The sequence below is a fragment of the Acidovorax sp. ST3 genome, assembly GCF_003231145.1.
In the GTDB taxonomy this organism is placed as follows: Bacteria; Pseudomonadota; Gammaproteobacteria; order Burkholderiales; family Burkholderiaceae_C; genus Acidovorax.
Window position 1 is genome coordinate 504,472 of sequence record NZ_QKVP01000005.1, and the last position, 53,646, is coordinate 558,117.

Consider the following 53,646-nt stretch of genomic DNA (forward strand, 5'->3'; position numbering starts at 1 on the left):
GTTCGACCGAAGAAGAGCAGTTCCACTGATCTAAGGGGCTCGGCGCCACTTTGTTGTGGCGCCAAATGCACTCGACAAAAGCCCGAAGCATCTGCTTCGGGCTTTTTTTCTGGGTGCTGGGGTTAAAATCCATCCAAATTCACTGCACAAGAGCGAGAAAGGCAATCTGGTTATGACACCGCGAACTACATCGGAGATGTTGACCGGCCTTTGAGGCTGGCTGTTCGCGCCTGCACGAGATTGCACACACCTCCAAAAAGCGCGGACCTGTTCCGCGCTTTTTTGTTTTACGGGCCTGGCGCGTGCCCGCATCCATTGCACTGATCACACAGAAAGAGTTGCTCCCATGATTCACATTACGCTTCCCGACGGTTCGCAGCGCGAGTTTCCGGGCCCCGTCACGGTGGCCGAGGTGGCCGCCTCCATTGGCTCGGGTCTGGCCAAAGCCGCTTTGGCGGGCAAGATCGGCGACAAGGTGGTGGACACCAGCTATCAGATCACGGCTGATAGCCCGCTGTCCATCGTGACGGCCAAGGATGCGGATGGCCTGGATGTGATCCGCCACTCCACCGCCCACTTGTTGGCCTACGCGGTCAAGGAGCTGTTTCCTGATGCCCAGGTCACCATCGGCCCAGTGATCGAAAACGGCTTTTATTACGACTTTGCCTACAAGCGCCCCTTCACGCCCGAGGACCTGGTGGCCATCGAAAAGCGCATGGCCGAGCTGGCAGCCAAAGATGAGCCCGTGGTGCGCCGCGTGTTGCCGCGCGACGAGGCCGTGGCGTATTTCAAGGGCTTGGGGGAGCACTACAAGGCCGAAATCATTGCCAGCATCCCCAGCAACGAAGATGTGAGCCTGTATCGCGAAGGCAATTTTGAAGACCTGTGCCGAGGCCCGCACGTACCCAGCACCGGCAAGCTCAAGTTCTTCAAGCTGATGAAGGTGGCGGGGGCCTACTGGCGCGGTGACCACCGCAACGAAATGCTGCAGCGTGTCTACGGCACGGCCTGGGCCACCAAAGACGAGTTGCAGCAGTATTTGACGATGCTGGAGGAGGCTGAGAAGCGCGACCACCGCAAGCTGGGCCGTGAGCTGGACCTGTTCCATATCGACGAGCACTCGCCTGGTACGGTGTTCTGGCACCCCAAGGGCTGGACGGTGTGGCAGGAGGTAGAGCAGTACATGCGCCGCGTGTACCGCGAGAACGGCTACCAAGAGGTGAAGGGGCCGCAAATTCTGGACCAGGGGCTATGGGAGAAAACCGGCCACTGGGACAAATACCGCGAGAACATGTTTGTGACGGAGTCGGAAAAGCGCGACTACGCGCTCAAGCCGATGAACTGCCCCGGGCACATCATCATCTTCAAGCAAGGTATCAAGAGCTACCGCGACCTGCCTTTGCGGTTCGGCGAGTTCGGCCAATGCCACCGCAATGAGCCGACCGGGGGGCTGCACGGCATCATGCGCGTGCGTGCTTTCACACAGGACGACGGCCACATCTTCTGTACCGAAGACCAGATCCAGTCCGAAGTCGTGGCGTTCACCACGTTGCTGCAGAAGGTTTACAAGGACTTCGGGTTCACGGACATCATCTACAAGCTGTCCACACGCCCCGAAAAACGCATCGGCAGTGAGGAAAGCTGGGACCGTGCTGAAAATGCCTTGGCCGAGGGCTTGCGCGCGTCCGGTTGCGAGTTTGAGTACCTGCCTGGCGAAGGCGCGTTCTACGGCCCCAAGATCGAGTACACGCTCAAGGATGCGCTGGGGCGCCCGTGGCAATGCGGCACGATCCAGGTCGATCCCAACATGCCCGAGCGCCTGGATGCAGAGTTCGTGGGCGAGGATGGCGGCCGCCATCGGCCCATCATGCTGCACCGTGCCATCGTGGGAAGCCTGGAGCGCTTCATCGGGATTCTGATCGAGCAGCATGCGGGCGCCTTGCCCACTTGGCTTGCTCCCGTGCAGGTTTCGGTGCTCAACATCACGGACGCGCAGTCCGATTACTGTCGTGAAATCGCAGCAAAACTGCAAAAAGCGCTGCCCAATCAAGGCCTTAGGGTGGCCCTGGATCTGCGTAACGAGAAGATTACGTATAAAATACGGGAGCATTCGATGCAAAAGCTGCCCTACATCCTCGTCGCAGGCGACAAGGAAAAGGCGGCGGGAGCCGTTGCAGTGCGAGCCCGAGGTAATCGTGATCTCGGCGTGATGTCGGTTGATGCGTTCATTGAATTGATCGCCAACGACATCGCCACCAAAGCCTGATTTTGTACAAAAAACTGCTTTGCCGCTCGTGGACTGTGCGGGAACAGCTACTTTATTTGTAGCATTTTGATTCAAGGAAGATAGCCATCGCTACTGAATTTCGTGATCGTCGCCAGCGGGAAGAGCGCAAGCACCGCCTGAACCGTGAAATCATGGCCCCGGAAGTCCGTCTGTCCGGGCCTGACAACGAGCCCTTGGGTGTTGTCAGTCTCATGGAGGCCTTGCGGATGGCCGGTGAGCTGGACGTGGATCTGGTGGAAATCGCTGCCACGGCGAACCCACCGGTGTGCCGTCTCATGGACTACGGCAAGTTCAAGTACCAAGAGCAAAAGCGTGCGGCAGAAGCCAAAGCCAAGCAGACGGTCATTGAGATCAAGGAAGTCAAGTTCCGTCCCGGTACGGACGATGGCGACTACAACATCAAGATGCGCAACATCCGCCGCTTTTTGGCGGATGGTGACAAATGCAAGATCACGCTGCGGTTCCGCGGTCGCGAAATCACGCACCAGGAACTTGGTCTGGCTTTGCTGAACCGGATTCGTGACGAGTTGGCTGACAGCATCATCATCGAGCAGTTTCCCAAGCTGGAAGGCCGCCAGATGATCATGATGATTGCCCCCGGCAAGAAAAAGCCTGCGGCCAAGCCAGCGTCTGAAGGCGCTGCACCAGCGGCGGGCCAGGCGGCATAAAGCTGCGGATCGGTATGAAGTTTTGAGCACTGCGCCATTCAACAGGCGGAGTGCTTGAAAAGGTGGTGCCTTCGGGCATTGCCGAGCGGAAGGCGAAAGCCTTTCGATAAAAGTGGCTCGGGGCCAACAAGTTTGCAGATCGGTTTGCAAACGCCTCACGAGCACAATGAAAAAGGAGCATTCACATGCCCAAAATGAAGACCAAGAGCAGCGCGAAAAAACGTTTCCGCGTTCGTCCCGGTGGCACCGTCAAGCGCGGTCAAGCCTTCAAGCGTCACATCTTGACCAAGAAGACCACCAAGAACAAGCGCCACCTGCGTGGTGCAGTGAATGTGCATGAGACCAACATGGGCTCGATCGCACAAATGCTGCCCAGCGCTGGCCTTTAATAACTGACGAACAAGGAGTACATACATGCCTCGCGTCAAACGTGGTGTAACGGCCCGTGCCCGTCACAAGAAAGTTCTCGCCCTTGCCAAGGGTTTCCGTGGTCGCCGCGGTAATGTCTTCCGTATCGCCAAACAGGCGGTAATGAAGGCTGGGCAATACGCCTACCGTGACCGCCGCACCAAGAAGCGCGTGTTCCGCCAGTTGTGGATTGCCCGTATCAACGCCGCTGCCCGTGAACTGGGCCTGACCTACAGCCAGTTCGCCAACGGCCTGAAGAAGGCTTCCATCGAGATCGACCGCAAGATGCTGGCCGACCTCGCAGTGCACGACAAGGCTGCCTTTGGCAGCATCGTGGAGCAAGTCAAGGCCAAGCTGGCTGCTTGAGTTCACGATGAGCGGCTATCTTTTTGATAGCTGCTTGCGCAATAACAGCAAGGGCTAGGGCTTGTAAAGGCACTAGCCCTTGTTCATTTTCACGGGTCGATAAAAACGACTTACGCAAAACAGGCTGCTGAGACAAGACGCTGGCCACATGGCATATGCCAATGGCACTTGCGCATCCTTGTTTGCGTAAGTCATGAAAGAGTCGTTATGAACGAGTTGGATTCCCTGGTTGAGAGCGCGACGCAACTGTTTGCCCAAAGCGCCACCCCCGCTGACCTCGAAAACGCCAAGGCGCAGTTTTTGGGCAAGTCGGGTCGCGTGACGGAGCTCATGAAGGGCATGGCGCAGCTGTCCGTCGAGGAAAAGAAATCCCGTGGTGCAGCCATCAACGTCGCCAAGCAGGCCATTGAGGCCGCGCTCACTGCGCGCCGCCAGGCGTTGGCCGATGCGGAACTGCAACTGCAGCTCAAGGCCGAAGCGCTGGACGTGAGCCTGCCAGGTCGCCAGCGCGGGCAGGGGGGGCTGCACCCCGTTTCGCTCACCCTCGAACGTATCCAGGGCATTTTCGGTTCCATGGGTTTTGACGTGGCCGAAGGCCCCGAGATTGAAACCGACTGGTTCAATTTCACTGCATTGAACACGCCGGAAGACCACCCCGCGCGCTCCATGCACGACACGTTCTACGTGGAAGGCGGCACCGCCACCGCACCCAACCTGCTGCGCACCCACACCAGCCCCATGCAGATCCGCCATGCGGTGCAGCACGTGAAGAAGTACCGCGCCGCGCTGGATGCCGGCCAGGCCATGCCCGAAATCCGCGTGATCGCCCCCGGCCGCACCTACCGTGTGGACAGTGACGCCACGCACTCGCCCATGTTCCACCAGTGCGAAGGCCTCTGGATCGGCGAGAACGTGAGCTTCAAGGACCTGAAGGTCATCTTCACAGATTTCTGCCGCACCTTCTTTGAAAGCGATGACCTCGTGTTGCGCTTCCGTCCCAGCTTCTTCCCGTTCACGGAGCCCAGCGCCGAGATCGATATCCAGTTCCAGACGGGCCCGCTGGTGGGTCGTTGGCTGGAGGTGGCGGGTTCTGGCCAGGTGCATCCCAACGTGGTGCGCAACATGGGCCTCGACCCCGAGAAGTACATCGGCTTTGCATTCGGCATGGGGCCAGACCGACTGACCATGCTGCGCTACGGCGTCAACGATCTGCGCCTGTTCTTTGACGGCGACATCCGGTTCCTGTCGCAGTTCCAATAAAGCCCGCCGACTTCACGCAGCGCGCAGGGCCTGCCCTGCGCCGCGCACCTTCCGTACAAGAGTGTCCGACTATGCAATTTCCTGAATCCTGGTTGCGCGAGTTCTGCAACCCCCCCTTGACGACGGCCGAGCTGGCTGAAACGCTGACCATGGCGGGCCTCGAAGTAGAGGAGCTGCGTCCCGTGGCCCCACCGTTCACCAAGATCGTGGTGGGCGAGATCAAAGAAGCCGTGCAGCACCCTGATGCTGACCGCCTGCGCGTGTGCCAGGTGGACGTGGGGCGGGGCGCACTGCTCAACATCGTGTGCGGTGCGCCCAATGCCCGCGTAGGCATCAAGGTGCCATGCGCCCTGGTGGGTGCCGAACTGCCGCCGGGTGATGACGGCAAGCCGTTTCTCATCAAGGTGGGCAAGCTGCGCGGCGTGGAAAGCCAGGGCATGTTGTGCTCGGCGCGTGAGCTCAAGCTGTCGGAAGACCACGGCGGCCTCCTGGAGCTGGATACCGCAGCGCCCGTGGGTCAGGACATCCGCGCGTACCTGAATCTGGATGACACGCTGTTCACGCTCAAGCTCACGCCCAATCTGGCGCATTGCCTGAGCGTCTATGGCATTGCACGCGAGGTGTCCGCGCTGACCGGCGTGCCGCTGCAGCAGCCATCGTTTCCTGCAGTGGCTGCGAAGCTGTCCGACAAGCTGTCGGTCAAGGTGAGCGCGCCCGACCTTTGTGGGCGTTTCTCCGGCCGCATCGTGCGCAATGTGAACACGCGGGCCGCCACGCCCCAGTGGATGCTGGACCGCCTGGCGCGCTGCGGTCAGCGTGGCGTGTCGCCGCTGGTGGACATCTCCAACTACGTGATGTTCGAACTGGGCCGCCCTTCGCACATTTTTGATCTGGACAAGATCCATGGTGGCCTGGATGTGCGCTGGGGCAAGCCGGGCGAGCAGCTCAAGCTGCTCAATGGCAACACCATCACGGTGGACGACAAGGTGGGGGTGATCGCGGATGACAGCCAGGTGGAGTCCCTGGCAGGCATCATGGGCGGTGACGCCACGGCTGTGTCGGATGACACCAAGCACATCTACATCGAGGCCGCTTTTTGGTGGCCCAAGGCGGTGGCGGGCCGCTCGCGCCGGTTCAACTTTTCGACGGATGCGGGTCACCGTTTCGAGCGTGGCGTGGATCCGAGCCTGACGGTGGAGCACATCGAGCGCATCACCCAGCTGGTCATTGACATCTGCGGCACGCCCGACACCGCCTGCGGTCCGATGGATGATCAGGCCGTGAACCTGCCTGCGCCGCAGCCCGTCACCCTGCGCGTGGCGCGTGCCGTCAAGGTCATCGGTATGCCGCTGACGCAGGCGCAGTGCGCAGACGCCTTGCAGCGCCTGGGCCTGCCAGTGGTGCAGGGCGATGGCACGCTGACGGTCACGCCCCCATCGTTCCGTTTCGACATCACCATCGAGGAAGACCTGATCGAAGAAGTCGCCCGCATGGTGGGCTATAACAATCTGCCGACCACTCCGCCTTTGGCCCCCATCACGCCCAAGCTGGCGCTGGAGGCTACCCGCAGCCCGTTTGCGGTGCGCCGCTCGCTGGCAGCGCTGGGCTATCAAGAAACCATCAACTTCAGCTTTGTGGAAGAGCGCTGGGAGCACGAGCTGGCTGCCAATCCCCAGCCCATCAAGCTTCTGAACCCGATTGCCAGCCAGATGAGCGTGATGCGCTCGACTCTATTGGGTTCTTTGCTACAAGTTTTGAAGTTCAACCTCGACCGCAAGGCCGAGCGGGTGCGTGTCTTTGAGCTGGGCCGCGTGTTCCTGCGGGACGGCAGTGTGCGCAATACCGACACCACGGTGGAAGGTTTCCACCAGCCCATGCGCGTGTCGGGTCTGGCCTACGGCCCGAACGACATGCTGCAGTGGGGGCGCAAAGAGCAGGCCATCGATTTCTTCGATGTGAAGGGCGACGTGGAAGCCTTGCTGGCCCCTCTGCGCGCAACGTTCGAACCCGGCAATCATCCTGCCATGCACCCCGGCCGCTGCGCGCGCGTTCTGGTCGGTGGTCGCGCGATTGGGTTTGTGGGCGAACTGCATCCGCAATGGCGTCAGTCGTGGGATCTGCCCCAGGCGCCTGTGATGTTCGAGCTGGAGTTGGACGCTGTGTTGCAGCGTGTGGTGCCACAGTTCAAGCCCGTGACTAAACACCAAGCGGTCGAGCGCGACCTGGCCGTGGTGGTGGCCGAGCGTGTGACCCACGCCGACATCATGGGCGCGGTCGAGCAGGCTGTTCCCGGCGGCATGTTGCGCTCTGCGGTGCTGTTCGACGTGTACCGACCCAAGGCGCTGCGTGCTGGCGAAGAGGCACCCGCAGGGGGTTTGGCACCCGGTGAAAAAAGCCTGGCTGTGCGCCTCACCCTCGGCCGTGACGAAGCCACGCTCACCGAGGCGGAAATCGACGCCGCAGTGCAGTCCGTGATAACGCAGCTGACGCAGCGCACAGGCGCTCGTCTGCGGGTGTGACGATGTCTAGGGGGAGTGACCAACCATGATCGAATTTGCAGTCGAAAGCCTGGAGACACCGGCACTGACCAAGGCGCAGTTGGCAGATCTGTTGTTCGATCAGATCGGCCTGAACAAGCGCGAGTCCAAGGACATGATTGACGCCTTCTTCGACCTGATCGCCCAAAGCCTGGTCGAGGGCAAGGACGTCAAGCTCTCGGGCTTTGGCAACTTTCAGATCCGGACCAAGGCACCCCGTCCCGGGCGCAATCCGCGCACGGGAGAGGCCATTCCCATCAAGGCGCGCCGTGTGGTGACCTTCCACGCCAGCAGCAAGCTCAAGGAGCAGATCCAGACGGCGGCTGCTGCGTGAATTTGTGCTGTTTTTGTTGCCAAGATGTTCTTGGTGGCTGGCGGCGCAGGCTGGTCTGCAGTACGCTTGAAAGCTTTCCCGTTTGAACCTGCATCTCATGGGCACCACCCTCCCTTCCATTCCCGCCAAGCGATACTTCACGATTGGTGAGGTCGCGGAGCTGTGCGGCGTCAAGCCGCATGTGTTGCGCTACTGGGAGCAGGAGTTCACGCAGTTGCGCCCCATGAAGCGGCGCGGTAACCGTCGCTACTACCAGCACCATGAGGTGCTGATGATTCGTCGGATTCGTGATCTGCTGTACGACCAGGGCTTCACCATCAGTGGGGCGCGCAATCGCCTGCAAGAGCTCGCCCATCCGTCGCGGGACGGGGGGGTGTCCGATGACGCTTCCGTGGCGCAAGATACCGAGCTGCCCAGCATGCTGGTGGACAGCGCACGCGACCTTTCGATCGTTGCTGCAGGCTTTTCTCTGGACTCCAATGCAGTGCGCCAAGAATTATTTGAAATTCGTGCGCTACTTTCTCTGAACTGAGCTTTTTTCTGCATATAATCTAAGTCTTGTCGGCGTGTAGCGCAGCCTGGTAGCGCACTTGCATGGGGTGCAAGGGGTCGCGAGTTCGAATCCCGCCACGCCGACCATTGTTAGCAAAAGCCCAGAACCGAAAGGTTCTGGGCTTTTTTGCTTTTGTCGCTTCGGGCTTTCTTTGCATCACCGCTGGCGCTGGAAGGTCGGCCCTCCGGATTCACACTGGCGCCTCTGTGTTCTGAAGGCGGCGAAATCAAGAGCCCGTGGTGGCTATGCCAGCCGGACGGCGGCGAAGGATGGCTACTAAGGCATAACAGCCCAGCGCCCCGTGATGGGCAAGGAGACCTCATGATTGATGGCTTGGTAGCCGGACGGCTATATGGTGAGGCGGAGCGCCGCACGGACAAGGCGGGCAAGGCTTACAGCCTGGCGAAGGTCAGGGCCAGTACTGCAGAAGGCGAAGTGCTGTTCGTCAACGTCATCGCCTTTGATGACGATCTGTGCGCGTCCGTGCATCGATTGCGCGATGGTGATTCCGTGGCGCTTTCTGGCAGCTTGAATCCCCGTGTGTGGACAGACAAGCAGGGCAATGCAAGGCCCGCACTGGATATGGTGGCGCACCGCCTGATCAGCATGCCGATCTCAGACGCTGAACAATAGGGGCGCCGCGCTCCGCCGGCGACGTGTGGTGACTTATAGGCGGGATGAATGCCTGCGTAGGCGGCAGGCTTGAGGCCTAGCTGGCCTTTCGGGCATTGCCCGAAGGATTGGGGGCAAAACCCAAGGCTTTGAGCTCATCCTCGCTCATGTGCAGTTCGGTCAATTCGGGCTGACGCGCCTCAATGGCTCGCCGCCGTTCGAAATTGGTGGGTGGACCTTTTTCTTCCTGGCGGCGATCCTTGCCGCTGCGGCGGTCCATGCTGCCTCTGCGTTCGACATTCATGATGATGCTGCTGGTGGTAGTTGGAGTGAGGGGGTTGCGTACGCAGCCGGCCGCCAGCGGATGGGCCATCTTTGGGCGCCGACTGAGGCACACAGTCTGCATCAGTTGCTGGCGTTTGCAAACATCCAAGGTGCCATCCTCGCTCTGCATCTGGCGCAAGAAACGATTGTTGACGAAGGCGGGTGCCTGTCGTGGGGGCTTGTTGCTGGCCGATGCCTTGCCGCCGAAATGGCCGCTTTGGAGGGCGTCGGCCGCCATCCTATGGTCGGCGAGCCTGCGATGCAGTGGGTCGATTTCTTGACCTTTCGAGGCCGCCAAGAAAAAAAGCCCTGACTCTTGCGAATCAGGGCTTTTTATTTGGTGCCGGAGAGATGAATCGAACACCCGACCTTCTCATTACGAATGAGCTGCTCTACCGACTGAGCTACACCGGCTTAGCCTTGGATTATAGCGTGGAATGGTAGCTGGTCACGCGTTCGACTTCATTTTTTGAGCCGAGGATCACGCTGACACGCTCGTGCAACTGGGTGGGCTGGATGTCGAGGATGCGTTGCTTGCCGTTGGTGGCAGCGCCACCGGCTTGTTCTACCAGCCAGCCCATGGGGTTGGCCTCGTACATCAGGCGCAGCTTGCCGGGCTTGTTGGGTTCGCGCTTGTCCCAGGGGTACATGAAGACACCGCCACGGGTCAGGATGCGGTGCACGTCGGCCACCATGCTGGCGATCCAGCGCATGTTGAAGTCCTTGCCGCGCGGGCCTTCCTTGCCCTGCAGGCACTCGTCGATGTAGCGCTTCACAGGCTCGTCCCAGTGGCGCATGTTGCTCATGTTGATCGCGAACTCCTTGGTGTCTTCGGGAATGCGGATGTTCTCTTCGGTCAGCACGAAGGAGCCTTGTTCGCGGTCCAGCGTGAACATCGCTACGCCGTCACCCACGGTGAGCACCAGCGTGGTCTGCGGGCCGTAGATGCAATAGCCCGCGGCCACTTGCTGCGTGCCGGGCTGCAGGAAGTCGCCTTCCTCTACGCCTCGGTCGCCATCGGGCTTCTTCAGCACGCTGAAGATGGTGCCGATGCTCACGTTCACATCGATGTTGCTGGAGCCGTCGAGGGGGTCGAACAGCAGCAGGTATTCACCCTGTGGGTAGCGGTTGGGCACCAGATAGATGCCGTCCATTTCTTCGGATGCCATGGCCGCCAGGTGGCCGCCCCATTCGTTGGCTTCGATCAGCACCTCGTTGGCGATGATGTCGAGCTTTTTCTGGATCTCGCCCTGCACGTTTTCGCTGCTGGCCGTACCCAGCACGCCGCCCAGCGCACCTTTGTTCACGGCGTGGCTGATGCTCTTGCAGGCGCGGGCCACCACTTCAAGCAGCAGGCGCAGCTGCGAGGGGATGAGTCCGTCCACCCGTTGCTGCTCAACGAGGTAGCGGGTCAGGCTGATGCTTTTTGCCATGTCAGTCTCTTCTCGGTCGTGGTTTATTCGGCGAGCGCGCGGGTCACCACCTCGCGCACGTCGTTGGACAGGTCGGGCTTGGCGGCGACGCGGGCGATGGCCTCGCGGGCAGCGCTGCGCCACGGGTCTGCCAGCTTCTTCCAGCGGTCGAGCGCACGCGCAAGGCGCGCGGCAACCTGTGGGTTGATGGCGTCCAGCTCGATCACGCGGTCGCTCCAGAACACGTAGCCCGCTGCGTCCGACCGGTGGAACGCGCCGGGGTTGGCACTGCAGTAGCTGAAGATCACACTGCGTGCGCGGTTCGGGTTCTTGAGGCTGAAGTCCGGGTGCGACATGAGCTGGCGCACGGCGGGCAACACGTTGCCGCCACGGTCCGGGGCGCCGGCTTGCAATGCAAACCACTTGTCGATGACCAGCGGCTCGTCCTTGAACATGGCGTGAAAGCGTGCCAGGGCAGGGGCGGCCAGCTCGCTGCCGCTGGCTACCAGGGCGGTCAGGGCGTTGAAGCGGTCCGTCATATTGCCAGCAACCTTGAAGCGCTGGTAGGCCTTGCCAGGCCACACCACATCGCCTGTCTTCTGCGCGGCAATGCACAGCATGTGCAGCGCCAGGCCGCTGAGCGCGCGGCGGCCGGAGGAGACGGGGTCGGGGCGGTAGCCGCCGGTGTCCTGGTTCTGCTCCCAGACGGTTTCCCAGTCGGACTGCAGCGCCAGTGCCAGCTCTTCGCGCATGGCTTCGCGCACCGCGTGGATGCGCTGCGGGTCCACCACGTCCAGCTGCTCGGCGATGTAGATTTCGGAGGGCAACGTGAGCACCAGCTCCTTGAACGCTGCATCCAGGGCCGGGTTGCGCAGCACGCTGCGCATGGCTTCCACAAACTCTACCGACAGGATGGCTTGGTCAAATCGGCCGTTAGCGCTAGTTCTATATGCCTCGTCAGCTATTGTATTGATAGCAATCCGCAGTGCCAGGCGCTGGCCTGCTTCCCAGCGGTTGAAAGCGTCGGCGTCGTGCGCCAGCAGGGTGAGCAACTGCGCGTCGGTGTAGTCGATGTCCAGCACCACGGGCGCACTGAAGCCGCGCAGCAGCGAGGGCACGGGTTCGGCATCCAGGTTGGTGAAGGTCAGCGTCTGCGATGCTTCGGTGAGCACCACCACGCGCGAGGTGGCGTGGGTAGGCCCTTCTGCAGCGCCTTCGCCCGCAAGGTGCAAGGGCAGGGCGGCACCGGTGGTGGCGTCGATCAGGCCCAACTCCACCGGGATGACGAAGGGCAGCTTCTCGTTTTGGCCGGGCGTGGCCGCGCAGCTTTGCGACAGCGTGAGCGCATAGCAGCGTGTGGCGGCGTCGTAGCGGCCCGTGGCGCGCACGCGGGGCGTGCCGGCCTGGCTGTACCAGCGTTTGAACTGGGGCAGGTGCTGCGCCAGCGGGCTGCCCGGGTTGGCATCGGCAATGGCCTGCACAAAGTCGTCGCAGGTCACGGCCTGGCCGTCGTGGCGTTCGAAGTACAGCTTCATGCCCTTGGCAAAGCCTTCGCGGCCCACCAGGTTGTGCTGCATGCGCACCACCTCGGCACCCTTTTCGTAGATGGTGACGGTGTAGAAGTTATTGATCTCGACGTAGCTGTCGGGACGCACCGGGTGGGCCATGGGGCCTGCGTCTTCGGGGAACTGGGCTGTGCGCAGCACGCGCACGTCCTCGATGCGCTTGACGGCGCGGGCCGAGGGGCTGCCCGCCAGGTCCATGCTGAACTCCTGGTCGCGGAAGACGGTGAGGCCTTCCTTCAGGCTCAGCTGGAACCAGTCACGGCAGGTGACGCGGTTGCCGGTCCAGTTGTGGAAGTACTCGTGGCCGACCACGCTTTCGATGTTGGCGAAGTCGGTGTCGGTGGCGGTGGCTTCGCTGGCCAGAACGTACTTCGTGTTGAAGATGTTCAGCCCCTTGTTCTCCATGGCGCCCATGTTGAAGTCGCTGGTGGCGACGATCATGAAGCGCTCCAGGTCCAGCGGCAGGCCGAAGCGGGCTTCGTCCCAGGCCACGCTGTACATCAGCGAGTTCATGGCGTGTTCGGTCTTGCCCAGATCACCGGGGCGCACGTAGACCTGCAGCAGGTGGTCGGTGCCCGAGCGGCTCTTGATCTTCTGCTCGCGGGCCACCAGCTTGCCCGCCACCAGGGCGAACAGGTAGCAGGGCTTCTTGTGCGGGTCGACCCACTTCGCAAAGTGGCGGCCGTCTTCCAGGTCCCCGCTGTCCACCAGATTGCCGTTGCTCAGCAGCACCGGGTACTGGGCCTTGTCGGCGCGCAGTGTGACGGTGTAGCTGGCCATCACATCGGGCCGGTCCAGGAAGTAGGTGATGCGGCGAAAGCCCTCGGCCTCGCACTGCGTGAAGAAGGTGCCCTGGCTCACGTACAGGCCCATGAGCTGCGTGTTCTTGGCGGGGCAGCAGGTGGTGAAGATCTCCAGCGCGAAAGGCTCGGAGCCTTCGGGCAGGTTCTCCAGCACCAGGCGGGTGCCTTCCATCTTGAACGATGTGCCCTGGCCGTTGACCAGCACGCGCGCCAGGTTCAGGTCGTCACCGTCGAGCTTGAGCGGCTGCGCGGCCACATCGGGGTTGCGACGCAGCGTCATGCGGTTGAGCACGCGCGTCTTGGCCGGGTCCAGGTCGAAGGTCAGCTCCACGCTGTCGATCCAGTAGGCGGGGGCGGTGTAGTCCTCGCGGCGGATAGCGATGGCCGGGGCCGCGCCGTCTCCGCTTCCGTCGGCTTTATGCAGTTGCAACATGGATGCTCTCCAGAAAGTCGGTGTTCATGAGTTCGGTGTAGTCGCGCACGGCGACCAGCACATGAGGCCCGGCCAGTTGCTCGGGCGTGTGGGTGCTGCAGATGGCCACGGCGCGCATGCCCGCGCGGCGTGCGGCCTCGATGCCGAAGGGCGCATCTTCAAAAACGATGCAATGCGCCGGGTCAGCCGCGATGCGGCGTGCGGCTTCGAGAAAGATGGCGGGCTGGGGCTTGCCAGGCAGGCCCTCGTCGCCGCGCACGATCGCTTGCGGCGCGGGCTCTAGGCCGAGGTGGCCCAGGGCGAATTCCACGTTGCCGATGTCGCCGGCCGTGCCCACGGCCACCTTGAGGCCGCGCGCGCGCACCTGAGCTGCAAACTGGCGAAAGCCCGCCACCTCGGCAAAGCGCGGGGCGAATAGCTCGCGGTAGATGGTTTCTTTTTCGTGCGTGAGCGCGTCGGCCTCGTCCTGCGACACAGGGCGGCCCAGCAGTTCCACGATGCACTCGGTGCCATTGCGGCCCGTGGTGCGCGCCATGAGGTCGGGCACGTCGATGTCCATGCCCCGGCGGCGAGCAAACTCGACCCATGCCTGGGCGTGCCAGGGCATCGAGTCGATCATGGTGCCGTCCATGTCGAAGATGATGGCGTCGGTGCGCATCCGCATCGCTCAGACGCCTTGCTTCAATGAAGCTTCGATGAAGGCGTCTAGGTCGCCGTCCAGCACCTTTTGCGTGGCCGAGATTTCGACGTTGGTGCGCAGGTCCTTGATGCGGCTGTTGTCCAGCACGTAGCTGCGGATCTGGTGGCCCCAGCCCACATCGGTCTTGGTGTCTTCCAGCTTTTGCTGCTCTTCCATGCGCTTGCGCATTTCGAAGTCGTACAGGCGGCTGCGCAGGCGCTGCCACGCCACGTCGCGGTTGCTGTGCTGGCTGCGGCCGTCCTGACACTGCACCACGATGCCGGTGGGAATGTGCGTCAGGCGCACGGCCGAGTCGGTCTTGTTGATGTGCTGGCCGCCCGCGCCGGAGGCACGGAAGGTGTCGGTGCGCACGTCGGCCGGGTTGATGTTGATCTCGATGGAGTCGTCGATCTCGGGGTAGACGAACAGCGACGCAAACGAAGTGTGGCGGCCGCCGGAGCTGTCGAACGGGCTCTTGCGCACCAGGCGGTGCACACCGGTTTCGGTGCGCAGCAAGCCAAAGGCGTATTCACCCTCAATCTTGATCGTGGCGCTCTTGATGCCGGCCACGTCGCCCGGGGTTTCTTCTTCGACCGTGGCCTTGAAGCCCTTGCGCTCGGCGTACTTGAGGTACTGGCGCAGCAGCATGCTGGCCCAGTCGCAGGCCTCGGTGCCACCAGCGCCTGCCTGGATGTCCACAAAGCAGTTGAGCGGGTCGGCCTCATTGCGGAACATGCGGCGGAACTCCAGCTCCTCGATCAGCGGTTTGAGCTTTGCCGCCTCGGCCTCGATGGTCATGAGGCCGGCCTCGTCGCCTTCCTCCTTGCTCATCTCGTACAGCTCGGCGTTGTCGGCCAGCTCACGGGTGAGCTTGTCCAGCGTGACCACCACGCTGGAGAGCGACTTCTGTTCCTTGCCCAGCTCCTGGGCCTTCTTGGGGTCGTTCCAGACCGCGGGGTCTTCCAGCGATGCGTTTACCGTGCGCAGGCGTTCGAACTTGGCATCGAAGTCAAAGATACCTCCGTAACTCAGCGGTGCGCTGAGCCAGGTCTTCGAGGGTGGTGCCGATGAGGTTGATGCGTTCTGCGTCCATGATTCTTGTCCTGCGTGTTCTGTGGAATAACCCGCGATTTTCTCATGGGAAGGGTAAGAGCCTGTTCAAAGTCTTTTTGTAGTCGCACAAGTCCCTTGCCGGGATAGGATGCAAGGCGCGGTGCGCAGTGGATAGCTCGGCTATCCACAAGCGCCGCAACGCAGCAAACCGCCCGGCAAGGCACTTGCCCGAAGGGTTGGAGTGAAATCGGGCCGATGAACTCGGAGTTTTGGCGCCCCGGCTGCTTACATGGGCGCGAGCCCGTGCGGCGCATCCGAAGCATCCACTCATCCCGATTGCGCTCCAATGCGATCTCCAAAAAGACTTTGAACAGGCTCTAAGTGCCCCGGCAATGCTCTTTGCGCGGGGCGATCGCTGCAGCGGCGCGTGGAGCCCGGCGGGCAATCTGCCGGGTGAATATCAAAAATGATAGCTGCTCAGGCAATATGCACTAGCGCTTGGAGGCGCTAGGGCGTCAAATTGCCTCAGGCAGCATCCAAAAACGCTTCGATCAGCTGCGCCACCTGCTCGGGCTGGTCGTGGTGCAGCATGTGGCCTGCGTCTTGCACGACGGCCGTGCTGCAGGTGCGCACATGGGTCAGGCGCTGGTGGTATTCGTCCAGGGTGTACCGGCCGTTCCACCACTGGCCCAGGCTGTCGCCGCTGGCCTCAATGGCCAGCACGGGGGCGGTAATGCGTTCGTAGATGGCCAGGGCCTCGTCCGCGCGGTACAGCTGCGCGCTGGTGATCTTGTGGGCGGGGTCGCCCAGGATTTCCCACTGCCCCTGCGCGTTGGGCCGCGCCCAGTGCTGGGCCAGCCATTGGGCCTTGTCTTCGGACAGGCGGGGGTTGGTCTTCATCAGGCGGCGGGCCACGCCGTCGGCGCTGTCATAGGTCTTGAGTTCCTTGGTGCCCTGGTGCAGCTGCTTGATCTCGTCGATCCATTGCGCGTAGCGCGTGGGCGCCTGCGCGGGGCGTGTGGCGGGCAGGCCAAAGCCTTCGAGGTTGACAAGCTTGCGCACCCGCTCGGGCCGCACGCCGCCATACATCATGGCCACGTTGCCGCCCATGCTGTGGCCCACCAGGTCGATGGCTTCGCCGGGCGCGTAGTGGTCCAGCAGCAGGTCCAGGTCGGCCAGGTAGTCGGCAAACACATAGTGGTCCACCGGTGCCCCGGTGGTCAGGCCGAAGCCACGCCAGTCCGGCGCGATGATGCGGCGCGGCTGGCGCAGTGCATCCACCGTGAACTGGTAGGAGGCACTGACGTCCATCCAGCCATGCAGAAGCACCAGCGTGGGCAGGTCGCTGTGCTCTGGGCCCCAGTGGCGGACGTGGTAGTTGAGGTGCCGCAGCGCCAGTGTGCTGCTGCGCGAAGGGGTGAGAACTTGGTACATGCTGTGCCAATGTTACGTTGCCGCCGCGCTGGCGGGGCGCCCTGCGGTGTCACCAAGGAGTCCGGCGCCCAGCAGGTTTTGGCGATCGCTTGTACCATCGCCAGCCGGGGCCGCAGCAGGCCCTGTTTACTTTTCCACCATCTGGAGCCTTCACCGCATGAACACCGTCCGCTTGGGTCAGAGTGACCTGCTTGTCACCCCCATTTGCCTGGGCACCATGACCTTCGGCGAGCAGGTCAATGAGGCCGACTCGCATGCCATCCTGAGCCAGTCGCTTGCTCGCGGCGTGAACTTCATCGACACGGCCGAGATGTACGCCGTGCCCGCCCGGGCCGAGACCTTTGGCGCGACTGAAACCATCATCGGCAACTGGTTTGCCAAGAACCCCGGCGCGCGCCAGAAGCTGGTGGTGGCCACCAAGGTGGCCGGCCCATCGCGCGGAATGCCCTGGGTGCGCGAGGGCAAGGGCATGACGGCGGCCGACATCGTGGCATCGTGCGAAGGCAGCCTGCGCCGCCTGCAGACCGATGTGATTGACCTCTACCAGATCCACTGGCCCGAGCGCCATGTGCCTGCGTTCGGCAACCTGTATTACGACCCCGCCAAGGAAACGTCGCAAACCCCCATCCGAGAGCAGCTGGAAGCGCTGGCCGGGCTGGTGAAGGCCGGCAAGGTGCGCTACATCGGCCTGTCGAACGAAACCCCCTACGGCGTGCACGAATTCGTGCGCCTGGCCGAGCAGCACGGGCTGCCGCGTGTCGCCACCGTGCAGAACCCGTACTGCCTGATCAACCGCACCTGGGAAAACGGGCTGGATGAGACCTGCCACCGCCTGGACGTGTCGTTGCTGGCTTATTCGCCCCTGGGCTTTGGCCTGCTGACGGGCAAGTACGACGAAAGTGGCATCACCGGCCCGAATGCCCCGCAGGGTGCGCGCATTGCATCGTATGAATCCGTGCGCAAACAGCGCTGGGGCCGCCCCGAGGCGCTGGAGGCCTCTCGCCGCTACAACGCGCTGGCCCGCGCCAACGGCATGACGCCCACCCAGATGGCGCTGGCGTTCTGCTACACCAAGTGGCAGGTGGCCAGCACCATCATCGGCGTGACGTCGGTGGCGCAGCTGGAGGAAGACCTGAACGCCTGGGGCACCACGCTGTCGCCCGAGGTGCTGAAGGCCATCGACGCGATCCGCTGGGAGCTGCGCGACCCGGCTTTGTGACCGAGGCAGGCCATGGCCCTGTGACTCTGCAAGAGTAAAACAAAGGGGCCCGCAGGGCCCCTTTGTTTATTGCCGAATCGTCGTGCGCAGCCGTCAGGCCGTCGCCTCTTGCCGGGCGGTGCGTCCTTCCGTCCACGGCGTTCCTTGGGGCTCGCCCAGGTCCCAGAACAACCCGGCCATCACCGCAAGCCCTTCTCGTGCCACGGGTGCCAGCAAGTGCTCGTTGGGTGCATGCTGGGCGCAAGCGGGGTACGAGTGGGGCACCCACAGCGTGGGCAGGCCCAGCTGGTCGGCAAAGATGTCGTTGGGCAGCGAGCCTGCCAGGTTGGGCAGCAGCGTGGCGGGCTGGCCGGCGCTGGCCTGCAGCGAGGCCATCGTCCAGTCCACCCAGGGGTTGTGCAGATCGAGCCGCGTGGCGCCGCAGTGCATGCCCATGGTGATTTCGACCTGGTTGAAGCCATGCGCGTCCAGGTGCTCGCGCAGCGTGGCCTGCACGTTCTGCCAGTCGGTGCCCACCACAAAGCGCAGCTGGCAATGCGCTACGGCCTGTGCATGGATGGCATTGATGGGCCGCTGCGCGTTGCCCGCGCCCAGCGCCAGCACCTCCAGCGTGTTCCAGCCCACCAGCTGCTCGGCTGGGGTGAGGCCGGGCTCGCCCCAGCCGGGGGTGAGCGCGGGGTCATCGGCTCCGGTGCCAATCACCACGTCTTTGAGGGCAGTGCGCAGCTTGTCGGGCACCGCAGGCGGCAGCAGGCCTTTGACCAGGATGCGGCCCTTCGCGTCCACCAGCGTGGCCAGCGCGTGCGTGAGTACCGTGGCCGGGTTGGCCAGCACGCCGCCCCAGTTGCCGGAGTGGTAGGCCTTGTCGCGGCTGCGCACGGCGAGCGAGAAATTGATCGCACCGCGCGACCCCAGAAAGAGGGTGGGGTGGCCCGCATTCACACGGGGGCCGTCGCTGGCCACGAACAGGTCGGCCTTCAATGCATCGCGGTGTCGCTCGCAGAAGGCGCCCAGGCCGGGCGAGCCTGCCTCTTCGCCCATCTCCATGAGCAGCGTCACGTTGTAGCCCAGACGGCCGCCCCGGGCCTCGATGGTGTGGGCCAGTGCGGCCAGGCTCACGGTGTGCTGGCCTTTGTTATCGGCCGTGCCCCGGCCGTACCAGCGCTCGCCTTCTATGGTCAGCTCCCAGGGCGAAAGGCCCTCGCGCCATTGCGCGTCCTGCCCGTTGACCACGTCGCCGTGGCCGTAGGTGAGCACGGTGGGCAGCGCAGGGTCTTCCACACGGCGTGCCACCAAAAAGGGGCCGCCTTGCGGCGAGGGGTTGTCGAGCACCTCGCATGCAAAACCCAGAGGCGTGAGCCAGGGCACCATTTCGTCGGTGAGGTAGGCGCGCAGTTCGGGCGGCACCTTGCCGGTGTCGCTTTCGGTGCGCCAGGCCACCCGGCGGCGCAGGTCGGAGGCAAAGCGGCCCTCGTCAAAGTAGCGCTGGACGTTTTGAATGAGCTGTTGGCGGTTCATCGTGCAGGTCCTGTTCCTGTGTTCGTCAGTCCACCACGATCTTGGCGCGGTGGGCCAGCGCGCGGTAGCGGCCGATTTCGTCATCGATCATGGCGCGCGTGGCCACGGGGCCCAGGTGCACGGGTTCCATGCCCTGGGTGCGCATCTGTTCCTGCAGGCCACTGTCGCGGGTGACGGCTTCCACCTCGGTCACCAGCTTGCGGATGACGGACTGTGGCGTCTTGGCGGGGGCGGCGATGGCGTACCACGCGTCGAACACGGCGTCGGGCAGCTTGAGTTCCTCCACCGTGGGCACCCCTGGCAGCATGCTGGAGCGCGACTTGCCCGCAATGGCCAGGGCGCGCAGCTTGCCGGCCTTCACCTGCGGCGCCGCAGCGGCCACGGTGTCGATGCCCAACTGGATTTCACCGCCCATGAGGGCGATCAGCGACTGGCTGCTGCCCCGGTAAGGCACGTCCTGCAGTTGGATCCCAGCCGCCTGCTCCAGCAGCGCGCCTGCCAGGTGCGGACCGGAGCCCGAGCCGAAGGTGGCGTAGTGGATGCTCTTGGGCTTGGCCTTGGCCGCCGCGATCAACGCATTCAGGTCTTTGTAGGGTGCACTGGCGCTGACGACCAGCACCAGCGGTGCCCGGGCCACGGTGGCCACGGGCACCAGGTCCTTGGCTGGGTCGTAGGGCAGCTTGCTGCGCAGCGCCGGGTTGACCGTGTAGCTGGTGGAGCCCGAGACCAGCAGTGTGTAGCCGTCCGGATCGGCGCGCACCACGGTTTCGGTGCCGATGATGGTAGAGGCGCCCGGCTTGTTGTCGATCACCACCGCCGTGCCCAGGCGGCCAGCCAGCTTCTGTGCCAGCGCGCGCGCCACCACGTCGGTGCCGCCGCCGGGCGGGAAGGGCACCACCATGCGCACCGGGCGCTGCGGCCACGCGTCGGCAGGGGGCGTAGTCTGGGCCGAGGCCAGGCTGGCATGGCCGGCAAACACTGCCAGGGTGGCAGACAGGAAAGTGGCTCGAGCAAGGCGTTTCATGCGGACTCCGGTGGTAGGGCCCCGGCAGTAGGCGCGTGGCTCCATGAGGCCATGCGGCGCCCGTGCCAGGGCATGGGTGAATTGGAGCCTCAAGCCATGCAAGATGGATGCTGGTTTACCATTGCTTGGAATAGAGATTTGGCAACTGACCGTTGCCTTTTTGCGATTTAAACAACCATGGCCATTTCACTGCTCAGCCTGCCCTTGCGCTACTTTCTGGAGGTGGCGCGCACCGGCTCCGTCAACCAGGCGGCGCAGCGCCTGCATGTGGCTGCGTCGGCCGTGAGCCGCCAGCTGGGCAAGCTGGAAGACAGCCTGGGCGTGGTGCTGTTCGAGCGCCAGGCCCGGGGCATGACGCTGACCGAGGCAGGCACCCGGCTGCTGGCCCACGCCAGCGCGCACGACGCGCAGGCGCTGGAGCTGGTCGAGCAATTGCAGGATCTGTCTACCCAAGGTGCCCTGCGGGTGCGGCTGGCGTGTACCGAAGGGTTTGCGGCAGCGTTCATGCCGCTGGTCATGGCGGGGTTTCGGCAGGCGCACCCGCAGGTGCAGTTGCAGTTGCAGGTGGCCGTGCCGCAAGAGGTGTCGGCCCTGGTGCTGCGCGGCGAGGCGGATCTGGCGCTGAAGTACAGCACGGCACCCGAGAAGGGCCTGCAGGTGCTGCACTCGGCCATCGCACCCATTTACGCCGTCATGCCCGCGCAGCACCCGCTGGCGCGCCAGCGCAGCGTGAGCGTGGCCGATGTGGTGCGCTACCCGCTGCTGCTGGGCGCCGCCAACACCACAGGGCGGCAGCTGTTTGACCTGAGCTGTGCGGTGCAGGGGCTGCGCTATGTGCCCGCCGTGGAGAGCAATTTCTCATCGGCCCTGCTGCCGCTGCTGAGCGGGCAGGACGTGGTGCTGGCCAGCTACCTCACGGCGGCGCGCTGGGTGGAGGCGGGCCTGCTGGCAGCTCGGCCTTTTGACGAGGCGCAGCTGCAGCAGCGCCGCCTGCAGGTCTTGGCGGCCGAGGGGCGCAGTCAGTCCACATTGGTGCGGCAGTTCACGCAGGCGCTGGTGGTCGCCATTGAGGAATACGGCAAACGCAAGGTGGGGCGACGCCGCAAGGCCGCTGCAGCGCCTGCCACGGTGTTCTGACACGTCGCTGCAGGATTCAACGCGCTCACATTTGGATACGGATACCATCGGTGCCCTAGCCGCACCACACCATGGCCAAGAAAGAACACGTTTCCGAGACCCAAGCCACCCAGCTGCTCAAGGCGAACAAGGTGGCTTTCACCGAACACCCGTATGAGTATCTGGAGCACGGCGGCGCCATGCACAGCGCCGAGGTGCTGGGTCTGGACCCCTACACCGTGGTCAAAACCCTCGTCATGCAAGACCAGGACGCCAAACCGCTCCTGGTGCTGATGCACGGCAACCGCAAGGTTTCGACCAAGAACCTCGCGCGCCAGATCGGCGCCAAGTCGGTCGAGCCCTGCTCGCCCGAGGTGGCCAACCGGCACAGCGGCTACCTGGTGGGCGGCACGTCGCCGTTCGGCACGCGGCGCACCATGCCGGTCTATATCGAAGAAACCATCCTCGCGCTGCCCCGCATTGCCATCAATGGCGGGCGCCGGGGCTTTCTGGTGCAGTTGGACCCGCAGGTGTGCGTGCAACTGCTGGGCGCCAAACCGGTGCAGTGCGCGCTGGCAGAATAGGCCGCCGTGCGATACATACAGCCCGTCAGAAGGCTGACCCAATGATTTCCAAGGAGTTGTTTTGACCGCCGTCTATCCCGTTCTTGCCACTGTGGCCGCCTACCTGCTGGGCTCGCTGTCGTTTGCCGTCATCGTGACGCGCGTCATGGGCCTGAGCGATCCGCGCACCTATGGCAGCAAGAATCCCGGCGCCACCAATGTACTGCGCTCGGGCAGCAAGGCGGCGGCCATCGTGACTCTGCTGCTGGACGCGATGAAGGGCTGGCTACCGGTGGCGCTGGTGATGTGGTTTGGCCACCCCTATGGGCTGGAGGACGGCACCGTGGCGCTGGTGGGTCTGGCTGCTTTCCTGGGGCACCTGTGGCCGGTGTTCTTCCGGTTTCAGGGCGGCAAGGGCGTGGCGACGGCGCTGGGCGTGCTGGTGGGCATCAGCGGCTGGCTGGGCCTGGCCACGGCGGCCACCTGGCTCATCATTGCATTTTTCTTCCGCTACTCGTCGCTGGCCTCGCTGGTGGCGGCTGCGTTTGCTCCGGTGTACTACCTGATGGTGGATGGCGTGGTCTGGTATGCCGAGGGCACGATTGCGGCCTCGATCGTGGTCATGGCGCTGCTGTTGGCCTGGCGCCACCGCGAAAACATCCAGCGCCTGATTGCGGGCACGGAATCGCGCCTGGGCAGCAAAAAGGCGAAACCTGTCGAGGGTGAAGAGAGCGCCAAGGCAAAGCCGAAAGCAAAGCCCAAGGCCAAACACTGATGTAGCCACGCGCCCGGTTTGGGCGCGTGCCCTGCGTCAGAGCGCGCCGGGCGCTGTCACTAGCCCGCGCAGCCCCGCGCTGTGCTGTGCGGCATACAGTCCCAGCCGCACCATGGTGCGGTGGTTCAGCTCCAGGCTCACGGCGGACCGGGCCAGGGCCGACTGGATGCGGGGCTTGCCGCTGGCAGTCTGGTACAGGCTGGGCTGACTGCGGTGGTTGCCGGTGTTGTCCAGCAGGCTGGCCACCAGCGGGTGGTTGGCCTTGTCGCTGCGGCGCAGCACGATGGCGGTTTCGCCGTTGTCCAGCTTGACGAAGGTGCCCGGGGGGCACAGGCCGATGGAGCGCACCAGCGTGTAGCTGACCTCGTCGCGCTGGTCCACTTCTTGTCCTACGATGGCGCGCACCGAGTCGGTAGCGCTGCGCCCGGCGCGGGATTTGCGCGGGCTGATCATGGCGGCATAGCGGTCAATGGTGCCGAGGACACGGGTGAGCCGGTCGATCGGCTCCTGTTGGGCCAGGGGCACGCGCTCTGCAATGCTGGCATGGTGTTGCCCCACCACATCCAGCCAGAGTTGATCGTTGATGAACAGGCGCTCCAGCAGCAGCATGCTGTCTTCGGGGTGGCTCTTGATGGCCTCCTGCTGCTCGGCCGTGGGGCGTTCACGCTGCACGGCCAGTTCGTCCTGCAGGGCTGTCATGCCGATGTTCATGGTGAGCGCCGCCCGCACCAGGCTGTCCCGCTCGCGCTGCGGCAGCTTCAGCTCCAGCGCCATGATGTGGCACAGCGTGCCACACACCAGTGCGTGCGATGCGCTGTAACCCACGGTGGATGTGGACGCGTGCTGGAACATCAGGTACAGCGCTGCGTCGATGTCGTGCGCCACCAGGTCCTGCAGCCAGGCATCGAACTGCCGCACCTTGCCCGGAAAGTCCTGCACCTGCAGCGGCCGGCTCAGCAGCACCGACAGGGCTGACTCCAGGTCGGACCATAGGCTGAGCAGGTCCTCGTACTCCCCTTCGGAGTGCGCGTGGGTGGAGGCAGGGTGTGCAGACATTGGAGGTGTATAGACGTCAGTGGCGCTTTTCCAGCACCATCTGGTCATTGGTGCGTGTCATCTGGAACTCGTTCAGAAAGCTGTTGCCCAGCAGCACGTAGGGCATGGGCTGCGAGGTGATGATCGCCTCCACCCCAAAGACTTCGACGTCGCCAATGCGGATGGAGTCCAGCTTCATGCGCCAGCCCTGGGCGACACCATTGGCGGTGTTCACGCGCACCGGCTGGCCGCTTTGATAGTTCAGGCCCATGCGCTCTGCATCGGGTCGCCCGATGGCGACGGTGGAGGCTCCGGTGTCCACCATGTACTGCATGACCTGCCCGTTGATGGTGCCGCTGTTCACAAAATGCCCGCGGCCGTCGGCCACCAGCTGAATGCGCTTGCCGCTGCCACTGCGTCCGCCCACGCTGACGGGCGCTTCGCCCAGCCGCAGCGTGTGCCGCGCGCCCTGGATCTCGACAGTGGCCTCGTCCTTGGCGACAGCGATGACTTTCACCCCCTGGAACTCGTCCCCCGCGCCCACCGCCTTGGGCGGGCTGGCGTTCACCACCAGCAGTGCCTTGCTGCCCAGCACACCCGCCAGCGCCACGGCCTGCGCATGCGCCCATGCGGGGGCCAGCAGCAACCCGATGCACAGGGCGACGGGGCGCTGATAACGGCGCAGCCCCTGCGAGAGCGGGGGAACGGCCCGCCAGGCCTCAGGGGGGTGTTGTTTCATATCAGTCGCGGAAGTTGTCGAATGACAGCGGCACGTCCGTCACGTCCTTGCGGATCAGGGCCATCGCGGCCTGCAGGTCGTCGCGCTTGGCGCCGGTCACGCGCACCTTGTCTTCCTGGATGGCGCCTTGCACCTTGAGCTTGCTTTCCTTGAGCAGCTTCTGGATCTTCTTGGCCAGCTCGCTCTCGATGCCGTTGCGCACCTTGATGACCTGCTTGACCTTGTCGCCGCCCATTTTCTGTACGTCGCCCATGTCCAGAAAACGCACGTCCACATTGCGTTTGGTGAGCTTGTTGCGCAGCACGTCTTCGATCTGGGTGAGCTGGAAATCGGCGTCGCCGATCAGCGTGATGTCCTTGTCCTTGATCTCGATGCTGGCGGCGGTGCCCTTGAAGTCGAAGCGGGTGGCGATCTCTTTCGCGGTGTTCTCGACGGCGTTCTTCACTTCAACCAGGTTGGCTTCGCAGACGGTGTCAAAAGATGGCATGGTGGGTCTCAATCAATCTCGGGAAACAAAGGTGGCTCGCAGGCCGCCAGCAGGGGCCGGTGCGACAATCGGGCCAATGGTAGTCGAGAAAAACGCCCCTTTACAGCCCTGCAACACCTTCGGCATTGCTGCACGCGCCCAGACCCTGGTGCGTGTGCGTTCAGTGGATGACCTGCTCGCTGTGCTGGCCGACCCGGAACTGGCACCCGCACCGAAGTTTGTGCTGGGCGGGGGCAGCAACATCATCCTGACGGGCGATGTGAAGCCCGTCGTGCTCAAGATGGAAATCAAGGGCCTGCGCCTGGTCGAGGAAACGCCCAAGGCCTGGATCGTGGAAGCGGGTGCTGGCGAGGTCTGGCACGACGCCGTGGCCTGGACGTTGGCCCATGGCTATCCCGGCCTGGAGAACCTGGCCCTGATCCCGGGCACCGTCGGGGCGTCGCCCGTCCAGAACATTGGTGCTTACGGCGTGGAGTTGCAGGACCGTTTCGAGTCGCTCGACGCCATCGATCTGGCCACCGGCCAGTCGTTCAGCCTGGATGCCGCGCAATGCGGCTTCGGTTATCGCGATTCGGTCTTCAAGCACGCGCCTTCGGAGGCGCAGGGCGGCAGCGGGCTGCCACGCGGCATGGGGCTGGCCGGCCGGGCGGTGATCACCCACGTGCGCTTTCGTCTGCCCAAACCCTGGAAGCCGGTGCTGGGCTACCTGGACCTGGAGCGCCGCCGCGCCGAGGCGGGGGTGGAGCACCCCAGTGCCGAGCAGATTTTTGACTGGATCTGCGACATTCGCCGCGCCAAGCTGCCCGACCCTGCCGTGGTGGGCAACGCCGGTAGCTTCTTCAAGAACCCTACGGTGTCGCCCGACCAGTGCGCCGACATCATCGCCCGCGAGCCCAAGATCGTGCACTACCCCATGCCGGACGGCAGCATCAAGCTGGCGGCGGGCTGGCTGATCGATGCCTGTGGCTGGAAGGGCAAATCCATCGGCAAGGCTGGGGTGTACGAAAAGCAGGCCCTGGTTCTGGTCAACCGGGGGCGGGGGGCGGAGAGTGTGACGGGGGGCGAGGTGATGACCCTGGCCAAGGCCATCCAGACCAGCGTGTACGAGCGCTTTGGCATCCGGTTGGAGCCCGAGCCGGTGGTGGTGTAGCGCGCGAAGTGTTTTGCGGCCCCTGTGCCTCAGGCATGCATGTATAGCGCCTGCTCCGATGCGGCAATGAAAAAGCCACCCCAGGGGTGGCTTTACTCATTGATTGATAGCTGCTCAGGCATATTGCACTATCGCTACCAGTCATTTTCATCCCAAAGGAACTGCCAAGGTGCTCCCGGCGGCACCCGGGAGGTTTCTGACAGCTGAGGGCTTCTTCAGGGCTTACTTGCGGTCGTTTTCCAGCTGGGCCAGGGCGGCATTGCCTCCCAGCGACAGCAGGCCAGCGCGCGAGTACACGCCCAGCTTGTCGCGCGTGTCCACGATGTCCAGGTTGCGCATGGTCAGCTGGCCGATGCGGTCCAACGGGCTGAACGGCGCGTCCTCCACCTTTTCCATCGACAGGCGTTCGGGCGCGTAGGTCAGGTTGGGCGACTCGGTGTTGAGGATGGAATAGTCGTTGCCGCGGCGCAGCTCCAGCGTCACGGTGCCGGTCACGGCGCGCGCCACCCAGCGCTGTGCGGTTTCGCGCAGCATGATCGCCTGGGGGTCGAACCAGCGGCCCTGGTACAGCAGGCGGCCGAGCTTGAGGCCGTTCATGCGGTACTGCTCGATGGTGTCTTCGTTGTGGATACCACTCACCAGGCGCTCGTAGGCAATGTGCAGCAGCGCCAGGCCGGGGGCCTCGTAGATGCCGCGGCTCTTGGCTTCGATGATGCGGTTCTCAATCTGGTCGCACATGCCCAGACCATGGCGGCCGCCGATGCGGTTGGCCTCCAGGAACAGCTCCACCGGGTCGTTGAACTCGACTCCATTCAGGGCCACGGGCTGGCCTTCTTCGAAGCGCACCGAGACTTCCTCGGCCTTGACGACCACGTCATCCTTCCAGAAGGCGACGCCCATGATGGGGTTCACGATGCGGATGCCGCTGTTGAGGAACTCCAGGTCTTTCGCCTCGTGCGTGGCGCCCAGCATGTTGCTGTCGGTGCTGTAGGCCTTTTCGGCGCTCATCTTGTAGCCGAAGCCTTCCTTCGTCATGAAGGCGGACATTTCGGCGCGGCCGCCCAGTTCGTCGATGAACAGCTGGTCGAGCCAGGGCTTGTAGATCTTGAGGGACGGGTTGGTCAGCAGGCCGTAGCGGTAGAAGCGCTCGATGTCGTTGCCCTTGAAGGTCGAGCCGTCGCCCCAGATGTTGACGTCGTCTTCCTTCATCGCGGCCACCAGCATGGTGCCGGTCACGGCGCGGCCCAGGGGCGTGGTGTTGAAGTAGGTGGCACCGGCGGTGCGCACGTGGAAAGCGCCGGCCTGCAGCGCGGCAATGCCTTCGTGGGCGAGCTGCGTGCGGCAGTCGATCAGGCGGGCCTTCTCGGCGCCGTATTCCATGGCCTTGCGCGGAATCGCGTCGTAGTCGGGCTCGTCGGGCTGGCCCAGGTTGGCCGTGTAGGCGTAGGGCAGGGCGCCCTTGTTCTTCATCCAGCGCAGCGCGGCGCTGGTGTCCAGGCCGCCGGAAAACGCGATGCCGACCTTCTGGCCGAGGGGGAGGTTCTGGAGGATGGTTGCCATGGAGTTTTCTTCAAAAATGATAGCTGCCAGCGCATTGTGGACTAGCGCCAGAGGCCAAAATCAATCAAATTTCAGCCCGAACATCTCAGCCGAAATGGCAGATGTAGTGGTAGGCCTCGGTCACGCGGATGTCGAACTTGGAGTTGCCGGGCACGCTGAACTTTTCGCCTGCAGACGATTTCACCCATGCGTCGGTACCAGCCAGCTTGTATTCGCACGAGCCTGCCACGCATTCCATGATTTCAGGCGCGCCAGTGTTGAACGTGAGCGTTGCGGGCAGCACCACGCCCACCGATTTCTTCGTGCCGTCCGGGAAGGTGATGCCGTGGCTCACGCACTTGCCGTCAAAGTACACATTGGCCTGGGTAGTGACGGACACGCCGTCGATTTTTTCGGTGGTCATGGATGCGCGGGTAGGAATGGAGGAAACCCGCGATTTTAGGGCAGGGTGCTGACGCCCCGGGCGGAGCGCTGCCACGAAATCCGCGCACTTGATCGCACGCACCAAGAAAAAGAGCCCCGAAGGGCTCTTTGCGCACTGGCCTGCGCAGCTTGGCTGCCTGCGCTTAACGCCAGTAGGGGTTGCGGTGGTGCGGGTAGTAGGGGCGACCGCTGTCGTAGCCATACTCAATCACCGTCACCGGGGGCGTCACATAGGTGGGGGGCGCCTGGTACACCGGCTGTACAGGGTAGGTTGAGGTCACCACCCCCGGCTGGCTGTACACGCCCTGGGCGGCATACGGGTCGGGCTGTGTGGAATAGGTCTGGCCAGCGGGCTGCACGTTCACGGGGATCCAGCGGCCTGGATCGTTCTGGGTGCGGGTGGTGTATTGGCGCCCAGCGTATTCGTACACCACGTTGTAGCCCACGGTGCGGTTTTCGTAGTAGGTCTCGGTGGTGCAGCGCTGCACATTTTGGTATTGCGGCTGGCCGTTGCCCTCGATCTGGTTACCCACCACGGCGCCTCCCAACACCCCGATGGCGGTGGCTGCGGCGCGGCCGCTGCCCTTGCCGATGGTGTTGCCCACTGCGCCGCCGGCAATGGCACCGATCACTGCACCGGCGCCCGTCGTTCGGTTACCGCTGTAGACGGTCTCATTGCCACACACCTGCTGCGGAACGCCGACCTGCTGAATGATGGGCGTGGCAGACAGCACACGGCCTTGTTCCTGAGCGCTGGCTGCAACAGCGACGGCAGCCAGGGCGGAAAAAATCACGATCTTTTTCATGGAGAAACTCCTTTCGGGTCGGTACATAACGCACCAGACTGAAGAAAAGTTTAGGCCCGCAAGGTCAATTCGGGGCCCGGACGCCGTAAATCTGCGTAAAGATTTGTGCGATTTTCCCGCGTTCTTCGTCCCAAGTCAGCCTTTGGATGCGCGATTGGGCCCGGCGGGCCACTGGTCCGGCACAAATCCGACCGTGACATGCAGGCCTTGGGCGTCCTGCCACTGCACCACGGGGCGCTTGATCACACTGGGCTGTTGCTGCACCAATGCGCTGGCGCTCGCGTCGTCCTGCACCGATGCCTGGGTGGCTGCGTCCAGCTTGCGCCAGGTGGTCCCCTGGCGATTGACCAGCTTTTGCCAGCCGACTGCCTTCAGCCAGCCAGGGAGCAGGTCGGCGGGAACGCCCTGCTTCTTGAAATCATGAAACTGGATATCCAGCCCTTGTTCGGCAAACCAGGCGCGGGATTTTTTGACGGTATCGCAGTTGGGGATGCCGTAGACGGTGATGACGGTGTTCATGCCGCGCATCATCCTCGAAATTGCCGGGGTGAATGCGGGCTCGGCGACAATCCCGGGCTGTATGCAAACCAAACCCCACACCCTGGAAGGCTGGCTGCGCCACTGCGACCAGCTGCACCCCCGCAACATCGACATGGGCCTGGACCGGGTCGCGGAAGTCGCCCGCCGTATGGCTCTGCGGTTCGAGTGCCCGGTGATCACGGTGGCGGGCACCAACGGAAAAGGATCAACCTGCGCCATGCTGGAAGCGGTGGCGCTGCAGGCGGGTTATCGCACCGGCGTGTACACCTCGCCGCATCTGGTGCACTTTGAAGAGCGCTGCCGGGTGCATGGCGAAATTGTCTCGGCAGCCGACCTGGTGCCGCACTTTGAGGCAGTGGAAGCCGCCAGAATCCAGAACGGCAATGAGGTCTCGCTCACGTATTTTGAGTTCACCACCCTGGCCATACTGCGGTTGATGAGCCATGCGTTGCTGGATGTGGCGATTCTCGAAGTCGGCCTGGGTGGGCGGCTGGATGCCACGAACGTGATCGACACCGACTGCGCCATCATCACCAGCATCGACATCGACCACACCGAGTTTCTGGGCCCGGACCGCGAGAGCATTGGCCGCGAGAAGGCGGGCATTATGCGCACAGGGCGCCCAGCCATCGTGAGCGACCCCATGGCCCCGCAGAGTGTGGTGGACCACGCGAGAGAGATCGGCGCCGATTTTTGGAGTTTTGGGCGCGATTTCAATTTCTCGGGTGACAAGCAGCAGTGGAACTGGGCTGGCCGCGGGCGGCGCTATGCCGGGCTGGCTTATCCGTCCCTGCGGGGGGCCAACCAGCTGGTGAACGCCTCGGGCGTGCTGGCGGCTTTCGAGGCATTGCGTGAGCGGCTGCCCGTGACCGCCCAGGCTGTGCGCAACGGCATGGCCATGGTGGAGTTGCCGGGGCGCTTTCAGATCGTGCCGGGGCAACCGACCCTGGTGCTAGACGTCGCACACAACCCGCACTCCGTGGCCGCGCTAACGGCCAATCTGGATGCGATGGGGTTCTTTCCCACCACCCACGCGGTGTTTGGCGCCATGGCGGACAAAGACCTGGCGCCCATGCTGGCCAAGGTCGGGCCGTTGGTGGATCGCTGGTATTTCACCGACCTTCCCACGCCGCGCGCAGAGTCGGCTGCCGTGTTGCAGCAGAAGTGGAATGCCGTGCACATGGTGGCGGGCGGTCGCCGGGACGTCACATCCAGCTTGCATGCCGACCCGCTGCAGGCCCTGCAGGCGGCGGTGGCCGCTGCAGACCCCGCTGATAGAATCGTGGTCTTTGGCTCGTTCTATACGGTGGGTGGGGTGTTGATCAACGGAACACCCCGCTTGCACGCCAAACATCTGGGCGCCTGAGCGCCTCACGAGTCCTTAGTCCATGGCATTTTTCAAGTTCCGGTGGCCCGGTCAGGGTGAGCAGCAACAGGCCGAAAAGCCGTCCAAGCGCTCGCGCACACCCCAGGCTGAGAGCATCGAAGTGATGCGCCGCCGCGCCCGGCACCGTTTGATCGGCGCCGCCGTGCTGGTGCTGGTGGGGGTCATCGGGTTTCCTCTGCTGTTTGATACCCAGCCACGGCCCATCCCCGTGGACATTCCCATCGAGATCCCGGACCGCAACAAGGTAGCGCCCCTGGTGGTGCCCGCGCCGGTGGCCGATGCAGCCCCTGCAGCCAAGCCCGCAGCCCCCGCCACGCAGGAGCCTGCTCCTACGGCTGCGGCGCAGCGGCCAGCGCCTTCGCGCACTGCCGCTGCCAACGGCCTGGCGGACGGTGAAGAGCTGGTGCCGAGTGCCCGCCCGGCGCCCGCCAAACCCACTCCTGCTCCGGCAGCTGCACCTGCAGCCGTCAAGCCCGAGGTGAAACACGAGGCCAAGCCGCCAGCGGCTCCCGCTCCTTCTCCGGCCCCAGAGCCCAAGCCCGCACGGGTTGACGATTCGGCGCGTGCCCGCGCCCTGCTGGAAGGCCGCAGCACCGAGGCGCCCGCCGCCGCCGGTGCCGAGGAGGCGCGCTTCATTGTTCAGGTGGGTGCCTTTGCCGATGCCGAAAAGGCCCGCGAGGCACGTACCAAGGTGGAGCGGGCGGGTCTCAAGACCTACACGCAGGTGGTGGACACGAAGGACGGAAAGCGCACCCGTGTGCGCGTGGGCCCGTTCACCAATCGGGCAGAGGCAGACAAGGCGGCGGCGCGCATCAAGGCGCTGGACCTGTCGGCTTCGGTGCTCACTCTGTAAACGTTAGCCGGACTGCCATTTGTCCATGGCCGCGCTGGATTGGGTGTTTGTGGCCGTATTGCTGGCCTCCATGTTGATTGGTGCATGGCGCGGTCTGGTGTTTGAGGTGTTGTCGGTCCTGGGTTGGGTGGTCTCGTTTTTTGTGGCGCAATGGTTTGCGGCCGATGCGGCTGCCTTGTTGCCCATGGGCGGGTCGGGTGAGTCGTTGCGATACGCCGCTGGCTTCGTGGTGGTGTTTGTGGCTTCGGTTTTTGCCTGTGGTTTTCTGGCCTGGGTGGCCAAGAAGCTGGTGGAAGCTGTGGGGCTGCGCCCGGCAGACCGCACCTTGGGTGCTGTTTTTGGTGTATTGCGTGGCCTCGTTTTATTGCTTGCGGTGGCCGTCGTGGCGGGCATGACCCCCGTGCACGAAGCACAGTGGTGGCAGGAGTCGCAGGGTGCACCGGTCTTGACCGAGGTGCTCAAGGGGTTGAAACCGGCGCTGCCGGACGAATTTGGAAGGCATCTGCCTTCGTGAGATCGAAGCGGCAGCGGTCAGAAGCTACTGCCGTTGGATGACCGCGGGGCTGTTCCCGCAAACGGATGGAATACAACTATGTGTGGAATCGTCGGCGTCGTCAGTCCTGCGCCCGTCAATCAGCTGATCTATGACGCCTTGCTGCTCTTGCAGCATCGTGGCCAGGATGCTGCTGGCATCGTGACCCAGCAGGGCCGCAAATTCTTCATGCACAAGGCCAAGGGCATGGTGCGCGATGTCTTTCGCACGCGCAACATGCGCGCTCTGCCGGGCAATGTGGGGCTGGGCCAGGTGCGCTATCCCACCGCTGGCAACGCCTACAGCGAAGAAGAGGCCCAGCCTTTCTACGTGAACGCGCCGTTCGGCATCGTGCTGGTGCACAACGGCAATCTGACGAACGCCCGAGAACTGCGCACCGAGCTGTTCCAGACAGACCACCGCCACACGAATACGGAAAGTGACTCGGAAGTCTTGCTGAACGTGTTTGCGCACGAACTCGAACGCGCCACGCGCGGCGTGCCTCTGCAGCCCGAGGATGTTTTCACGGCCGTGCGTGCGGTGCACAAGCGCATCAAGGGTTCCTATGCCGTCATCGCGCTGATCGCAGGCCACGGCCTGTTGGCCTTCCGCGACCCGCACGGCATTCGCCCGCTGGCCATGGGCCGCAGCCAGGACGGCACCGTGATGGTGGGCAGCGAGTCGGTGGCGCTGGAAGGCACCTCCCACGTGTTCGAGCGCAATATCAACCCGGGCGAAGCGATTTTCATCACGCTCGATGGCCAGGTTCACGCCAGCCAGTGCGCTGAGAACCCGCAGCTCAATCCGTGCATTTTTGAGTTTGTGTACCTCGCGCGGCCTGATTCTGTGCTGGACGGCATTTCGGTCTATCAGGCGCGTCTCAACCTGGGTGAAGCCTTGGCCAAGCGCGTGGTGTCCACCGTGCCGCCGAACGAGATCGATGTGATTATCCCCATCCCCGAGTCCAGCCGCCCCAGCGCCACGCAGCTGGCGCATCTGCTCGGCGTCCCGTACCGGGAAGGCTTCGTCAAGAACCGTTACGTGGGTCGTACCTTCATCATGCCGGGGCAGGGCGTGCGCAAAAAGTCGGTGCGCCAGAAGCTCAACGTGATTGGCAGCGAATTCAAAGGCCGTAATGTGTTGCTGGTGGATGACTCCATCGTGCGCGGCACGACCAGCCGCGAGATTGTGCAGATGGCACGCGACGCGGGGGCCCGCAAGGTGTACCTGGCCAGCGCGGCGCCACCGGTGCGCTACCCCAACGTGTATGGCATCGACATGCCCACCAGCAGCGAACTGGTGGCCCATGGCCGCACGGTCGAAGAGATTCGCCAGGCCATCGGCTGCGATGCGCTCATCTACCAGGATGTGGATGGCATGAAGAAGGCCGTGGGTGCGCTTAACAGCGCCATCGTCGGCTTCGATGCCTCGTGCTTTGACGGTGTGTATGTGACGGGCGACATCACTGCGGAAGGCATTGCCAGCCTGAATGAAGGGCGCGTGGGCGTGGAGGAAGGCGAGGAAGACACCTCGCGCCTTGCGTTGCCCAACGCGCAAGAAGCGTAGCCAAGGCTTACGCAGTCCCTTAGGGCCATCGCACCCGATGCTGGACTTTCGGCAAAGCGGGCGATGCTGTTTCAGTATTGACTGCGCCCGATGGATTGACCTCACTTGAGAACTGGCCCCGTTGGGGGCCAGCATTGATTTTTATGACTGAAACCACTGCTTCCAGCACGGGCCGCGTACGCACCCGCTTCGCTCCTTCGCCCACCGGCTTCATCCACCTGGGCAACATCCGCTCGGCCTTGTACCCTTGGGCGTTCGCTCGCGCCACGGGTGGTGACTTCATTCTGCGCATTGAAGATACCGACCTGGAGCGCTCCAGCCAGGCGGCGGTGGACGTCATCATCGAGGGCATGGCCTGGTTGGGCCTGAACCACGACGAAGGCCCGTTCTATCAGATGCAGCGCATGGACCGTTACAAGGCGGTCCTGGCAGAGTTGCAGGCTGCCGGTCATGTGTATCCCTGCTACATGAGCGTGGCTGAGCTGGATGCGCTGCGCGAGCGTCAGATGGCCGCCAAGGAGAAGCCACGCTACGACGGCACATGGCGCCCCGAGGCTGGCAAGACCCTGCCCGCCATTCCAGAAGGCGTGCAGCCCGTGCTGCGCTTCAAGAACCCGCAGGGCGGGGTGGTGGCCTGGGACGACAAGGTCAAGGGCCGCATTGAGATCAGTAATGATGAGCTGGATGATCTGGTCATCGCGCGGCCCGATGGCACGCCCACCTACAACTTCTGTGTGGTGGTGGACGATATCGACATGGCGATCACGCACGTGATCCGAGGCGATGACCATGTGAACAACACGCCGCGTCAGATCAACATCTTCCGCGCCCTGGGCAAGGAACCTCCGGTCTATGCCCACCTGCCCACCGTGCTGAACGAGCAGGGCGAGAAGATGAGCAAGCGCAATGGTGCCAAGCCTGTGACGCAGTACCGTGATGAAGGTTATCTGCCCGATGCCATGGTGAATTACCTGGCCCGCTTGGGCTGGAGTCACGGCGACGATGAAATCTTCAGCCGTGAGCAGTTCCTGCAGTGGTTCAACCTCGACCATCTGGGCCGCAGCGCGGCGCAGTTCGATGAAGCCAAGCTGCGCTGGGTGAATGCCCAGCACTTGAAAGCCATGGCAGACGATGCTTTGGCGGCGCTGGTGGCTCCGCAATTGCAGGCGCGTGGTGTTTCGGCGCAGGCGCTGGCCGATGGGCGGCTCTCCCGCATCTGCGCGCTGTTCAAAGACCGGTGCGACACCACCGTCGCGCTCGCCAACTGGGCGCAGGTTTTTTATGGCGATGTGTCGCCCGTGGATGCAGAGCGCGCGCAGCATGTCACCGACGCCATTGCGCCTGCTCTGGACGCACTGGCCGATGCGCTGTCTGCGTGTGAATGGGACAAGGCTTCCATCAGCGCGGCGTTCAAGCAAGTGCTGGCTGCCCAAGGTCTGAAGATGCCCCAACTGGCCATGCCTGCGCGCGTGTTGACGGTCGGTACCGCCCACACGCCATCGGTCGATGCCGTGCTGGAATTGGTCGGACGTGAAAAAGTTGTAGCGCGTTTGCGAAACCGCTAAAAATCTGTCTATAATTCAAGGCTCAGGTGATGACAACAAATACCAAGTGTTTGAAGTCATTTAGTGGGGGTATAGCTCAGCTGGGAGAGCGCTTGCATGGCATGCAAGAGGTCATCGGTTCGATCCCGTTTACCTCCACCACATCGCTTGATAACGGTTAGTTCCAAGGTTTTGACCCTATCGTCTAGAGGCCTAGGACATCACCCTTTCACGGTGAGTACCGGGGTTCGAATCCCCGTAGGGTCGCCAAGTTTGTAGCACTTGGCTTGTGTTGAGAAATACAAGCGAAAAGCTGCCTGCCAGGAGTGGTAGTTCAGTTGGTTAGAATACCGGCCTGTCACGCCGGGGGTCGCGGGTTCGAGTCCCGTCCACTCCGCCAGTCAACAGTTTTTGCAGTCCTTACTGGAGTGCAAAAGCTTCTCTTCGGTGCAAGCCGAAGAAGTTTGGGGGTATAGCTCAGCTGGGAGAGCGCTTGCATGGCATGCAAGAGGTCATCGGTTCGATCCCGTTTACCTCCACCAAATTTGTCAGTAGTTCGGTTAGTTCCAAGGTTTTGACCCCATCGTCTAGAGGCCTAGGACATCACCCTTTCACGGTGAGTACCGGGGTTCGAATCCCCGTGGGGTCGCCAAGTTTGTAGCACTTGGCTTGTGTTGAGAAATGCAAGCAAAACGCTGCCTGCCAGGAGTGGTAGTTCAGTTGGTTAGAATACCGGCCTGTCACGCCGGGGGTCGCGGGTTCGAGTCCCGTCCACTCCGCCAGATATCAACCGCTGCAGTCTTGCGACTGCAGCGGTTTTTTTATGCCTTTTTTGGTACGTCATGCGCTTGCGTGGCTATGCAAGTATCTTGAGACAGGCCGCTGCGGGGGCAACCTGTTACAAGTGGTGGGGCCTGTGCAAGAATCAGCAGTATCCGGCCACACCGCCATACCGCTCAGGCGGCTCTCAGAGACCCATCCCGCGCCTATGAACCTTTTTCGGCTGCAGATTCACCCACAACACCTGGCCAGCTTCAAGGCTGTGGCGCCGGTGCTTTACTTGTTGACCGGTGGGGTGATTGCAGCCTGGGCCTATTTTTCGGTGGCCAGTCCGCAGCGGGTGGGGCACTACCTCACGCTGCACCAAGTGCTGGAGACGCTGTCCATTGCTGTGTCTGCCCTGGTATTTGCAGTGGGGTGGAAGGCACACAGCCTCAATCCGCAGCGCAATGTGCTCATCCTGGCCTGCGGCTTTCTGGGTGTGGCGATCCTCGATTTTTCGCACATGCTGTCATTCGCCGGCATGCCCGACTACATCACGCCCAACTCGGTGGCCAAGGGCATCAATTTCTGGTTGCCCGCGCGATACCTGGGGGCTCTGACGTTGCTGGGTGCGGTGGCGCTGCATTGGCGCGTGCCCGGCGATGCAGCAGCACCTGGCCCTGGCAGATTTTTGGTGCTGGCGCTGGTACTGGCCGTTGTCGCAGTCATCCACGCCGTTGTGTTCTTGTTTCCACAGTGGTACCCGCAGACCTACGACGACCAGGGGCTCACACGGTTCAAGATTGCTTCCGAGTACGGCGTGGTGGCCTTGTACGCGGCGTCGCTGGGCGTGCTGCTGCACTGGGCGCGGGAGCGTGCCGCCTTTGATGTGGCCAGGCTGTTCGCCGCCGTGTGGGTGATGGCCCTGAGCGAGTTTTTTTTCACGTTCTACGTCGTCGCGACCGATCCCTTCAATCTGCTGGGCCATGTGTACAAGGTGGTGGGGTACTACTATCTGTACCGCGCCATTTTTGTGGGCACCATCGAGGCGCCGTACCGGGTGCTCAAGCAGTCCGACAAGGCCATGCGGGCCGTGCTGGACGCCGTGCCCGACCTGATGTTTGAGGTGACCCGCGACGGTCGCTATGTGCAGATCCATACGCGCCAGCCCGAATTGCTGCTGATGCCTGCCAGCGAGGTCGTGGGGCGTTCGATCCACGACATCCTGCCTCCTGCGGCGGCAGCTGTGGCGCAGGCTGCGATCAATGCCGCGGCAGAGCAGGGCCTGGCCCGCGACTTCCAGTACGCACTGGACCTGCCCGATGGGCAGCACTGGTTTGAGCTGTCCGTGGCGCGCAAGGGAATGGACGATGAAACGGATGATCACTTCGTGGTGCTGTCCCGCGACATCACGCAGCGGGTTCAGATGTTGGAGACCCTGCGCAAGCTGCGGCATGCCGTGGAGCAGGCGCCCAACTCCATCTTCATTGCAGGCGCTGACGGCAACATCGAATACGTGAACCCCGCGTTTACCGCCACGACAGGCTACAGCCCCGAGGAGGTGATTGGCCGTAACCCGCGTCTGCTGAGCGCCGGGGCCACGCCTGCCAGCGTGTATGCCGACCTGTGGGCGCATCTGACATCAGGCCGTCCGTGGCGCGGCGAATTCGTCAACCGCCGCAAGGGCGGCGGCGAGTACAACGAGTCCGCCATCATCTCGCCACTGCATGACGAACAGGGCCGCATCACCCACTATCTGGCCGTGCAGGAAGACGTGACGGAGCGCCGTCGTGATGAGGAACGCATCCGCAAGCTGATCAACTTCGATGCGCTGACGGGCCTGCCCAACCGCACGATGTTCGCCTCCCGGTTCAGCCAGGCCCTTGCACTGACGCAACGCAGCGGCCATCAACTCGCGCTGCTGTACCTGGACCTGGATCACTTCAAGAATGTGAACGACTCGCTCGGTCACCAGGTAGGGGACGGCTTGCTGATCGAGATCGCGCACCGGTTGCAGTCGGTGGTGCGCGATGAAGACACGGTGTCGCGGCAAGGCGGGGATGAGTTCGTGATCGTGCTGCCCCTCACCGATGCGCAGCAGGCAGCCCATGTGGCCGATGAGCTGCAGGCGCAGGTGCGCCGGATCTGCAAGCTGGAGCACCATGAGTTGGTGGTGACTTCTTCCATCGGTATTGCGATGTACCCCGAGGATGGGGGGGACTTCGAGACCCTGGCGCAGCGCGCCGACGCGGCCATGTTCCGTGCCAAGGAGTCCGGGCGTGACACCTACCGGTTCTTCTCGGCGGACATGCAGGCCCGGTCGCTCAGGGTGCTGCAAATCGAGAACGCCCTGCGCAGTGCTTTGGTGCTGGGCCAGTTGACACTGCACTACCAGCCACAAATCCGGCTGAAGGATCGGCGACTGGTGGGCGTGGAGGCCTTGCTGCGCTGGACGCACCCCGAGCTGGGTGCTGTCAGTCCGGCGGAATTCATCCCGGTGGCAGAGAGCAGCGGCCAGATTTTGGGCATCGGCGAATGGGTGCTGCGCACTGCGCTGGCCCAGGCCCGGCAGTGGCGTGATGCAGGCCATACCGAGCTGGTGGTGGCGGTGAACCTGTCGATGGTGCAGTTCCGCCACCCGGGTCTGGTGGACATGGTGGGTCGGGCGCTGGCCGACAGCAACGTGCCCCCGCAGATGCTGGAGCTGGAGCTGACCGAAAGCATCGCCATGGATGCACCGGAGCAGGTGATTGCCATCGTGCGGCAGTTGTACGACCTGGGCGTGCAGCTGTCCATCGACGACTTTGGCACCGGGTATTCGTCGTTCAGCTACATCCAGCGCCTCAAGGTGCACAAGCTCAAGATCGACCAGTCGTTTGTGAGCCATCTGGGTGAAGACCCCAGTGCGCCCCACATCGTGCGCGCCATCATCGGCCTGGCGCAAAGCCTGGGTCTGGAGACCATCGCCGAAGGTGTGGAGACAGTCGCGCAGCGGGAGGTGCTTTTGGAATTGGGCTGCGACACGGGGCAGGGCTACCACTTCAGCCGCCCCGTGCCCGCCGCCGACTTGCAGGGGCTTCTCACCGAGGGCCACGCGGTATTGGGTTGAGACGGCGGGAGGCAGAGGCAAGCCGCCGCCCAAACAAAACCGCCGCGTTTTTTTGGGCGCGGCGGTGGGGGCGTTAGCTAAGGGTTTGGCTCGCGGTAGTCCCGTGGCCTGTGCAGGCTCCTGGTGGACTGTTTTGGTGCCAAACCGGCACCATGCGCTAGAGGAATATGCCTGAGATGCTATCGAAAGAGTAGCGTTCAGGTAGGCCTCTTTGACTTCTGCCCCAGCTCAGCGTGGAGCCAGGCGAATGGCACCGTCCAGACGGATCACCTCGCCATTGAGCATGTCGTTTTCGAGGATGTGGCGCACCAGCTTGGCGTAGTCCTGCGGGGTGCCCAGCCGGCTGGGGAAGGGCACGCCAGCGGCCAGCGCGTCCTGCACTTCTTGCGGCATGCCAAACAGCATGGGGGTGCCGAAGATGCCGGGCGCAATGGTCATGTTGCGGATGCCGTTGCGGGCCAGGTCACGGGCAATTGGCAGGGTCATGCCCACCACGCCGCCCTTGGAGGCTGCATAGGCGGCCTGGCCGATCTGGCCGTCATAGGCAGCCACGCTGGCCGTGGAGATCAGCACGCCACGCTCGCCGGTGGATTCGGGCTCGTTCTTGCTCATGGCCTCAGCGGCCAGGCGGATCATGTTGAAGCTCCCGATCAGGTTGACCGTGATGGTCTTGCTGAACAGGGCCAGCGCATGCGCGCCGTTCTTGCCCACGGTCTTCTCGGCGGGGGCGATGCCGGCGCAGTTCACCAGGCCCACCAGTTTGCCCAGCGACACGGCCTTGGCCACCACGGCCTGGCCGTCGGCCTCGTTGCTCACATCGCACTTCACGAACGCGCCGCCGATTTCCTTGGCTACGGCCTCGCCTTTTTCGGCCTGCATGTCGGCAATGACCACGATGCCGCCCTGGGCGGCCAGCATGCGTGCCGTGCCTTCGCCCAGGCCCGATGCGCCGCCGGTGACGATGAATACCTTGCCTTGGATGTCCATGGTTGTCTCCAGTAAGTGACGTTAACGTAAACGTCAATTATGGCGCATCTCCCTGCCGTGCTGAACGCGAAAAAAAGCCCGGACCAGGCCGGGCTTGTGGTGGGTGAGGGCAGGTTACTGGAAGCCCACGCGGTCCAGCATCTGCTGCACCTTGGTGGTGTTAGCCCCTACCGCGCTGATCGGGATGGTCTCGCTCTTAAAAGGCTTGCCACCGGTCATGGCCTTGAGTGCCGGGTTGTCCAGCGCCACGCCCTTGGCTGCAGGCCACTCGTTGTTGCCATTCGCAAAGTAGTTCTGTGCCTCGGGGCTGGCCAGGTATTCGAGGAACTTGATGGCGTTGGCCTGGTTCTTGGAGTGCTTGGCCACCGCGCCGCCAGCGATGTTCAGGTGCGTGCCCCAGGATTCCTGGTTGGGGAATACCACGCCTACTTTGTTGACCACGGCCACGTCTTCGGGCTTGTTGGACCGCATCATGCGTGCCAGATAGTAGGTGTTGGTCACCGCGATATCGCACTCGCCGGCGGCCACTGCCTTGATCTGGTCGGTGTCGCCGCCCTTGGGCGGGCGGGCCAGGTTGGCCACCATGCCCTTGAGCCAGGCCTCGGCCTTCTGTTCGCCCATGTGTTCCGTCACAGCGCCGAACAGGCTCAGGTTGTAGGGGTGCGAGCCGGAGCGGATGCACAGCTTGCCTTTGTTCTTGGGGTCGCCCAGTTCTTCGTAGGTGTCTACATCGGCCTTTTGCATCTTGACCTTGTTGTAGACGATCACGCGCGCACGGGTGGACAGGCCAAACCAGGAAATGCCGCCGTCCGCTACCGGCTGGCTGCGCAGGTTGGCGGGGATGGCATCGTTCAGCACCTTGGACTGGATGGGCTGGAACAGGCCGTCCACCTCGCCCTTGTACAGGCGGGCAGCGTCCACCAGCAGGATCACGTCGGCGGGCGAGGCGGCGCCCTCGGCCTTCAGCCGGGCCAGGATGCCGGCATCGTCGGCATCCACACGGTTGATCTTGATGCCCGTGGCCTTGGTGAAGCCGGTGTACAGGGCCTCGTCGGTGGAGTAGTGGCGGGCCGAGTAGAGGTTGACCACTTGTTCCTGGGCGTGCACGGCACCTGCAGCGGCGGCCAGCGCACAAGCGCCCAAAAAGGCTTTCACAGTCTTCGACATGGGTTGCATCTTTCGGGGTTGAAACTGCGGCAATGATAAAGCAAACGCGAATTATTCTTGATCAATGTCCGGCGCAAAGGCCGGATTTGGCGTCTGGTTTTGAGGTGGCGCAAGGGCCAGATGGGTTGGAGGCTGGGTCGCATACAAGAGACGGGTTTCCTCCTCCAGTGCCCGCTGTTTTGAGCCCTGCAGCGGGCAGGCGAAAAAAAAGCCCGGTCGTAAAACCGGGCTTTAAAAGGATCCTTGAAACGGGGGTTTCGAGAGGATCCAAGGAGACAACTGAGGCGCTGTTGACAAGGTCAGCAGCGCATGGGTTGAATTATCAGGGTATTCCCTGAACACGGCCTAGAGGTTGCACTCCAGACCGCAGGTAGGGCGATTAACGCTTGCGGGGAGCGGCCGTCTTGGCAGCGTTGGCAGCGGTGTTGGCCACGGCGTTGAAGTTGGCTTCAGCCACGTCAGACGCTTGCTTGACAGCCTTTTGCACCGACTCAAACGCGTTGTTGGCGGCAGACACGGCGCTCTTCATCACGGCCACGGCGGTTTCAGAACCGGCGGGGGCGTTCTTGGCGGCGCTGTCCACCAGGTTGGTGAAAGCCTTCTGTGCGTCGGTGGCCTGGGCTTCGAAAGCCTTGCCGAACTCGGCGCCAGTGCCCGAAGCGATGTCATACAGGTGGCGGCTGTAAGCGGCGGTCTTTTCAGCCAGGGGCTGGAACAGGCCGGCTTGCAGGGCCAGCAGTTCTTGGGCGTCCTTCACGGCCAGCACAGCTTGCGTGTGGTTGGCGGCTTCGGACAGCGCAGCGCGCGAAGCGGTCACGTTCAGTTCGACCAGCTTTTCCACGCCTTCGAAAGCCTTGGAGGTCAGGCCAAACAGGGTTTCGATGTTGGCCTTGTGGGATGCCAGGATTTGTTCTGCGGTCAGCGACATGTCATATCTCCTAAAAATGAGGGCCCATGGGGCCGGGGTGGTTCACAGACATCTGCGCTGACCTTGATCTGGTAATCATGTTGCAGTGCAGCATGGGTTGAATTTTAGGGACTTGCGGCGCTATTGCAAGGGATTTTTGTTGCAGCGCAGCAAATTAGACACGATCACCCAGAAATCCTCGGCTTGCCACAATCGTGTCATGCACGCTTACTACGCCGACCACTTCGTGTTGCCTTTGCCCGAAGGCCACCGCTTCCCCATGGCCAAGTACCGCATGCTGCGCGACCGGATTGCAGAGCACTTGCCGGGTGCCATGCTGAAAGAGGCACTGCCCGCATCCGATGAGGCGCTGGCGCGCGTGCACAGCCCGCAGTACATAAACGCCGTGGCCCACGGCACGCTCGCGCCCGCCGCCCAGCGGGAGATCGGCTTTCCCTGGAGCCCGGCCATGGCCGAACGCGCGCGCCGCTCGGTGGGCGCCACCCTGGCCGCCACCCGCGCCGCGTGGCGCGAGGGGGTGGCGGGCAACCTGGCTGGCGGCACCCACCACTCCTACGCCGACAAAGGCAGTGGCTTTTGTGTGTTCAACGATGTGGCGGTGGCTGCCCGGCAGGCACAGGCCCACCACCTGAACGATGGATCGGGCTGGCCGCTGCAGGTGGCGGTGATCGACCTGGATGTGCACCAGGGCAATGGCACGGCCCATATCTTTCAGGGGGACGACAGCGTGTTCACCCTGTCGCTGCATGGCGCACGCAACTTTCCGTTTCGCAAGGAGCCGAGCGACCTGGATGTGGAGCTGCCCGATGGGTGTGCGGATGATGAGTACCTGCACGCGCTGGACCAGGCTCTGGAGATGCTGGACCACCGCTGCAAGCCGGATCTGGTGTTTTATCTGGCGGGGGCGGACCCCCATGTGGGCGACCGGCTGGGGCGTCTCGCTGTCACCCACGATGGGCTGGAGGCACGCGACCGGCGGGTGTTTGACTGGGCCTGGCAGCGGCGCATCCCCACGGTGTTCGTCATGGCAGGTGGCTATGGCAACGACCTGGAGGACACGCTGCAGGCGCAACTCAACACCTGGCGCGTGGCCTGGCAGTACCACCAGCGCTGGCAGAATGTGCGGCCATGACCTCTGCCGCCAGCCCCTCTCCTGTCGCTCTCTCCGCACCGGTCCGCCCGGCTCCGCAGCCACGCAGCGCCTACCGCGTGTTTCGCCCCATCACCACACGCTGGGCCGACAACGACGTTTATGGGCATGTGAACAACGTCGTGTACTACAGCTGGTTCGACACGGCGGTGAACGCCCATCTGATCGACCAGGGCGTGCTGGACATCCATGCGGGCCAGACCATCGGCCTGGTCATCGAGACCCAATGCAATTACTTCGCGCCACTGGCGTTCCCGCAGACCGTGGAGGCGGGCATTCGCGTGGCGCGGCTGGGCGGCTCCAGCGTGCGTTACGAGGTGGGCCTGTTTGCGCGGGGCGAGCCGCTGACGGCGGCGGCGGGGCACTTCATCCATGTGTACGTGGACCGTGAAACCCGCCGCCCGGTGGCCGTGCCAGACGCATTGCGCAACGTGCTGCAGGCGCTGGTCATGCCCGGCTGATGGGGCGTTGATTGGTGGCTGATCAGTGGCTGCAAACCGTAGCTACTGATTTGATAGCGTCAGGCGCAGTTGCGATGTGCGCCTGGGCCCAGAACAGCCTGAATGGCCGACGGCGGCTGAACACTGGCTGACGCCGCCCGCCGTGCCGCGCACCGGGCGCCGTGATGGCCTACACTTTGCGGCTTTGTTGTCCGGTCTGCGGCCGGAGTATCGCGTGCCCAGCGTGCGCGGTTTCTGAGGCTTGCCCTGTCCATGATCATCACCAGCCTGCTCGACACCGACCTGTACAAGTTCACCATGATGCAGGTGGTGCTGCACCAGTTTCCGGGCGCGCAGGTCGAATACAAGTTCAAGTGCCGCAACCCCGGCGTGCAGCTGGCGCCGTTTACCAACGAGATCCGCGACGAGATCCGTTCGCTGTGCAGCCTGCATTTTCAGGATGCCGAACTGGCCTACCTGCGGTCGCTGCGGTTCATCAAGAGCGACTTCGTGGACTTTCTGGGGCTGTTCAGGCTCAACGAGAAATACATCACCGTCGTGCCCCAGCACAACGGCGAGATCGACATCACCATCCGCGGGCCCTGGCTGCACACCATCCTGTTCGAGATCCCGGTGCTGGCCATCATCAACGAGGTGTACTTTCGCAACACGCAGAAGGTGCCCGACTTTCCGGAAGGCCGCCGCCGGCTCGATGCCAAGATCGCGCTGCTGCAGGGCGAAGGCCTGTCGGACCTCAAGATTGCCGACTACGGCACGCGCCGCCGCTTCAGCCGCGCCTGGCACGAAGAAGTGCTGCGCGTGCTGGTGGCCCGCCTGGGCACCGGCGACCGCCGCCCGGGTGCACCCGCAGGCCCCGGGCAGTTTGCGGGCACCAGCAACGTGCTGTACGCGATGAAGCTGGGCGTGACCCCTTTGGGCACCATGGCGCACGAGTATCTGCAGGCCTGCCAGGCGCTGGGCCCGAGGCTGCGCGACAGCCAGGTGTTCGGCTTCGAGATGTGGGCCAAGGAATACCGGGGCGACCTGGGCATTGCGCTGTCGGACGTGTACGGCATGAGCGCCTTCCTGCGCGACTTTGACCTGTACTTCTGCAAGCTGTTCGACGGAGCCCGCCATGACAGCGGCGACCCGTTTGCCTGGGGCGAGCGCCTGCTGGACCACTACCGCAAGAACCGCGTGGACCCGCTGACCAAGACGCTGATCTTCAGCGATGCGCTCACCATCCCGCGCACCATCGAGCTGTACCAGCAGTTCCGGGGCCGCTGCCAGCTGGCGTTTGGCATTGGCACCAATCTGACCAACGACCTCGGCAGCCCACCAGCCCACGAGCCCTTGCAGGTGGTCATCAAGATGACACGCTGTAACGACCAGCCGGTGGCCAAGCTGTCCGACACGCCGGGCAAGGGCATGTGTGATGACGAGAAGTACCTGGCCTACCTGCGCCAGGTGTTTGAGATTCCCTCGCCGGTGTGAGCTTGCAGCGCAGGTGTCGCGCGGGCGCTGACACCTAGCACCCCCTGATTTTTAGCAATGAGACGGAGACAAGAACCATGAAATTCTCGCGCGGGCTGGCAGTGGCCGGCCTACTGGCGGCGCTGCCGGGTCTGGCACTGGCGGCCGATATTGATGGCAGCGCGCTGTCGATGCTGTGGGGTGTGCCGTTTGCCGGCATTCTGCTGTCGATTGCCTTGATGCCGCTGTTGGCTCCTATCTTTTGGCACCACCACTTCGGCAAGGTTGCTGCCGGCTGGGCGCTGGCTTTTCTGGTGCCGTTTGCGCTGGTGTTTGGCCCGGGCGCAGCGGGCGCAAGTTTTGTCCACGCGCTGGTGGCCGAATACATTCCGTTTGTCATCTTGCTCACCGCGCTGTTCACCGTGGCGGGGGGCATCTACATCCGGGGCAACCTGCATGGCAGCCCGGCGCTCAATACCGCCATCCTCGCTATTGGCGCGGTGCTGGCTAGCGTCATGGGCACGACGGGGGCGTCGATGCTGCTCATCCGCCCGTTGATCCGCGCCAATGACAACCGCAAGCACACGGCGCATGTGGTGGTGTTTTTTATCTTCATCGTCTCCAACGCCGGGGGCTCGCTCACGCCGCTGGGCGACCCGCCGTTGTTCCTGGGCTTCCTGAAGGGCGTGGACTTCTTCTGGACGGTGAGCCACATCTTCCCCGAGACCCTGTTCCTGGTCGGCTCCCTGCTCGCCATCTTTTTCGTGATGGACTCCTGGTACTACCACCGGCGCGAAGAGGTGCTCAAGGCCGACCCCACCCCCGACACCAAAGCCATCGGCTTTGACGGCAAGGCCAACTTTGCGCTGCTGGGCGTGGTGGTGGCGCTGGTGCTGCTCAGCGGCCTGTGGAAGTCGCAGGTCGCGTTCACCATCGCCGGGGCCGAGGTAGGCCTGCCCGGCATCGTGCGGGACGTGGGCCTGATCATCGTGGCGCTGGTGTCCCTGCGCATCACGCCCAAACAGGTGCATGAAGACAACCAGTTCAGCTGGGGCCCCATGCAGGAGGTGGCCAAGCTGTTTGCGGGTATCTTCCTGACCATCATTCCGGTCATTGCCATGCTCAAGGCAGGCGTCAATGGCCCGTTTGGCGCCGTGGTGTCTGCCGTCACGCGGCCGGACGGCACCCCCGACCCGGCCATGTACTTCTGGGCGTCCGGGCTGCTCAGCTCCTTCCTCGACAACGCGCCGACCTACCTGGTCTTCTTCAACACCGCCGGGGGCGACCCGGCCGTGCTGATGACCACGCTGGCCCCCACGCTGGCTGCCATCTCGGCGGGCTCGGTGTTCATGGGCGCCAACAGCTACATCGGTAATGCGCCCAACATGATGGTCAAGGCCATTGCCGAAGACCGGGGCGTGAAGATGCCCAGCTTCTTCGGCTACATGCTGTGGTCGGGGGGCATTCTGGTTCCGCTCTTTATCGTCATGACTTTCATCTGGTTCAGGTAACCCCATGAGCAAACCCCGCATCCTGGTCGCCCGTGCGATCTTTCCCGACATCGTGGACCGTCTGCGTGAGCATTTCGACGTCGAAGCCAACCCCGACGACGTGATCTGGACCCCGCAAGAGCTGGCCGCGCGCCTGGCCGACAAGGACGGTGTTTTGACCACCGGCAGCCAGCGCATCGACGCCGCGCTGCTCGCCGCCGCGCCGCGCCTCAAGATCTGCGCGAACATGGCCGTGGGCTACAACAACTTTGACGTGGATGCCATGACGGCGGCTGGCGTGCAGGGCACCAACACGCCCGATGTGCTGACCGAGACCACGGCCGACTTCGGCTTTGCATTGCTGATGGCCACGGCCCGCCGCATGACCGAGAGCGAGCATTACCTGCGGGCCGGAAAGTGGACCAAGTGGAGCTATGACATGTTTGCGGGCAGCGACATCCACGGCAGCACGCTGGGCATCATCGGCATGGGCCGCATCGGACAGGGCATTGCCAAGCGCGGCGCGCACGGCTTTGGCATGAAGGTGATCTACCACAACCGCTCGCGCTTGTCGCCCGCGCTGGAGGCCGAATGCAAGGCCACCTATGTGGGCAAGGAAGAGCTGCTGCGCACCGCAGACCATGTGGTGCTGGTGGTGCCCTACACGGCAGCGTCGCACCACACCATTGGCGCGGCCGAGCTGGCGCTGATGAAGCCCACGGCCACGCTGGTCAACATTGCGCGTGGCGGCATCGTGGACGACGCTGCGCTGGCGGTGGCCCTGCGCGAGCGCCGCATCGCGGCTGCAGGGCTGGATGTGTTTGAAGGCGAACCCAGTGTGCACCCCGATCTGCTGACCGTGTCCAACGTGGTGCTCACCCCGCACATTGCCAGCGCCACCGTGCCCACCCGGCGTGCCATGGCCAACCTGGCGGCGGACAATCTGATCTCCTTCTTCGACGGGCGCGGGCCGCTCACACCGGTCAATCAGCCTGCCAGCCTGCGTTGATTTCAAGTTTCGAGTCCAATCGACCGGATGCGCTAGTCGATCATGCGCTGATAGCTATCAAAACCATAGTAAACCTTGACCACTGACACCCTTGTTCTCCTGGCAGCGCTGGCGCTGGCGCTGGTTCTTCTCGTGGTGCTGTTGCTGCGCCGTCCCCGCGTGGATCTGCCGCCCGAGTGGCTGACACGCCTGCAGTCGCTGGAGCAGACCACGCAGTCCACCCAGATTGCCGTGGCCAAGAATGACGGCGCGCTGGACGGCATGGGGCAGCAGCTGCGCGGCTTTACCCAGACCACACAGTCCACGCTGGAGACCCTGCGCCACGCGGTGGATGAACGCCTGGCCCAGGCGGTGGCCGAGTCCCGCAACGGGCGGGCGGAGCTGCTGGCAGCTTTCGGCGTGTTTGAAGGGCGGCTGGACCAGCGCCTGGCGGCTTTCGATGCGGCGCTGACGCAGCGCCAGGCCGCACAAGACGCTGCCCTGGCCCAGCGGTTTGACGCCTTGCAGAACGCTGTGGCGGGCCGGCTGGAAGAGAGCAGCAAGGCCTTGCTGGCCCATCTGGCCCAGGGTCAAGCCGACGCGGCAGCCGCGCGCACCGAGCTGTCGGCCACCCTGGTGGGTTTTCGCACCGAGCTGACCACCACCACCGCCGCGCTGGCGGCCGAAAGCGTCAAGTCCCGCGAAGCCATGGCCGAAAGCACGGCACTGTTTGAAAAGCGCATCCAGGAGCGCTTTGAGGCCCTGCAGGCCGCTACGCGCCTCACGCTCGACTCGCTCAAGGGCGATATCCAGACGCAGCTGGGCGCCATGTCCACCGCGCTCAAGGACCAGCTCGAAGCCAACGGCTTTCAGATCAAGAACCAGTTCTCGGTGCTGCAAGACGCCGTGTCGCAGCAGCTCACCGGCATGGTGCAGGGCAGCCAGCACAACGCTGAGCAGCTACGCAACGCGCTCAACGAACGCCTGGCCGCTATCCAGGCCGACAACGCCACCAAGCTCGAAGAAATGCGCCGCACAGTGGACGAAAAGCTCCATGCCACGTTGGAGCAGCGCCTGGGCGAGTCCTTCAAACTCGTCAGTGACCGGCTTGAGCAGGTGCACAAGGGCCTGGGTGAGATGCAGACCCTGGCAGGCAGCGTGGGCGACTTGAAGCGCGTGATGACCAACGTGAAGACGCGCGGCACCTGGGGCGAAATGCAGCTGGGCGCCATCATCGACAACGTGCTCACGCCCGACCAGTTCGCGCGCAACGTCAAGACCGTGCCGGGCAGCGACGAGCTGGTGGAGTTTGCGATCCGCTTGCCCGGCAAGAGCGACGAGCACCCGGTGTGGCTGCCCATCGACTCCAAGTACCCCGTGGAGCAGTACCAGCGCCTGCTGGACGCGCAGGACGCGGGCGACAAGGTGGCCATCCTGTCGGTGGGCAACGCGTTCGAGACTTCGATCAAGCTCGAAGCCAAGAAGATCTTCGCCAAGTACGTCTCGCCCCCGCACACCACCGACTTTGCCGTGCTCTACCTGCCTACCGAAGGCCTGTTCGCCGAAGTCATGCGCCGCCCCGGTCTGGTCGAGGCCGTGCAGAACGACTGCCGCGTGATGATCACCGGGCCGGCCAATCTGGCCGCCATGCTCAACAGCCTGCAGATGGGTTTCAAGACGCTGGCGATTGAAAAGCGCTCGTCGGAGGTCTGGAGCCTCTTGGGCATGGTCAAGACCGAATTCGCCAAGTTTGGCGATGTGGTCGAGGCCACCAAAAAGTCCATCGACGCCGCCGCCAAGAAGTTTGACGAGGTGGGCGTGCGCACCCGCGCCATCCAGCGCAAGCTGCGCGATGTGCAGGAATTGCCTGCGCCCGGCGCGGCCGGTGCGCTGGTGGGCGGCAGCACGCCGGCATTGCCCGGTCTGGACCCCGAGGAAGACCTGCAGTGAACTGGGCTCTGGCGCGCCTGATTGCGGGCCAGATCTGCGTGCACGCCTGCATGGCGGGCATGCGTCTGGCCGCTCCGCTGCTCGCCCTGCGCGAGGGCCACAGTGCTGCGGCCGTGGGGGTGTTGCTGGCACTGTTTGCCCTCACGCAGGTCTTTCTGGCCCTGCCGGCAGGTCGCTATGCAGACCGGCACGGCCTCAAGCGCCCCGTGGGCTACGCGGTGGCGGTGGCATCGGCCGGGGCGGCGCTGGCGCTGGTGTTCCCCGTTTTTCCGGTGTTGTGCCTGGCGGCGTTGATGACCGGCGGCGCCAGCGGCGCTGCGATCATTGCGCTGCAGCGCCACGTGGGGCGCGCCGCGCACGACGCCACGCAGCTCAAGCAAGTGTTCAGCTGGCTGGCCATCGGGCCTGCGGTGTCCAACTTCATCGGGCCCTTCTGTGCGGGGCTCATGATCGACAACGCGGGCAGCGCGGCGGGCAGCATGGAGGGCTACCGCGCCGCCTTCGCGCTGATGGCCGTGCTGCCCCTGCTCACCTGGTTCTGGGTGCGCGACACGGTCGAGCTGCCGCCGGTGATCGCGGCCGCAGGCGGCCCCCCCCAGCGCGCGTGGGACCTGATGAACGAGCCGCCGTTTCGCCGCTTGTTGCTGGTGAACTGGATCTTGTCCTCGTGCTGGGATGTGCACACCTTTGTGGTGCCGCTGCTCGGGCACGAGCGGGGCTTGTCGGCGTCGGTCATCGGCTCCATCCTGGGCGCGTTTGCGATTGCTGCTGCCGTCATCCGGGTGCTAATGCCCATCGTGGCCGAGCGGCTGCGCGAGCGGGTGGTGGTCGCGGGCGCCATGGTGGCAACCGCCGTGCTGTTTGGTGTGTACCCGCTGCTGCACAGCGCGCTGGCCATGGGCGTTTGTTCGGTGCTGCTCGGGTTTGCCCTGGGCTCGGTGCAGCCCATGGTGATGAGCCTGCTGCACCAGATCACGCCGCCAGCGCGCCACGGCGAGGCACTGGGCCTGCGGCTCATGGCCATCAATGCATCCAGCGTGCTCATGCCCATGCTGTTTGGCTCGGCCGGGGCGGTGATTGGCGTGGGAGGGCTGTTCTGGGTGGTCGGCTGCGCCGTGGGCACGGGTGCACGCACGGCGTGGCGCATGGGCGAAAACCACCCTCCAGAGTCCCCCAAAAAGGGTAAACAGGTGTAAATTGCCCCCACCCGGCAGCGGGTTTCGAGAGGGGGCGTTCATGTACCTGCGAATTTGGTCACGGCGCGTGCTGCCATGGTGCGCGGTTCTGGCCTGGGGCGGTGGTTGGTCATGCGCGGCGCGGGCTGATGAGCTGGTTCAGCAATCGCTGGCGCTGGTGCAGCAAGGCCAGGCACTTCAGGCGTTCCGCTTGCTGGATGCCCAGGAGGCCCAGCGGGCTGGCGACCCGGTGTTCGACGCCGCCATGGGCGATGCTGCGCATGCGGCCGGGCAGTACACGCGGGCCATCATGGCGCGCGAGCGTTGGCTGGCCACACAGCCCGGCAACATGGAGGCCCAGGTGGCGCTGGGGCAATCCCTGCAGGCCGTGGGCGACCGCCGGGGCGTGATGGCTTTGCCTGCACCCGTGCAGGCCGCATTGATTCCCGTGGATGCCGGGCACACGCTCGATCAGTTTTTGTATTCCTACGATCGGCTTGATGCCGGAGGACGCTCTTCGCTTAAGGGCTATGTAGAGCTGGGCGTCGGCCACGACTCCAATGCCAACGCAGCGCCCGTGGTGGGCGACCTGCAGTCGCCTGTACCCGGCACCCCGGCGTGGGCGCTGCTGCCTGAGGCGCTGGCAACCTCCGGCAACTATGTGGTGGCGCAAGCGGGGCTGCGGGGGCGGGCAGTGCTCAACGCGCGTTGGTCTGTGGTGGGCACAGCCGTTGGGGCTGCCCGGCACTATGGGGGCGGTGCAGACCGGTTTGACCACACGGCACTGGATGGCACCCTGGGGCTGGCCTGGCGGGCAGAGCGCCATGAACTGATTGCGTCTGGCCAAGGGTCTTACTACGCGCTGGACGGCACGCGGCTGCGGACCATGGGCGGCGTGCTGGGCGAATGGATTTACCGCATAGACGGTTTTCGCCAGTGGGGCAGCTTTGTGCAGGTGCTCGACGTGCGTTACCCCGATCAGGCGCTGCGCAACGTGCGCCGCAGCGTGGTGGGCACGTCGTATTCCCATTTGTTCCGAAACGGTTCGTCGGCCTATGGTGGCGTGTACGGGGGGCAGGAGCGCGCGCAGGCCAGCGGCGCCGACGCGCTGGGCCACCGGCTGTGGGGCCTGCGGGCGGGCGGGCAGTGGCCTCTGGCGCCCCAATGGTCTGTGTTTGCCAGTGCAGACTGGGAGCACCGGCGCTACGGCGGGCAAGACCCGTTTTTTGCAGTCACCCGTACCGACCGGCAGGCCCAGGTGGCCCTGGGGTTGAACTGGGCCCCATCGCCGGGGTGGCGGATCACGCCGCAATGGTCGTTCACGCGCAACGCGTCCACACTGCCCATCACCGACTATGAGCGCCGGGTGTTCTCCATCACCGTGCGCCGGGAGTTCTGAATGCTGTTACGTCGCTGGTCCTGTGCCGATGCACCTGGGAGTTGTCTATGACGTCAGACCAAAAATATGCGCGGCTGGCGCTGCTGATGGGCATGGTGGCGGCGTGGCCGCTGACCGGGCTGGCCGCTGCGGGGCTGGTGCAGTTCACTGCGGGAGATGTGCAACTGCGGCGGGGCGAGACCTTGTCGCGCCTGTCCAAGGGCTCCGAACTGGATGGGGGCGATGTGGTGCTGACCGGCACCGAGGGCAGGGCGCAGATACGCTTCTCCGACGGGGGGCTGGTGGCCTTGTACCCCGACTCGCAGTTCACCGTCACCCGATATGCCGACGGGGCAGGAGCGGGCGAAGACCATTTTGTGGTGAACCTGCTGCGGGGCGGGATGCGTGCCCTCACGGGGCTCATCGGCAAGCGCAATCCCGCCAACTACAAGGTGGTCACGCCGACGGCGGTGGTGGGCATCCGGGGGTCCGCCTTCTTGCTGGCCATCGATGCCAACGGTCAGGTGTTCGTGTCTGGTGAGCAGGACGAGATCGAGGTCTGCACCCAGGCGGGCTGTGTGGGCGTGACGGCGGGCGAGGCGGTGCTGGTGGTCTCCGACCAGGACCTGCCGGTCTACACCCACACCCGTGCGTTGCTGCCGGTGCCCCAGGTTCAGACACCCTTGGTGGCAGGTGACCAAGTGGACGTGCAGGGGCGCCGCGCTTTTGTCTACATCGTTCCGGCGCCGGTCCCTGTGCCCGTTCCACCGCCGCCAGAGGCCGCGCCGCCGCCAGCGCCCGTGCCGGTGTCGCCACCAGAGGTTGTACCTTCCCCTGTACCTGCGCCGCAGCCTAGCACTCCGGCTCCTCCAACGCGACCACCAGCTCCACCGCCTCCGACGACTACGGTTCCGCCACCTCCGACGACTACGGTTCCGCCACCTCCGACGACTACGGTTCCGCCACCTCCGACGACTACGGTTCCGCCACCTCCGACGACTACGGTTCCGCCACCTCCGACGACTACGGTTCCACCACCTCCGACGACTACAGTTCCGCCACCTCCGACGACCACGGTTCCGCC

48 protein-coding genes and 8 tRNA genes (1 of these 56 only partly in view) are annotated in these 53,646 nt (G+C 63.8%); 37 read left to right on the top strand and 19 right to left on the bottom strand.

The features are described from left to right. From aceA to DNK89_RS18570, 11 genes are all read left to right on the top strand, one after another. Positions 1-29, top strand: partial view of an isocitrate lyase gene (gene aceA / locus DNK89_RS18520; protein WP_015014551.1) — the 3' portion only. Its footprint begins 1,303 nt before the window's first position; only the last 29 of its 1,332 coding nucleotides appear in the window; its start codon lies off the left edge, out of view; the stop codon is at positions 27-29. Positions 30-346: 317 nt separating this feature from the next. Next, positions 347-2,266, top strand: a complete 1,920-nt coding sequence (thrS, locus tag DNK89_RS18525; RefSeq protein ID WP_015014550.1) for a threonine--tRNA ligase — start codon at positions 347-349, stop codon at positions 2,264-2,266. A gap of 80 nt (positions 2,267-2,346) precedes the next feature. Beyond that, positions 2,347-2,955 carry a translation initiation factor IF-3 gene (gene infC / locus DNK89_RS18530; RefSeq protein ID WP_082753551.1) on the top strand — a complete coding sequence of 203 codons (609 nt, stop codon included), beginning with the start codon at positions 2,347-2,349 and terminating at the stop codon, positions 2,953-2,955. Between the two features lie 185 nt (positions 2,956-3,140). Further along, entirely contained in the window at positions 3,141-3,344 is a 204-nt protein-coding gene (gene rpmI / locus DNK89_RS18535; protein WP_005795135.1) for a 50S ribosomal protein L35, read from the top strand. Positions 3,345-3,369: 25 nt separating this feature from the next. Beyond that, entirely contained in the window at positions 3,370-3,729 is a 360-nt protein-coding gene (gene rplT / locus DNK89_RS18540; protein ID WP_005795139.1) for a 50S ribosomal protein L20, read from the top strand. Positions 3,730-3,936: 207 nt separating this feature from the next. After that, entirely contained in the window at positions 3,937-4,989 is a 1,053-nt protein-coding gene (gene pheS, locus DNK89_RS18545) for a phenylalanine--tRNA ligase subunit alpha (protein WP_110961271.1), read from the top strand. 71 nt (positions 4,990-5,060) lie between these two features. Then, positions 5,061-7,508, top strand: a complete 2,448-nt coding sequence (pheT, locus tag DNK89_RS18550) for a phenylalanine--tRNA ligase subunit beta (RefSeq protein ID WP_110961272.1) — start codon at positions 5,061-5,063, stop codon at positions 7,506-7,508. A 25-nt stretch (positions 7,509-7,533) separates the two neighbouring features. Beyond that, positions 7,534-7,860, top strand: a complete 327-nt coding sequence (locus tag DNK89_RS18555; RefSeq protein ID WP_110961273.1) for an integration host factor subunit alpha — start codon at positions 7,534-7,536, stop codon at positions 7,858-7,860. Positions 7,861-7,957: 97 nt separating this feature from the next. Next, a complete protein-coding gene (locus DNK89_RS18560; protein ID WP_110961346.1) occupies positions 7,958-8,392 on the top strand; it encodes a MerR family transcriptional regulator in 435 nt (144 codons plus the stop codon). A 30-nt stretch (positions 8,393-8,422) separates the two neighbouring features. Beyond that, a tRNA-Pro gene (locus DNK89_RS18565) sits at positions 8,423-8,499 on the top strand. Between the two features lie 235 nt (positions 8,500-8,734). Then, positions 8,735-9,046 carry a single-stranded DNA-binding protein gene (locus DNK89_RS18570; RefSeq protein ID WP_110961274.1) on the top strand — a complete coding sequence of 104 codons (312 nt, stop codon included), beginning with the start codon at positions 8,735-8,737 and terminating at the stop codon, positions 9,044-9,046. 76 nt (positions 9,047-9,122) lie between these two features. On the opposite strand, the gene DNK89_RS24810 is transcribed toward DNK89_RS18570, so the two are convergent. The 7 genes from DNK89_RS24810 to DNK89_RS18605 all read right to left on the bottom strand — a co-directional run bounded on the left by DNK89_RS24810 (position 9,123) and on the right by DNK89_RS18605 (position 16,728). After that, the gene (locus DNK89_RS24810; RefSeq protein ID WP_238990867.1) at positions 9,123-9,713 is read right to left on the bottom strand and encodes a hypothetical protein; all 591 of its coding nucleotides are present in this window, start codon (positions 9,711-9,713) and stop codon (positions 9,123-9,125) included. Next, positions 9,688-9,763: transfer RNA gene (locus DNK89_RS18580), tRNA-Thr, on the bottom strand. The genes DNK89_RS24810 and DNK89_RS18580 overlap by 26 nt, the downstream gene beginning before the upstream one ends. Before the next feature lie 11 nt (positions 9,764-9,774). Beyond that, positions 9,775-10,782, bottom strand: a complete 1,008-nt coding sequence (locus DNK89_RS18585; RefSeq protein ID WP_063460605.1) for a class 1 fructose-bisphosphatase — start codon at positions 10,780-10,782, stop codon at positions 9,775-9,777. 23 nt (positions 10,783-10,805) lie between these two features. Further along, positions 10,806-13,562 carry an aminopeptidase N gene (gene pepN / locus DNK89_RS18590; protein WP_110961275.1) on the bottom strand — a complete coding sequence of 919 codons (2,757 nt, stop codon included), beginning with the start codon at positions 13,560-13,562 and terminating at the stop codon, positions 10,806-10,808. Further along, positions 13,546-14,220: an HAD family phosphatase gene (locus tag DNK89_RS18595; protein ID WP_110961276.1), complete on the bottom strand. Its 675-nt coding sequence runs from the start codon at positions 14,218-14,220 to the stop codon at positions 13,546-13,548. Before DNK89_RS18595 ends, pepN begins: the two co-directional genes overlap by 17 nt. A 9-nt stretch (positions 14,221-14,229) precedes the next feature. After that, positions 14,230-15,334, bottom strand: a protein-coding gene (gene prfB, locus DNK89_RS18600; protein WP_110961277.1) for a peptide chain release factor 2 whose coding sequence is annotated in 2 segments (ribosomal slippage) — positions 14,230-15,252 and positions 15,254-15,334 — 1,104 coding nt in all. Because the reading frame shifts where the segments join, the coding sequence is not laid out codon by codon here. A 485-nt stretch (positions 15,335-15,819) separates the two neighbouring features. Beyond that, on the bottom strand, positions 15,820-16,728 hold the full coding sequence (locus tag DNK89_RS18605; RefSeq protein WP_060987474.1) for an alpha/beta fold hydrolase: 909 nt from the start codon (positions 16,726-16,728) through the stop codon (positions 15,820-15,822). A 157-nt stretch (positions 16,729-16,885) separates the two neighbouring features. On the opposite strand from DNK89_RS18605, the gene DNK89_RS18610 reads away from it, so the two are divergent. After that, positions 16,886-17,947 (top strand): aldo/keto reductase, encoded by a 1,062-nt coding sequence (locus tag DNK89_RS18610; RefSeq protein WP_110961278.1) that lies wholly within the window; start codon positions 16,886-16,888, stop codon positions 17,945-17,947. A gap of 93 nt (positions 17,948-18,040) precedes the next feature. Here DNK89_RS18610 and DNK89_RS18615 read toward each other — a convergent pair whose 3' ends face one another. Both DNK89_RS18615 and DNK89_RS18620 read right to left on the bottom strand, forming a co-directional pair. Next, positions 18,041-19,465 (bottom strand): M20 family metallopeptidase, encoded by a 1,425-nt coding sequence (locus DNK89_RS18615; protein WP_110961279.1) that lies wholly within the window; start codon positions 19,463-19,465, stop codon positions 18,041-18,043. A 25-nt stretch (positions 19,466-19,490) separates the two neighbouring features. Next, complete coding sequence (locus tag DNK89_RS18620; RefSeq protein ID WP_110961280.1) at positions 19,491-20,489, bottom strand: tripartite tricarboxylate transporter substrate binding protein; 999 nt, start codon at positions 20,487-20,489, stop codon at positions 19,491-19,493. 177 nt (positions 20,490-20,666) lie between these two features. Between DNK89_RS18620 and DNK89_RS18625 the strand changes: the two genes are divergently transcribed. From DNK89_RS18625 to plsY, 3 genes are all read left to right on the top strand, one after another. Then, positions 20,667-21,626, top strand: coding sequence for a LysR family transcriptional regulator (locus DNK89_RS18625; RefSeq protein WP_110961281.1), 960 nt, complete (start codon positions 20,667-20,669; stop codon positions 21,624-21,626). A gap of 71 nt (positions 21,627-21,697) precedes the next feature. Next, positions 21,698-22,189: an aminoacyl-tRNA deacylase gene (locus tag DNK89_RS18630; protein WP_110961282.1), complete on the top strand. Its 492-nt coding sequence runs from the start codon at positions 21,698-21,700 to the stop codon at positions 22,187-22,189. A 61-nt stretch (positions 22,190-22,250) separates the two neighbouring features. Continuing rightward, a complete protein-coding gene (plsY, locus tag DNK89_RS18635; RefSeq protein WP_110961283.1) occupies positions 22,251-22,943 on the top strand; it encodes a glycerol-3-phosphate 1-O-acyltransferase PlsY in 693 nt (230 codons plus the stop codon). Positions 22,944-22,979: 36 nt separating this feature from the next. Here the strand turns inward: plsY and DNK89_RS18640 are convergent, their stop codons facing one another. Genes DNK89_RS18640 through DNK89_RS18650 form a run of 3 tightly spaced genes read right to left on the bottom strand, consistent with a single transcriptional unit; the run spans position 22,980 to position 25,204 of the window. Continuing rightward, positions 22,980-23,999, bottom strand: coding sequence for an HD-GYP domain-containing protein (locus DNK89_RS18640; protein ID WP_015014475.1), 1,020 nt, complete (start codon positions 23,997-23,999; stop codon positions 22,980-22,982). A 16-nt stretch (positions 24,000-24,015) separates the two neighbouring features. After that, the gene (locus DNK89_RS18645; RefSeq protein WP_238990868.1) at positions 24,016-24,717 is read right to left on the bottom strand and encodes a TIGR02281 family clan AA aspartic protease; all 702 of its coding nucleotides are present in this window, start codon (positions 24,715-24,717) and stop codon (positions 24,016-24,018) included. A 1-nt stretch (position 24,718) separates the two neighbouring features. Then, positions 24,719-25,204: a YajQ family cyclic di-GMP-binding protein gene (locus DNK89_RS18650; protein ID WP_015014473.1), complete on the bottom strand. Its 486-nt coding sequence runs from the start codon at positions 25,202-25,204 to the stop codon at positions 24,719-24,721. Between the two features lie 76 nt (positions 25,205-25,280). Here DNK89_RS18650 and murB point away from each other — a divergent pair, with 76 nt between their 5' ends. Next, complete coding sequence (gene murB, locus DNK89_RS18655) at positions 25,281-26,354, top strand: UDP-N-acetylmuramate dehydrogenase (RefSeq protein WP_110961284.1); 1,074 nt, start codon at positions 25,281-25,283, stop codon at positions 26,352-26,354. Between the two features lie 222 nt (positions 26,355-26,576). Here murB and argG read toward each other — a convergent pair whose 3' ends face one another. The 4 genes from argG to DNK89_RS18675 form a co-directional block, all read right to left on the bottom strand. After that, positions 26,577-27,914 carry an argininosuccinate synthase gene (gene argG / locus DNK89_RS18660; protein ID WP_110961285.1) on the bottom strand — a complete coding sequence of 446 codons (1,338 nt, stop codon included), beginning with the start codon at positions 27,912-27,914 and terminating at the stop codon, positions 26,577-26,579. Between the two features lie 85 nt (positions 27,915-27,999). Then, a complete protein-coding gene (locus tag DNK89_RS18665) occupies positions 28,000-28,317 on the bottom strand; it encodes a pyrimidine/purine nucleoside phosphorylase (protein WP_015014470.1) in 318 nt (105 codons plus the stop codon). A gap of 163 nt (positions 28,318-28,480) precedes the next feature. Further along, positions 28,481-29,143 carry a glycine zipper 2TM domain-containing protein gene (locus DNK89_RS18670; RefSeq protein ID WP_110961286.1) on the bottom strand — a complete coding sequence of 221 codons (663 nt, stop codon included), beginning with the start codon at positions 29,141-29,143 and terminating at the stop codon, positions 28,481-28,483. Between the two features lie 135 nt (positions 29,144-29,278). Next, the gene (locus tag DNK89_RS18675) at positions 29,279-29,671 is read right to left on the bottom strand and encodes an arsenate reductase (RefSeq protein ID WP_060986318.1); all 393 of its coding nucleotides are present in this window, start codon (positions 29,669-29,671) and stop codon (positions 29,279-29,281) included. 52 nt (positions 29,672-29,723) lie between these two features. Between DNK89_RS18675 and folC the strand changes: the two genes are divergently transcribed. From folC to DNK89_RS18735, 12 genes are all read left to right on the top strand, one after another. After that, a complete protein-coding gene (gene folC, locus DNK89_RS18680) occupies positions 29,724-31,049 on the top strand; it encodes a bifunctional tetrahydrofolate synthase/dihydrofolate synthase (protein ID WP_110961349.1) in 1,326 nt (441 codons plus the stop codon). A gap of 22 nt (positions 31,050-31,071) precedes the next feature. Beyond that, positions 31,072-31,923, top strand: a complete 852-nt coding sequence (locus tag DNK89_RS18685; protein ID WP_110961287.1) for an SPOR domain-containing protein — start codon at positions 31,072-31,074, stop codon at positions 31,921-31,923. Between the two features lie 25 nt (positions 31,924-31,948). Continuing rightward, positions 31,949-32,437, top strand: a complete 489-nt coding sequence (locus tag DNK89_RS18690) for a CvpA family protein (protein WP_110961288.1) — start codon at positions 31,949-31,951, stop codon at positions 32,435-32,437. 78 nt (positions 32,438-32,515) lie between these two features. Further along, complete coding sequence (gene purF, locus DNK89_RS18695; RefSeq protein WP_110961289.1) at positions 32,516-34,021, top strand: amidophosphoribosyltransferase; 1,506 nt, start codon at positions 32,516-32,518, stop codon at positions 34,019-34,021. A gap of 143 nt (positions 34,022-34,164) precedes the next feature. After that, positions 34,165-35,586 carry a glutamate--tRNA ligase gene (gene gltX / locus DNK89_RS18700; protein WP_110961290.1) on the top strand — a complete coding sequence of 474 codons (1,422 nt, stop codon included), beginning with the start codon at positions 34,165-34,167 and terminating at the stop codon, positions 35,584-35,586. Positions 35,587-35,651: 65 nt separating this feature from the next. Beyond that, a tRNA-Ala gene (locus tag DNK89_RS18705) sits at positions 35,652-35,727 on the top strand. A 32-nt stretch (positions 35,728-35,759) separates the two neighbouring features. Continuing rightward, a tRNA-Glu gene (locus DNK89_RS18710) sits at positions 35,760-35,835 on the top strand. Positions 35,836-35,888: 53 nt separating this feature from the next. After that, positions 35,889-35,965, top strand: a tRNA-Asp gene (locus DNK89_RS18715). A gap of 66 nt (positions 35,966-36,031) precedes the next feature. Next, a tRNA-Ala gene (locus DNK89_RS18720) sits at positions 36,032-36,107 on the top strand. Between the two features lie 34 nt (positions 36,108-36,141). Further along, positions 36,142-36,217: transfer RNA gene (locus tag DNK89_RS18725), tRNA-Glu, on the top strand. A 53-nt stretch (positions 36,218-36,270) separates the two neighbouring features. Continuing rightward, positions 36,271-36,347, top strand: a tRNA-Asp gene (locus DNK89_RS18730). Between the two features lie 206 nt (positions 36,348-36,553). After that, positions 36,554-39,436: an EAL domain-containing protein gene (locus tag DNK89_RS18735; protein WP_110961291.1), complete on the top strand. Its 2,883-nt coding sequence runs from the start codon at positions 36,554-36,556 to the stop codon at positions 39,434-39,436. A 228-nt stretch (positions 39,437-39,664) separates the two neighbouring features. Here DNK89_RS18735 and DNK89_RS18740 read toward each other — a convergent pair whose 3' ends face one another. From DNK89_RS18740 to DNK89_RS18750, 3 genes are all read right to left on the bottom strand, one after another. Beyond that, positions 39,665-40,423: a 3-hydroxyacyl-CoA dehydrogenase gene (locus tag DNK89_RS18740; protein ID WP_110961292.1), complete on the bottom strand. Its 759-nt coding sequence runs from the start codon at positions 40,421-40,423 to the stop codon at positions 39,665-39,667. Positions 40,424-40,537: 114 nt separating this feature from the next. Next, a complete protein-coding gene (locus DNK89_RS18745) occupies positions 40,538-41,590 on the bottom strand; it encodes an extracellular solute-binding protein (protein WP_110961350.1) in 1,053 nt (350 codons plus the stop codon). 379 nt (positions 41,591-41,969) lie between these two features. Then, the gene (locus DNK89_RS18750; protein WP_015014459.1) at positions 41,970-42,518 is read right to left on the bottom strand and encodes a phasin family protein; all 549 of its coding nucleotides are present in this window, start codon (positions 42,516-42,518) and stop codon (positions 41,970-41,972) included. A 199-nt stretch (positions 42,519-42,717) separates the two neighbouring features. Between DNK89_RS18750 and DNK89_RS18755 the strand changes: the two genes are divergently transcribed. The 9 genes from DNK89_RS18755 to DNK89_RS18795 form a co-directional block, all read left to right on the top strand. Further along, on the top strand, positions 42,718-43,650 hold the full coding sequence (locus tag DNK89_RS18755) for a histone deacetylase (protein ID WP_110961293.1): 933 nt from the start codon (positions 42,718-42,720) through the stop codon (positions 43,648-43,650). Beyond that, positions 43,647-44,129 (top strand): thioesterase family protein, encoded by a 483-nt coding sequence (locus DNK89_RS18760; RefSeq protein WP_110961294.1) that lies wholly within the window; start codon positions 43,647-43,649, stop codon positions 44,127-44,129. Before DNK89_RS18755 ends, DNK89_RS18760 begins: the two co-directional genes overlap by 4 nt. Before the next feature lie 252 nt (positions 44,130-44,381). Next, complete coding sequence (gene pncB, locus DNK89_RS18765) at positions 44,382-45,602, top strand: nicotinate phosphoribosyltransferase (protein WP_110961295.1); 1,221 nt, start codon at positions 44,382-44,384, stop codon at positions 45,600-45,602. A gap of 77 nt (positions 45,603-45,679) precedes the next feature. Beyond that, entirely contained in the window at positions 45,680-47,092 is a 1,413-nt protein-coding gene (locus DNK89_RS18770; RefSeq protein ID WP_110961296.1) for a sodium:proton antiporter, read from the top strand. 4 nt (positions 47,093-47,096) lie between these two features. Further along, positions 47,097-48,080: a D-glycerate dehydrogenase gene (locus DNK89_RS18775; protein ID WP_110961297.1), complete on the top strand. Its 984-nt coding sequence runs from the start codon at positions 47,097-47,099 to the stop codon at positions 48,078-48,080. A gap of 75 nt (positions 48,081-48,155) precedes the next feature. Continuing rightward, on the top strand, positions 48,156-50,009 hold the full coding sequence (gene rmuC / locus DNK89_RS18780) for a DNA recombination protein RmuC (RefSeq protein ID WP_110961298.1): 1,854 nt from the start codon (positions 48,156-48,158) through the stop codon (positions 50,007-50,009). Further along, positions 50,006-51,205 carry an MFS transporter gene (locus DNK89_RS18785; protein ID WP_110961299.1) on the top strand — a complete coding sequence of 400 codons (1,200 nt, stop codon included), beginning with the start codon at positions 50,006-50,008 and terminating at the stop codon, positions 51,203-51,205. The genes rmuC and DNK89_RS18785 overlap by 4 nt, the downstream gene beginning before the upstream one ends. Before the next feature lie 40 nt (positions 51,206-51,245). After that, entirely contained in the window at positions 51,246-52,583 is a 1,338-nt protein-coding gene (locus DNK89_RS18790) for a surface lipoprotein assembly modifier (RefSeq protein WP_110961300.1), read from the top strand. Positions 52,584-52,630: 47 nt separating this feature from the next. After that, on the top strand, positions 52,631-53,646 hold a 1,016-nt coding region (locus DNK89_RS18795; protein WP_110961351.1), incomplete at its 3' end, for a FecR domain-containing protein.

Bases quoted from the DNA above. Each gene is read 5' to 3' on its own strand.
- pheT (WP_110961272.1), top strand. From the start codon at position 5,061: ATGCAATTTCCTGAATCCTGGTTGCGCGAGTTCTGCAACCCCCCCTTG.
- DNK89_RS18605 (WP_060987474.1), bottom strand. From the start codon at position 16,728: ATGTACCAAGTTCTCACCCCTTCGCGCAGCAGCACACTGGCGCTGCGG.
- pncB (WP_110961295.1), top strand. From the start codon at position 44,382: ATGATCATCACCAGCCTGCTCGACACCGACCTGTACAAGTTCACCATG.
- DNK89_RS18615 (WP_110961279.1), bottom strand. From the start codon at position 19,465: ATGAACCGCCAACAGCTCATTCAAAACGTCCAGCGCTACTTTGACGAG.
- DNK89_RS18640 (WP_015014475.1), bottom strand. From the start codon at position 23,999: ATGTCTGCACACCCTGCCTCCACCCACGCGCACTCCGAAGGGGAGTAC.
- DNK89_RS18630 (WP_110961282.1), top strand. From the start codon at position 21,698: ATGGCCAAGAAAGAACACGTTTCCGAGACCCAAGCCACCCAGCTGCTC.
- DNK89_RS18690 (WP_110961288.1), top strand. From the start codon at position 31,949: ATGGCCGCGCTGGATTGGGTGTTTGTGGCCGTATTGCTGGCCTCCATG.
- DNK89_RS18755 (WP_110961293.1), top strand. From the start codon at position 42,718: ATGCACGCTTACTACGCCGACCACTTCGTGTTGCCTTTGCCCGAAGGC.
- DNK89_RS18560 (WP_110961346.1), top strand. From the start codon at position 7,958: ATGGGCACCACCCTCCCTTCCATTCCCGCCAAGCGATACTTCACGATT.
- DNK89_RS18735 (WP_110961291.1), top strand. From the start codon at position 36,554: ATGAACCTTTTTCGGCTGCAGATTCACCCACAACACCTGGCCAGCTTC.
- DNK89_RS18595 (WP_110961276.1), bottom strand. From the start codon at position 14,220: ATGCGCACCGACGCCATCATCTTCGACATGGACGGCACCATGATCGAC.
- DNK89_RS18750 (WP_015014459.1), bottom strand. From the start codon at position 42,518: ATGTCGCTGACCGCAGAACAAATCCTGGCATCCCACAAGGCCAACATC.
- rpmI (WP_005795135.1), top strand. From the start codon at position 3,141: ATGCCCAAAATGAAGACCAAGAGCAGCGCGAAAAAACGTTTCCGCGTT.
- rplT (WP_005795139.1), top strand. From the start codon at position 3,370: ATGCCTCGCGTCAAACGTGGTGTAACGGCCCGTGCCCGTCACAAGAAA.
- DNK89_RS18645 (WP_238990868.1), bottom strand. From the start codon at position 24,717: ATGAAACAACACCCCCCTGAGGCCTGGCGGGCCGTTCCCCCGCTCTCG.
- DNK89_RS18685 (WP_110961287.1), top strand. From the start codon at position 31,072: ATGGCATTTTTCAAGTTCCGGTGGCCCGGTCAGGGTGAGCAGCAACAG.
- DNK89_RS18675 (WP_060986318.1), bottom strand. From the start codon at position 29,671: ATGCGCGGCATGAACACCGTCATCACCGTCTACGGCATCCCCAACTGC.
- DNK89_RS18790 (WP_110961300.1), top strand. From the start codon at position 51,246: ATGTACCTGCGAATTTGGTCACGGCGCGTGCTGCCATGGTGCGCGGTT.
- pheS (WP_110961271.1), top strand. From the start codon at position 3,937: ATGAACGAGTTGGATTCCCTGGTTGAGAGCGCGACGCAACTGTTTGCC.
- folC (WP_110961349.1), top strand. From the start codon at position 29,724: ATGCAAACCAAACCCCACACCCTGGAAGGCTGGCTGCGCCACTGCGAC.
- gltX (WP_110961290.1), top strand. From the start codon at position 34,165: ATGACTGAAACCACTGCTTCCAGCACGGGCCGCGTACGCACCCGCTTC.
- DNK89_RS18775 (WP_110961297.1), top strand. From the start codon at position 47,097: ATGAGCAAACCCCGCATCCTGGTCGCCCGTGCGATCTTTCCCGACATC.
- DNK89_RS18760 (WP_110961294.1), top strand. From the start codon at position 43,647: ATGACCTCTGCCGCCAGCCCCTCTCCTGTCGCTCTCTCCGCACCGGTC.
- DNK89_RS18555 (WP_110961273.1), top strand. From the start codon at position 7,534: ATGATCGAATTTGCAGTCGAAAGCCTGGAGACACCGGCACTGACCAAG.
- thrS (WP_015014550.1), top strand. From the start codon at position 347: ATGATTCACATTACGCTTCCCGACGGTTCGCAGCGCGAGTTTCCGGGC.
- DNK89_RS18610 (WP_110961278.1), top strand. From the start codon at position 16,886: ATGAACACCGTCCGCTTGGGTCAGAGTGACCTGCTTGTCACCCCCATT.
- DNK89_RS18570 (WP_110961274.1), top strand. From the start codon at position 8,735: ATGATTGATGGCTTGGTAGCCGGACGGCTATATGGTGAGGCGGAGCGC.
- pepN (WP_110961275.1), bottom strand. From the start codon at position 13,562: ATGTTGCAACTGCATAAAGCCGACGGAAGCGGAGACGGCGCGGCCCCG.
- DNK89_RS18650 (WP_015014473.1), bottom strand. From the start codon at position 25,204: ATGCCATCTTTTGACACCGTCTGCGAAGCCAACCTGGTTGAAGTGAAG.
- DNK89_RS18770 (WP_110961296.1), top strand. From the start codon at position 45,680: ATGAAATTCTCGCGCGGGCTGGCAGTGGCCGGCCTACTGGCGGCGCTG.
- argG (WP_110961285.1), bottom strand. From the start codon at position 27,914: ATGGCAACCATCCTCCAGAACCTCCCCCTCGGCCAGAAGGTCGGCATC.
- DNK89_RS18620 (WP_110961280.1), bottom strand. From the start codon at position 20,489: ATGAAACGCCTTGCTCGAGCCACTTTCCTGTCTGCCACCCTGGCAGTG.
- DNK89_RS18670 (WP_110961286.1), bottom strand. From the start codon at position 29,143: ATGAAAAAGATCGTGATTTTTTCCGCCCTGGCTGCCGTCGCTGTTGCA.
- DNK89_RS18740 (WP_110961292.1), bottom strand. From the start codon at position 40,423: ATGGACATCCAAGGCAAGGTATTCATCGTCACCGGCGGCGCATCGGGC.
- DNK89_RS18625 (WP_110961281.1), top strand. From the start codon at position 20,667: ATGGCCATTTCACTGCTCAGCCTGCCCTTGCGCTACTTTCTGGAGGTG.
- DNK89_RS18665 (WP_015014470.1), bottom strand. From the start codon at position 28,317: ATGACCACCGAAAAAATCGACGGCGTGTCCGTCACTACCCAGGCCAAT.
- murB (WP_110961284.1), top strand. From the start codon at position 25,281: ATGGTAGTCGAGAAAAACGCCCCTTTACAGCCCTGCAACACCTTCGGC.
- DNK89_RS18585 (WP_063460605.1), bottom strand. From the start codon at position 10,782: ATGGCAAAAAGCATCAGCCTGACCCGCTACCTCGTTGAGCAGCAACGG.
- DNK89_RS18745 (WP_110961350.1), bottom strand. From the start codon at position 41,590: ATGTCGAAGACTGTGAAAGCCTTTTTGGGCGCTTGTGCGCTGGCCGCC.
- purF (WP_110961289.1), top strand. From the start codon at position 32,516: ATGTGTGGAATCGTCGGCGTCGTCAGTCCTGCGCCCGTCAATCAGCTG.